This window comes from Escherichia sp. WS1265 (assembly GCF_046487585.1).
In the GTDB taxonomy this organism is placed as follows: Bacteria; Pseudomonadota; Gammaproteobacteria; order Enterobacterales; family Enterobacteriaceae; genus Escherichia; species Escherichia coli.
In genome coordinates, this window is record NZ_JBJQJE010000018.1 from 57,672 (window position 1) to 113,572 (window position 55,901).

Genomic DNA, 55,901 nt, shown 5'->3' on the forward strand with positions numbered 1-55,901 from the left:
TTGGCATCACGTTTTTCAAAACGCTCTTTTTTGCAACCGACTGGTTTATTTATCTCACGTTAGGTCTGGTTACCGCACTGGCGGTGATCCTCGCGCGTACACAGTCACGTTTAATCGACTCTATTCAAAAGTTGTTCACGTTAATCGCCACGGGGTTGCTGCCGTTAGTATCATTGCTAACCCTGATGTTTATTATCACCCTGCCGTTTACGGGCCTGAGCGCGATTTCTCGCCACATCTCCGCCGCCGGGTTGCTGTTGACGCTGGCATTTTTGCAATTGATCTTAATGGCTATTGTCCGCGATCCCCAAAAAGCGTCACTTCCCTGGACAGGGCCGTTGCGTTGCCAGATTAAAACCGCTTTGCTGGTTGCTCCGCTGTATGTGTTCGTCGCCGCCTGGGCGTTATGGCTGCGGGTCGCTCAGTACGGCTGGACTGTCGACCGCTTGCAGGGCGCGCTGGCGGTGCTGGTGTTACTGGTGTGGTCGCTGGGGTATTTTGTCAGCATCGTCTGGCGTAATGGGCAAAATCCCCTTGTTCTTCAGGGCAAAGTGAACCTTGCGGTTTCGTTATTGGTGTTGGTGATACTGGTGCTTCTTAATTCGCCGGTGCTGGACAGTATGCGTATTAGCGTGAACAGTCATATGGCGCGTTATCAGAGCGGCAAAAACACGCCAGACCAGGTAAGTCTCTATATGCTCGAACAGAGCGGTCGCTATGGACGTGCGGCGCTTGAGTCGCTGAAAAGCGATGCCGAGTATATGAAAGACCCGAAACGTGCGCGGGATCTGCTGATGGCGCTAGATGGAGAGCAACATCTTCATGAACAGGTATCGGAAAAAGTATTAGCCGAAAATGTGTTAATTGCCCCAGGCTCTGGCAAACCGGATACGGCATTCTGGTCGGCCTTAATCCAGGATCGCTATAACGTGATGACCTGTATTGAAAAAGACGCCTGCGTACTGGTCGAGCAAGATCTGAATAGTGATGGCAGGGCAGAGCGGATCCTCTTTGCCTTTGATGATGAAAGATACATTGTCTATGGCTTTGATCCTGACAAGAAAGAATGGCAAGAGCTTACGATGAGTTTACTTCCGCGTGATATAACGAAAGAAAAATTACTCACAGCTGTGAAGGATGGAAAACTGGGAACGAAGCCTAAAGCGTGGCGCGATCTTGTAGTGGATGGTGAAAGGCTGGATGTGAATCTGAATGAGTGACAAAGCGCATCAGGTGTATTAGTCGTAAAATCCGGCAGAGCCCTCTCTGCCGGATATACTCATTAATGAACTTGCGGATCTGCCGGAGAGGCGTTATTGCGGATTTCAGCAATATCCATCGCATTGAACAGATAGTGGTTACCGCAGTAATCGCAATGCATGTCAATTTCGCCATCTTCCGCCAGGATACTATCGACTTCTTCATCCGGCAGCGTTTTTAGCGCGTCGGCGCAACGTTCACGCGAACAGGTGCATTTGAACTCCACATCCTGCGGATCGTAAACCGTCACCTCTTCTTCGTGATACAAACGCCACAACACTTCGTTTGCCGGTAAGGTCAGCAGTTCTTCGGTTTTGATGGTTTCGGTTAGCGTCGCCAGGTGGTCAAAGTCGTCCTGCTGGGCATTTTGCGCAGGCATTACCTGCAACAACATACCGCCTGCAGCCGGTTTGCCGTCTACGTCGCCGGTGCGAATAAACAGGCGCGTCGGCAGCTGTTCAGAACGCATAAAGTAATCTTCCAGGCAGGCCGCCAGGGTATCACCTTCCAGACCCACCACGCCCTGATAGCGTTCACCTTCGCTCGGGGTGATGGTGATCACCACGTAACCATTGCCGACCAGCGTTTTCAGGTCGGCATTTTCTGGAATTTCGCCCTGCACGCGCGCCACACCGCGCATCTGCTGGTTGTTGTTACCGTTGATGACTGCCAGATTCATCGGGCCGTCGCCTTGCAGCTGTACGGTGATATCACCATCAAATTTCAGCGTAGCGGTTAACAGGCTGGTCGCAACCAGCAGTTCTGCCAGTACGTTTTTAACGGGCTGCGGATAATCGTGATTCTCAAGGATCTGTTGCAGGGTTTCCGAAACGGTTACCAGTTCGCCGCGCACGGCAAAGTTTTCAAACAGATAGCGATGTAATTGGTCATGTTGCGGCATAATCATCTCTCTTGCAGGTGACAGTTATTCACTGTCGCCGTGTTTAAATCGTAACAGGTCGCGGCGCTCTTTTTTGTCCGGGCGTCGGTCCGGGTGCGGCATGGTTAAGGCATTAAGTTTACGTGCCAGCGCCATTTTTTCGCGTTTCTCTACACTTTCCGCAGTCTCTTCATACAGCAAGGCTGCCTCGCTGGCGGGGCGACGCTGTTCAGTAATCGCCTTTACAATCACCGTGCGTTCGTCATTTCCCTGGCGCAGAGTGAGCGTGGCATTCAGCTCGACGATTTTGCTCGGCTTGCTGCGCTGCCCGTTGTAATGCACCTTACCGCCTTCAATCATTTCACGGGCCAGCGCGCGGGTTTTATAAAAACGGGCGGCCCATAGCCATTTATCCAGTCGAACCTCAACAGCAGGTTTTTCTTTCATGGCGTCTCCTTCACATTAGCGAGGGGATCAGGCGGCGGTAGTCATTCAGTGACGGATGGCGTTGATACTGTTTCTCGGCAATCCCGGAGTCAGGATTAGTCACGCCGAGGCAGTAACGAATACCAAATTGCGCGGCAGCATCGAGAATCGCTTCGCTGTCATCAATAAACAGCGTTCTTTCAGCTTTCAGTCCCGTAGCTTCGGCCACCGCATGCCATAACCGCTGATCCTCTTTCGGATAACCAAATGTGTGGGTGGAAAGTAATAAATCAAGGTGTGCGTCCAGACCGGTATGCTCAAGTTTTACCGCCAGGTTGTGCGGATGAGCATTGGTGAGCAAAATTCGCTGCTTACCGCTGGCTTTCAGTGCCTCAAGAAACGGAATGGTATCTTCACGCAGTACGGCACGCGGTCCCATCTCGGTGGTCATCGCACAGATATCCAGACCCAGTTGCTCACTCCAGTAATCAAGACAGTACCAGTTTAGCGTATGCTGTACGTCGTGATATTGCTGGCGCATATATTCCATCGCTTCCTGTGGCGTAACCCCGTTTTTCGCGCCCCATGTTTCAGGCACCAGCTTTTGCCAGAAATAATTATCGAAGGCGAGGTCGAGCAACGTGCCGTCCATATCCAGCAGAACGGTATCTACGTCCTGCCAGGCAATGTTGATATGCATGAGGGAAATCTCCAGAGTGAAGCAATTTGCGCGACAGGGTAGCATAACCTGCCGCGCAAACGTGTTATTCGATAAGGCTTTCTGAAGGGGTGATCAGTTGTGGGTTCAGGCAGCTTTCATAATAGGCCTGAATCTTCATCATGCGAGTACGATGACGCTGGTAACGACGCCAGGCCTGTACGCCATTATAAATGGCGCTACCCAGCATCGTCAGTAGGAGCAGAGTGGTGCTGAGATAGCGCCACAGGCCGGAACGATCCGGGATCGGATGAAGGCCTATATGTTGCGTACCATTGGCGTCAGTGAAGATTTTTGTGACGATACCTTCGGCGTTAAACGGCGTATGCATCAGCATTTGTGCCAGTTTCTGGAAAGCGTTCCACTGTTCTTGCGGCGGGTAGTCGTAAAGTGATGCCGAAGGCCAGGGCTGATCAACAAAATCGCTGCCTTCGTCGCTGACAATCAGGAATCCGCCGGGGGCCGGACTGTTTAGTGATTGTGCCGCTCGCGCCGTTTCATGCGTGATAAACGGCGCGGTGGAGGTTGCCACCAGGTTATCCAGTGATTCCGCACTCACCGGGCGTAATAACACATTCACGCCATCGAGTTTCCCAGCGTTGGCGCGTTTTACCAGCGCGTCCCAGTCTTTACTGTTGCCGAGATTGACCAGCGCATTTTTCAGTCGCACACAGTCATCTTTGGCAGAACACAGATCCGCTGTCTTCAGTACTATGTCGCCAAAATCATCAAGCAATACCATGCCGGATTTTTGAATTGCTGAACGTAATGAGGCGCTGACGCGAGATTCATCTTCCGGTTTAGGGTGCAGCTGGCGATTAACTGCTTCGGTCAATGCCGTCGCTTTGTTGACCAATTCAGATTCTGGTAATGGCAATGAGCGGGCGTCATTCCAGATGATCTGCGAGCAGTCAAACGGTAAAAAAGGTGAGTTGGTTTTCGCGCTCCAGGTACCGGAAGTGCGAATATTACACATTCCCGTACCGCTAATACGCAATGTATCGCCAACCCGCACGCCAGCGTCAGCCAGTTGTTTCACGCTGGTGGCTTCAATGGTCTGCGCGCCTTTCATCCACGAGAGGGTGAATTTCAGCGGCATATCCAGCGGGATCCAGAATAACAGCATAAACAGCACCAGTAGCGAGCCCGCAGCGATAATCGTACTGCGCAGCCAGTGCTGTAACGGAAAGTTTTTTACTTCATCATGGAGCGAAAGATATCGCCCCTGACGCACTACGTGGCGGTCGAGATAGATATCGATATCGGTTTGTTGACCGAGATCCTGAGCAATGTATGGCTGCCAGTGTGCGGGGTAGACCAGGTCGATAATACCGAGTGAAATATTGTTGATCTGTTCCTGATCGTTTTCGCCAAACAATCCCCAACGACGGGGTGTACCGCGCAGACAATGAATTTCCCGCAGGGAGGATTTTGCCGGGGGCGCGAATAGCCCCCACAGACCTGCGCCCAGCAGCAGTAACGCGCCGCCTGCCAGCCACGGAACAAATACATCCGGGGTAATCAGGCAGAAAAAGAACATCAGGAATGAGGCGACAATCAGCAACGCTTCACGCAGCCCGCGCGGACGACTTAGCGCATACTCTTCGTGCGTTTCTTTGCGAATATTGAGTAGCTCGATTTGCTCACTCTCTTCCCCGCGAATCGACGCCTGCGTGGACGGAACAGGTTGCAAGGCATAGCCGCGAGTTTCCTGCATGTACTCCTGCAGCGTATGACCGTTGAGTGAAATAACCAGCGGCAGCGAATCGGTATGAATCAGTTCAACGGTATTCTCATCGTTGATGTACTGTTCCCAGAAGGGGGGCAGGTGGACTTCTACCGAATCGAGGTAGTAACGCCATTTATTCGGATCGTCGGTAGAGATGCCGTAACGCGTGATAGCGTGTGTCAGCATCATGACGTTGTTGCTTTCGGCATTCAGCGCCAGAGAGATCGGTGCCGCGCTGGCTCCCGTTGGGCCAGGCACCTGTAATACCTGCGTCAGGATCTCAAGATAATTTTCAACGGCGCTATGTTCTTCAGGTGTGAGTTTACGCGTTTGCGCATCCGCGAAGGCGTTGGTCCAGGGCAGCTGACGCCGTCTGGATCGCACTTTTATCAGCCATCCCGCAAGTAGTGAGCAGGCCAGCAAAGCAGCTAAAAAAATCACAATGGTGCTCATGCTTTCCCCATCTTACTTAGTCTGTCAGGCGTGGTCAGTCGCACCGGACACAAAACATGATTCTGCGGTTGGCTATCGGCAAGCGTGGAGTTTAACTTGAGCATCATTAAGCACATCACAGTAACCGCTGATCATAGCAAACCCTCTGAAGGCGGAATATCAGCAAATTCCTGGAGTTATTTCAACCTATTGACTTTTAATTTGATTTGAGGACGATTATTTATTAAGTTACATAAATGTAAATAACATGCAATTCACATTGCCGAAAGCGTGTCCGATATCGCACAATAACCGCTGATTTCACAGCATAGATCCCACGATGAGCAAATCATTACAAAAACCCACCATTCTGAATGTTGAAACTGTAGCCCGTTCCCGACTGTTTACCGTCGAAAGCGTGGATCTGGAGTTCAGCAATGGCGTGCGGCGTGTTTATGAACGAATGCGTCCAACCAACCGGGAAGCAGTGATGATTGTGCCGATTGTGGACGATCACCTGATCCTGATCCGCGAATACGCAGTGGGAACTGAATCCTACGAATTAGGTTTTTCGAAAGGATTAATTGATCCGGGTGAAAGCGTCTTCGAAGCCGCGAACCGCGAGCTAAAAGAAGAGGTGGGATTTGGTGCGAACGATCTGACTTTTTTGAAGAAGCTCAGCATGGCACCGTCTTACTTTTCCAGCAAAATGAATATCGTGGTAGCGCAAGATCTCTACCCGGAATCGCTGGAAGGCGATGAGCCAGAGCCGCTACCACAGGTGCGCTGGCCGCTGGCGCATATGATGGATTTGCTGGAAGACCCTGACTTCAACGAAGCGCGTAATGTCAGCGCGCTGTTCCTCGTGCGCGAATGGTTGAAGGGGCAGGGGCGGTTGTAAATGCGTGAAGTTTGCCTGATGCATAATGCTTATCAGGCCTGTGCGGCTCCTGCAATATATTGATTTTTCTAGATGTTGCTAGACGGGTAAAGTGTTCACGCCGTATCCGGTATAAACAAAGTGCACTTTGTCAGCAAACTTAAAAAGGCGCTGAAGCGCCTTTTTAATCAGAACAATTCCTGTGCCTCGCCATTATCGATAATGGTCGTTCCCACCTCGTGCACCGCCTGTTGTGTCGGCTGCGTACCTTCGATGAAATACTCTTCGCGGCTGTTGCCACCATTAGCTAACTGCCCGGTGCTGCGATCGATATTCACCGTCACAATACCCGGCGGCGGCGTCAGCGGCTGCTCCGGCACACCTTCAAGAACGGCTTTCATATAAGCGTCCCATGCAGGCTGGGCACTCTTGGCACCGCCTTCGTAACCTGAGATCTGATCTTTAATCGCTCCGGAAGCCGTTGTATGACCGAGATTACGACGGTGATCATCAAAGCCAATCCAGACCGAGGTCACAACGCCCGGACCGTAACCCGAAAACCACGCATCTTTCGAACTGTTAGTGGTACCGGTTTTCCCGCCGATATCGCGACGCTGCAAATCACGACCTGCACGCCAGCCAGTACCCTGCCAGCCTGGCTCACCAAAGATATTGGTGTTCAAAGCACTCTTAATCAGGAATGCCAGCGGAGTGTTGATGACGTGCGGTGCGTACTCCTGTGCGCCAGTCTTCGCCACTAACGCCTGATTTGCCTGCTCCAGCTGCGGCATTGGTACAGAAACATTCTGCTGCTCGCGGGAGATAGCGACATCTTCAACATCGTTATTTTCCAGCACGTTCGATTTCTGCGTATCACCGTAAATCACTGGAATATCGCATTCCGGGCAGGCCACTTTCGGTTTCGCTTCGAAAATCACGCCGCCCTGATCGTTTTCAATTTTGCTGATAAACCACGGGTCCACCAGGAAGCCGCCGTTCGCCATGACCGCGTAGCCGCGCGCCACCTGCATTGGGGTGAATGACGCTGAACCCAGCGCCAGCGATTCGGTGTGGACAATGTTTTGTGCCGGGAAGCCGAAGCGTTGCAGATATTCTGCAGCGTAGTCGACGCCCATCGCCCGCATTGCGCGTACCATCACCACGTTTTTCGACTGACCCAGCCCCTGACGTAAGCGAATTGGACCGGCATACTGCGGTGGTGAGTTCTTCGGCTGCCAGTCAGAACCGGCACCTGCGTCCCAGCGAGAAATTGGCACATCGTTCAACATACTTGCCAGCGTCAGACCTTTATCCATCGCCGCGGTGTAGAGGAACGGTTTGATGTTGGAACCCACCTGACGCAGTGCCTGGGTGGCGCGGTTAAACTTGCTCTGATTGAAATCAAAGCCACCGACCAACGCCATAACGGCACCGTTTTGCGGATTGATCGACACCAGTGCCGAGTTCACTTCCGGCACTTGTGCCAGCCACCATGCATCGCCAACCTGATGAACCCAGATTTGCTGACCCGTTTGCAGAACATCAGTCACTTTACGCGGCGTCGGTCCCTGCTGAGTATCCGAACGGTAAGGACGCGCCCAGCGAACGCCTTCCATACTCAATGCGACGGTCGACCCGTCCGCCAGCATTGCCGTCGCTTCCTGAGGATTGGCGCTGGTGACTGCAGCAGGCAGCAGCGGACCATAGGTCGGCAGCGCCTTCAGCGTATCGGTAATCTTGTTGTTATCCCACGCCGACTCGCCCACTTTCCACAGCACATTTGCCGGGCCGCGATAGCCGTGGCGCATGTCGTAGTCCAGCACGTTATTACGTACCGCCTGCTGTGCGGCCTGCTGCACTTTGCGGGTGATAGTGGTGTAAATGCGATAACCGTCTTCATAGGCACTTTCGCCATAACGGTTATACATCTCCTGGCGCACCATTTCGCTCAGGTACGGCGCAGAAAAAGCAATCTCCGGCGCGTGATAGTTAGCGTTAATCGCCTCAGTGCGTGTCTGATCGAACTGTTGTTGGGTGATATACCCTTCATCCAGCATCCGCGATAGCACGACGTTACGCCGCGCGACGGCACGATCCATCGAGTAGAGCGGGTTGAAGGTGGAAGGCGCTTTCGGCAGCCCGGCTATCACAGCCATTTCGTTCAGCGTCAGTTGGTCGACCGTTTTCCCGAAATAGACTTGTGCCGCAGCACCGACACCATAGGCGCGGTAACCGAGGTAAATCTTGTTCAGATAAAGCTCGAGGATTTCGTCTTTCGTCAGCAACTGTTCAATGCGAATCGCGAGGAAGACTTCCTTAATCTTACGCATCAGCGTGCGTTCTGGACTGAGGAAGAAGTTTCTCGCCAGCTGCTGGGTAATGGTACTTGCCCCTTGTGACGCGTGGCCGGAGAACAGCGCCACACTTGCCGCACGGAAGATCCCCACCGGGTCAACGCCGTGATGCTCGTAGAAGCGGCTGTCTTCCGTCGCGATAAAGGCTTTCACCATCTCCGGCGGGATTTGATCCAGCGTAACCGGAATACGACGTTTCTCACCGTATTGAGCAATCAGCTCGCCATCGGCGCTGTAAATCTGCATCGGAATTTGCAGGCGAACATCTTTTAATGTCGCCACATCCGGCAGTTGTGGCTCGATGTAGCGGTATAGGCCATAAATCGAGCCTGCTCCCAGCAGAATGCAACAGACTGCAAGGATCAAAAAATACTTTACGAACTTCACTGGAAATTTCCCATTTAGTTTCATTTGGGCAGTTTATAAACAAACGCGCGGTAGTATAAAGGCAAGCCAGACGCATTGATATACCCGTCAGAGTGACGGGTGATAAGGAGATCATCACAATGGCATTTAAGATCTGGCAAATTGGTTTGCATTTACAACAGCAAGAAGCGGTAGCGGTTGCGATCGTGCGGGACGCAAAAGAATGCTTTTTGCAACGCTGGTGGCGGTTGCCGTTGGCGCACGACATTATCAAAGATGGGCGGATTGTTGATGCGCAGCGGCTGGCTAAAACGTTGTTACCGTGGAGTCGCGAACTGCCGCAGCGCCATCACATCATGTTGGCGTTTCCCGCCAGTCGCACATTACAGCGGTCATTTCCGCGCCCGTCGATGTCCCTCGGTGAGCGGGAGCAAACGGCCTGGCTTTCCGGGACGATGGCCCGCGAGCTGGATATGGATCCGGACTCCCTGCGCTTCGATTACAGCGAAGACTCACTCAGTCCCGCCTATAACGTGACTGCCGCGCAAAGCAAAGAGCTGGCAACGCTGCTTACTCTGGCAGAAAGGTTGCGTGTTCATGTGAGCGCGATCACCCCGGATGCCAGTGCATTACAGCGATTCCTGCCTTTTTTACCTTCTCATCAGCAATGTCTGGCCTGGCGTGATAACGAACAGTGGCTGTGGGCGACACGCTATCGCTGGGGGCGCAAACTGGCGGTGGGGATGACTAGCGCGAAGGAGCTGGCGGCAGCGTTATCCGTTGATCCCGAAAGCGTCGCGATATGTGGCGAAGGGGGATTTGATCCCTGGGAGGCCGTTTCTGTTCGTCAGCCGCCGTTACCGCCGCCAGGTGGAGACTTTGCCATCGCGCTGGGGCTGGCGCTTGGGAAGGCGTACTGATGAACCCGCCAATTAATTTTTTGCCCTGGCGACAGCAACGCCGGACCGCTTTTCTTCGTTTCTGGTTGTTGATGTTCGTTGCGCCTCTGCTGCTGGCCGTCGGGATAACGCTAATACTGCGTCTGACAAGCAGCGCCGAAGCGCGCGTAGACGCCGTTTTGCTTCAGGGGGAACAACAACTCGCCCGCAGCTTACAGATAACGAAACCACGTTTGCTGGAGCGCCAACAAATTCGTGAGCAGCGTTTGCAAAGGCAGCGCCAGCGACAATTTACCCGCGACTGGCAATCTGCGCTGGAAGCACTGGCGGCGCTTTTACCCGAGCACGCCTGGCTGACAACGATAAGCTGGCAGCAGGGAACGCTGGAGATCAAGGGGCTGACAACAAGCATTACCGCGTTAAACGCACTAGAAACGTCACTCCGCCAGGATGCATCTTTTCATCTCAATCAGCGGGGGGCCACGCAGCAGGATGCGCAGGGACGCTGGCAATTTGAGTATCAGTTAACAAGGAAGGTTAGCGATGAACATGTTCTTTGACTGGTGGTTCGCCACATCACCCCGCCTCCGCCAGTTTTGCTGGGCAGTCTGGTTGCTGATGTTAGTTACGCTCATTTTTCTGTCATCGACACACCATGAAGAGAGCGACGCATTAATTCGACTACGGGCAAGTCATCACCAGCAGTGGGCCGCACTGTATCGCCTGGTAGACACCACTCCCTTCAGCGAGGAAAAAACGCTGCCCTTTTCGCCTCTGGATTTTCAGTTATCCGGCGCGCAACTGGTTTCCTGGCATCCATCCGCGCAGGGAGGTGAGTTGGCGTTGAAAACGCTGTGGGAAGCAGTGCCGTCGGCATTTACACGGCTGGCAGAGCGCAACGTCAGCGTGAGCCGTTTTTCATTAAGCGTGGAAGGTGATGATCTTTTGTTCACGCTACAACTGGAGACGCCGCATGAGGGTTAAACGCTGGTTGTTGGCAGGTATTGCATTGTGCCTTTTAACCGGTATGCGTGACCCTTTTAAACCGCCGGAAGATCTATGCCGGATTAGCGAACTTAGCCAGTGGCGCTATCAGGGGATGGTAGGGCGAGGCGAGCGCATCATCGGTGTAATAAAAGACGGGCAAAAGAAATGGCGACGGGTGCAGCAAAACGATGTGCTGGAAAACGGCTGGACAATTTTACAGCTGACGCCAGACGTACTAACGCTGGGTACCGGGACAAACTGCGAACCGCCACAATGGTTGTGGCAACGGCAAGGAGATACAAATGAAGCAATGGATAGCCGCACTACTGTTGATGCTGATACCTGGCGTACAGGCGGCAAAGCCGCAAAAAGTGACGCTGATGGTGGATGACGTTCCGGTAGCTCAGGTGTTGCAGGCGCTGGCTGAACAGGAGAAGTTGAACCTGGTGGTGTCGCCAGACGTCAGCGGTACGGTGTCGTTACATCTAACAGATGTTCCCTGGAAGCAGGCACTACAAACTGTAGTGAAAAGCGCCGGACTGATAACGCGCCAGGAGGGCAACATTCTCTCAGTGCATTCCATTGCCTGGCAGAATGACAATATCGCCCGTCAGGAAGCGGAGCAGGCGCGGGCGCAGGCAAATCTGCCGCTGGAAAATCGCAATATTACTCTGCAATACGCCGACGCCGGAGAGCTGGCGAAAGCTGGGGAGAAGCTACTGAGTGCCAAAGGGAGTATGACCGTCGATAAACGCACCAATCGCCTTTTGCTACGAGATAACAACACGGCGTTAAGTGCCCTTGAACAGTGGGTAGCGCAAATGGATCTGCCGGTCGGGCAGGTTGAGCTGTCGGCGCATATTGTCACCATTAATGAAAAAAGTTTGCGTGAGTTAGGCGTGAAATGGACGCTGGCCGATGCGCAACAAGCTGGTGGCGTTGGGCAAGTCACCACGCTTGGTAGCGACCTCTCCGTAGCGACGGCGACAACGCATGTCGGTTTTAACATTGGGCGCATCAACGGACGTTTGCTGGATCTTGAGCTTTCCGCGCTCGAACAAAAACAGCAGCTGGATATTATCGCCAGTCCGCGTCTGCTGGCCTCACATCTTCAGCCTGCCAGCATTAAACAGGGGAGCGAAATTCCATATCAGGTTTCCAGCGGGGAAAGTGGCGCGACGTCGGTGGAATTTAAAGAGGCCGTCCTGGGGATGGAGGTCACGCCCACGGTGTTACAAAAAGGTCGCATCCGGCTGAAATTACACATCAGCCAGAACGTTCCGGGGCAGGTGCTACAGCAGGCCGATGGCGAAGTGCTGGCGATTGATAAGCAGGAGATCGAAACGCAGGTCGAGGTCAAAAGCGGAGAAACGTTGGTGCTGGGCGGCATTTTTACCCGTAAAAATAAATCGGGTCAGGATAGCGTACCGTTGCTTGGCGACATTCCCTGGTTCGGGCAATTATTTCGCCATGACGGAAAAGAAGATGAACGACGCGAGTTAGTAGTGTTTATCACGCCACGACTGGTTTCCAGTGAGTAAACAGCCGTAAAAGCGGTAATGTTTTTACGCTGAACGTGTTTCATCTATTTGACGCGCGCAGGTATTTAGCATACAAGGAGTACCGATTTGAGAGTTGGTGCTCTTCGCTGCCTGCGTTCCATGATGATGATTTATCATTCAGGCGGCATTTTGCTGTCTTTTTTACGCTAATCTTACCCGGTGATTTATCGCCAGAGCGGTGGTAGCAAGGCAGCGCGCTTGCAGCGACCAGATATGCAGAGGGATGGGTGATTTATTCAGTTGCCAAACCCGCTGGAGTATTGAGATAATTTTCAGTCTGACTCTCGCAATATCTTATGAGGTTTCAGTTCATGTCCTGCGGCGCTCTCTGAGCGAAGCGGGTTTATCATTAACGAATAGTCTTAGTAGTACCGAAAAAATGGCAGAGAAACGCAATATCTTTCTGGTTGGGCCTATGGGTGCCGGAAAAAGCACTATTGGGCGCCAGTTAGCTCAACAACTCAATATGGAATTTTACGATTCCGATCAAGAGATTGAGAAACGAACCGGAGCTGATGTGGGCTGGGTTTTCGATTTAGAAGGCGAAGAAGGCTTCCGCGATCGCGAAGAAAAGGTCATCAATGAGTTGACCGAGAAACAGGGTATTGTGCTGGCTACTGGCGGCGGCTCTGTGAAATCCCGTGAAACGCGTAACCGTCTTTCCGCTCGTGGCGTTGTCGTTTATCTTGAAACGACCATCGAAAAGCAACTTGCACGCACGCAGCGTGATAAAAAACGCCCGTTGCTGCACGTTGAAACACCGCCACGTGAAGTTCTGGAAGCGTTGGCCAATGAACGCAATCCGCTGTATGAAGAGATTGCCGACGTGACCATTCGTACTGATGATCAAAGCGCTAAAGTGGTCGCTAACCAGATTATTCACATGCTGGAAAGCAACTAATTCTGGCTTTATATACACTCGTCTGCGGGTACAGTAATTAAGGTGGATGTCGCGTTATGGAGAGGATTGTCGTTACTCTCGGGGAACGTAGTTACCCAATTACCATCGCATCTGGTTTGTTTAATGAACCAGCTTCATTCTTACCGCTGAAATCGGGCGAGCAGGTCATGTTGGTCACCAACGAAACCCTGGCTCCTCTGTATCTCGATAAGGTCCGCGGCGTACTTGAACAGGCGGGTGTTAATGTCGATAGCGTTATCCTCCCTGACGGCGAGCAGTATAAAAGCCTGGCTGTACTCGATACCGTCTTTACGGCATTGTTACAAAAACCGCATGGTCGCGATACTACGCTGGTGGCGCTTGGCGGCGGCGTAGTGGGCGATCTGACCGGCTTTGCGGCGGCGAGTTATCAGCGCGGTGTACGTTTCATTCAAGTCCCGACGACGTTACTGTCGCAGGTCGATTCCTCCGTTGGCGGCAAAACTGCGGTCAACCATCCCCTCGGTAAAAACATGATTGGCGCGTTCTACCAGCCTGCTTCAGTGGTGGTGGATCTCGACTGTCTGAAAACGCTTCCCCCGCGTGAGTTAGCGTCGGGGCTGGCAGAAGTCATCAAATACGGCATTATTCTTGACGGTGCGTTTTTTAACTGGCTGGAAGAGAATCTGGATGCGTTGTTGCGTCTGGACGGTCCGGCAATGGCGTACTGTATTCGCCGTTGTTGTGAACTGAAGGCAGAAGTTGTCGCCGCCGACGAGCGCGAAACCGGGTTACGTGCTTTACTGAATCTGGGACACACCTTTGGTCATGCCATTGAAGCTGAAATGGGGTATGGCAATTGGTTACATGGTGAAGCGGTCGCTGCGGGTATGGTGATGGCGGCGCGGACGTCGGAACGTCTCGGGCAGTTTAGTTCTGCCGAAACGCAGCGTATTATAACCCTGCTCAAGCGGGCTGGGTTACCGGTCAATGGGCCGCGCGAAATGTCCGCGCAGGCGTATTTACCGCATATGCTGCGTGACAAGAAAGTCCTTGCGGGAGAGATGCGCTTAATTCTTCCGTTGGCAATTGGTAAGAGTGAAGTTCGCAGCGGCGTTTCGCACGAGCTTGTTCTTAACGCCATTGCCGATTGTCAATCAGCGTAACAACAAGAAAGGTCAGGCCGCTTATCAAGCGGTCTATTAGCTTCAGGTTAATTGCAACGTGGTAAGCATTAACCTTTTAGTGGGGTGTTAAATGGATGAATTCAAACCAGAAGACGAGCTGAAACCCGATCCCAGCGATCGTCGTACTGGTCGTTCTCGTCAATCTTCTGAACGTTCTGAGCGTACTGAACGTGGCGAACCGCAGATCAATTTTGATGATATTGAACTTGATGACACTGACGATCGCCGTCCGACTCGTGCGCAAAAAGAGCGCAATGAGGAACCGGAAATCGAAGAAGAAATTGACGAATCCGAAGATGAAACCGTGGATGAAGAGCGCGTAGAGCGTCGTCCGCGTAAGCGCAAAAAAGCAGCCAGTAAACCCGCTTCTCGTCAGTATATGATGATGGGCGTCGGCATTCTGGTTCTACTGCTGTTGATCATCGGTATCGGTTCTGCGCTAAAAGCCCCCTCGACCACTTCCAGCGATCAAACCGCGTCTGGCGAGAAGAGTATTGATCTTGCTGGCAATGCGACCGATCAGGCCAATGGCGTGCAGCCAGCGCCGGGAACCACGTCTGCGGAAAATACTCAGCAGGATGTATCTCTGCCGCCGATCTCTTCTACGCCGACTCAAGGGCAAACCCCGGCGGCAACGGATGGTCAACAACGTGTTGAAGTGCAGGGTGACCTGAACAATGCGCTGACCCAGCCACAAAATCAGCAACAGTTGAACAATGTGGCGGTCAATTCCACGTTGCCGACTGAACCCGCGACGGTCGCGCCTGTTCGCAATGGCAATGCATCGCGTGACACGGCGAAAACGCAAACCGCTGAACGTCCGGCCACCACGCGTCCAGCTCGTCAGCAGGCGGTGATTGAACCGAAAAAACCGCAAGCAACCGTGAAAACGGAACCGAAGCCGGTAGCTCAGACGCCGAAGCGTACTGAACCAGCTGCTCCTGTGGCGAGCGCGAAGGCACCGGCTGCGACTTCTACGCCAGCACCAAAAGAGACGGCGACTACGGCTCCAGTACAGACGGCATCCCCGGCGCAAACCACGGCAACACCCGCTGCTGGAGGGAAGACCGCAGGTAATGTTGGTTCGTTGAAATCGGCACCGTCCAGCCATTACACTCTGCAGCTGAGCAGTTCCTCTAACTACGACAACCTGAACGGTTGGGCGAAGAAAGAGAATCTGAAAAACTACGTTGTCTATGAAACGACGCGTAATGGTCAGCCGTGGTATGTCCTGGTTTCTGGCGTGTACGCTTCGAAAGAAGAGGCGAAAAAAGCGGTATCTACATTGCCAGCAGATGTCCAGGCCAAAAACCCGTGGGCGAAACCGCTGCGTCAGGTACAGGCCGATCTGAAGTAATCAAGGTTATCTCCCGCAATGGTTTATCGTTGCGGGAGTTGCCTGAAGCGCTGGATGCTGTCGGAGCTTTCTCCACAGCCGGAGAAGGTGTAATTAGTTAGTCAGCATGAAGAAAAATCGCGCTTTTTTGAAGTGGGCAGGGGGCAAGTATCCCCTGCTTGATGATATTAAACGGCATTTGCCCAAGGGCGAATGTCTGGTTGAGCCTTTTGTAGGTGCCGGGTCGGTGTTTCTCAACACCGACTTTTCTCGTTATATCCTTGCCGATATCAATAGCGACCTGATCAGTCTCTATAACATTGTGAAAATGCGTACTGATGAGTACGTACAGGCCGCACGCGAGCTGTTTGTTCCCGAAACAAATTGCGCCGAGGTTTACTATCAGTTCCGCGAAGAGTTCAACAAAAGCCAGGATCCGTTCCGTCGGGCGGTACTGTTTTTATATTTGAACCGCTACGGTTACAACGGCCTGTGTCGTTACAATCTGCGCGGTGAGTTTAACGTGCCGTTTGGCCGCTACAAAAAACCCTATTTCCCGGAAGCAGAGTTGTATCACTTCGCTGAAAAAGCGCAGAATGCCTTTTTCTACTGTGAGTCTTACGCCGATAGCATGGCGCGCGCAGATGATGCATCCGTCGTCTATTGCGATCCGCCTTATGCGCCGCTGTCTGCGACCGCCAACTTTACGGCGTATCACACAAACAGTTTTACGCTTGAACAACAAGCGCATCTGGCGGAGATCGCCGAAGGTCTGGTCGATCGCCATATTCCAGTGCTGATCTCCAATCACGATACGATGTTAACGCGTGAGTGGTATCAGCGCGCAAAATTGCATGTCGTCAAAGTTCGACGCAGTATAAGCAGCAACGGCGGCACACGTAAAAAGGTGGACGAACTGCTGGCTTTGTACAAACCAGGAGTCGTTTCACCCGCGAAAAAATAATTCTCAAGGAGAAGCGGATGAAACAGTATTTGATTGCCCCCTCAATTCTGTCGGCTGATTTTGCCCGCCTGGGTGAAGATACCGCAAAAGCCCTGGCAGCTGGCGCTGATGTCGTGCATTTTGACGTCATGGATAACCACTATGTTCCCAATCTGACGATTGGGCCAATGGTGCTGAAATCCTTGCGTAACTACGGCATTACCGCCCCTATCGACGTACACCTGATGGTGAAACCCGTCGATCGCATTGTGCCTGATTTCGCTGCCGCTGGTGCCAGCATCATTACCTTTCATCCAGAAGCCTCCGAGCATGTTGACCGCACGCTGCAACTGATTAAAGAAAATGGCTGTAAAGCGGGTCTGGTATTTAACCCGGCGACACCTCTGAGCTATCTGGATTACGTGATGGATAAGCTGGATGTGATCCTGCTGATGTCCGTCAACCCTGGTTTCGGCGGTCAGTCTTTCATTCCGCAAACACTGGATAAACTGCGCGAAGTACGTCGTCGTATCGACGAGTCTGGCTTTGACATTCGACTGGAAGTGGACGGTGGCGTGAAGGTGAACAACATTGGCGAAATCGCTGCGGCGGGCGCGGATATGTTCGTCGCCGGTTCGGCAATCTTCGACCAGCCAGACTACCAAAAAGTCATTGATGAAATGCGCAGTGAACTGGCAAAGGTAAGTCATGAATAAGTTTGAAGATATTCGCGGCGTCGCTTTTGATCTCGATGGTACGCTGGTGGACAGTGCTCCTGGCTTGGCTACCGCAGTAGATATGGCGCTGTATGCGCTGGAGTTGCCCGTCGCAGGTGAAGAACGCGTTATAACCTGGATTGGTAACGGCGCAGATGTTCTGATGGAGCGCGCATTGACCTGGGCGCGTCAGGAACGTGCGACTCTGCGTAAAACAATGGGTAAACCGCCCGTTGATGACGACATTCCGGCAGAAGAACAGGTACGTATTCTGCGTAAACTGTTCGATCGCTACTATAGCGAGGTTGCCGAAGAGGGGACGTTTTTGTTCCCGCACGTTGCCGATACGTTGGGCGCGTTGCAGGCTAAAGGCTTGCCGCTAGGCCTGGTCACCAACAAACCGACGCCGTTCGTCGCGCCGCTTCTCGAAGCCTTAGATATCGCCAAATACTTCAGCGTGGTGATTGGTGGTGATGATGTGCAAAACAAAAAACCGCATCCGGACCCACTGTTACTGGTGGCTGAGCGGATGGGAATTGCCCCACAACAGATGCTGTTTGTCGGCGACTCACGCAATGATATTCAGGCAGCAAAAGCGGCAGGTTGCCCATCAGTTGGCTTAACCTACGGATATAACTACGGCGAGGCTATCGATCTCAGCCAGCCTGATGTAATTTATCAGTCTATAAATGACCTTCTGCCCGCATTAGGGCTTCCGCATAGCGAAAATCAGGAATCGAAAAATGACTAAGCCCATCGTTTTTAGTGGCGCACAGCCCTCAGGTGAATTGACCATTGGTAACTACATGGGTGCGCTGCGTCAGTGGGTAAACATGCAGGATGACTACCATTGCATTTACTGTATCGTTGACCAACACGCGATCACCGTGCGCCAGGATGCACAGAAGCTGCGTAAAGCGACGCTGGATACGCTGGCCTTGTATCTGGCTTGTGGTATCGATCCTGAGAAAAGCACCATTTTTGTTCAGTCCCACGTGCCGGAACATGCGCAGTTAGGCTGGGCACTGAACTGCTATACCTACTTCGGCGAACTGAGCCGCATGACGCAGTTTAAAGATAAATCTGCGCGTTATGCCGAGAACATCAATGCTGGTCTGTTTGACTATCCGGTGCTGATGGCTGCGGACATCCTGCTGTATCAAACTAATCTGGTGCCGGTGGGTGAAGACCAGAAACAGCACCTGGAACTGAGCCGCGATATCGCCCAGCGTTTCAACGCGCTGTATGGCGATATCTTTAAGGTGCCAGAGCCGTTTATTCCGAAATCTGGCGCGCGCGTAATGTCGCTGCTGGAGCCGACCAAGAAGATGTCCAAGTCTGACGATAACCGCAATAACGTTATCGGCCTGCTGGAAGATCCGAAATCGGTCGTGAAGAAAATCAAACGCGCGGTCACTGACTCCGACGAGCCGCCGGTAGTTCGCTACGATGTGCAGAACAAAGCGGGCGTTTCCAACCTGCTGGATATCCTTTCTGCTGTAACGGGCCAGAGCATTCCGGAACTGGAAAAACAGTTCGAAGGCAAGATGTATGGTCATCTGAAAGGTGAAGTGGCTGATGCCGTTTCCGGTATGCTGACTGAATTGCAGGAACGCTATCACCGTTTCCGCAACGATGAAGCCTTCCTGCAACAGGTGATGAAAGATGGCGCGGAAAAAGCCAGCGCGCACGCTTCCCGTACGCTAAAAGCGGTGTACGAAGCGATTGGTTTTGTGGCGAAGCCGTAATTTAACATTAATGCCAAAAACCGGGGAAACCCGGTTTTTTTATCCTCATTTGCAATAATCCGAAAAAATGTGAAGCGCCTCGCCGTTTCCACATCTCGCAGTTGCGACTTATCTTCATTTTTATGAAGATATAAATATTCACTTTATTGAAAATTTACTATGCGTCGAACGTTTATCAAAAAAGAAGGCGTCGTCATCACGACACTGGCCCGTTATTTGTTGGGTGAAAAGTGCGGTAATCGACTGAAAACCATAGATGAGCTAGCAACTGAATGCCGTTCATCCGTTGGCCTGACGCAGGCCGCGTTGAAAACGCTGGAATCAAGCGGAGCGATACGGATTGAACGCCGTGGGCGCAATGGCAGTTATCTGGTCGAGATGGATAACAAAGCATTGCTGACTCATGTGGATATCAACAATGTGGTGTGCGCGATGCCCTTGCCCTATACCCGTTTGTACGAAGGCCTGGCGAGCGGATTGAAAGCTCAGTTTGATGGTATTCCTTTTTACTATGCGCACATGCGCGGCGCGGATATTCGCGTGGAGTGTTTACTTAACGGCGTGTATGACATGGCGGTGGTTTCCCGACTGGCGGCGGAAAGTTATCTCACGCAAAAAGGGTTATGCCTCGCGCTGGAGTTGGGGCCGCACACCTACGTTGGCGAGCACCAGTTGATTTGCCGTAAAGGCGAGTCCGCAAACGTGAATCGCGTGGGGCTGGATAACCGTTCGGCGGATCAGAAAATCATGACCGATGTCTTTTTTGGCGATAGTGATGTGGAACGAGTCGATCTCTCTTATCACGAGAGTTTACAACGCATTGTTAAAGGCGATGTCGATGCGGTGATCTGGAACGTGGTGGCGGAAAACGAACTGACCATGCTGGGATTAGAAGCGACGCCGCTCACAGACGATCCGCGATTTTTACAGGCCACCGAAGCCGTGATCCTGACGCGAGTCGATGATTACCCAATGCAACAATTGCTGCGTGCAGTTGTTGATAAACACGCCCTGCTTGCCCATCAACAACGAGTGGTCAGTGGGGAACAGGAACCCAGTTATTAAACGAAAGGCATCTGAAATGGAAACCAGACTCAACCTGCTTTGCGATGCAGGCGTTATTGATAAGGACATCTGCAAAGGCATGATGCAGGTCGTCAACGTACTGGAAACAGAGTGTCATCTACCGGTGCGCAGCGAGCAAGGAATGATGGCGATGACACATATGGCGAGCGCACTGATGCGCAGTCGCCGTGGTGAAGAAATAGAGCCGCTGGACGCCGAATTGCTGGTAGAGCTGGCGCAATCCAGCCACTGGCAAGCCGTTGTGCAATTGCATCAGGTGTTGTTGAAGGAATTCGCACTGGAAGTTAACCCGTGTGAAGAAGGCTATTTGCTGGCTAATCTTTATGGATTATGGATGGCTGCTAACGAAGAGGTTTGAAGCTCCCGACAAATCCACGTCGCACAACCTAAATATTCAAAAAAATGAATATTTAATTCAAGGAACAGAAACGAGGCAACAAGATGTTTGTAGAAGCATTGAAACGCCAGAACCCGGCGCTAATTTCCGCCGCACTAAGCTTGTGGCAAAAGGGCAAGATCGCCCCGGACAGCTGGGTGATCGACGTGGATCAGATACTGGAAAACGGTAAGCGGCTGATTGAGACGGCGCGGCTTTACGGCATTGAACTGTATCTGATGACCAAGCAGTTTGGTCGTAATCCGTGGCTGGCGAAAAAACTGCTGGCATTGGGCTACAGCGGCATTGTGGCGGTGGATTACAAAGAGGCGCGGGTCATGCGCCGCGCTGGTTTGCCAGTGGCGCATCAGGGGCATCTGGTACAAATCCCTTGTCACCAGGTTGCTGATGCCGTTGAACAGGGCACCGACGTCATCACCGTGTTTACTCTCGACAAAGCGCGGGAAGTTTCTGCGGCAGCGGTGAAGGCCGGACGAGTCCAGTCTGTGCTGCTCAAAGTTTATAGCGACGATGATTTTCTTTATCCGGGGCAGGAGAGCGGTTTTGTACAGCATTCGCTGCACGAGGTGGTTGCTGAAATTAAGAAACTGCCGGGGCTGCATTTAGCTGGACTAACCCATTTCCCTTGCCTGCTTTGGGATGAGGCTGCCGGGAAAGTTTTGCCGACACCGAATCTTCACACGCTGGTACAAGCACGGGATCAACTGGCGAAATCTGGTATTGCGATTGAGCAACTGAACGCGCCTTCAGCGACCAGCTGCACTTCGCTGCCATTGCTGGCGGAATACGGTGTGACTCATGCCGAACCCGGTCATGCGCTGACGGGCACTATTCCGGCAAACCAGCAGGGCGATCAGCCTGAACGTATCGCGATGCTCTGGTTAAGTGAAATCTCCCATCATTTCCGTGGCGACAGCTACTGCTACGGCGGCGGTTACTACCGTCGTGGTCATGCGCAACATGCGCTGGTGTTTACGCCAGAAAATCAAAAGATTACTGAAACCAATCTCAAAACTGTGGATGACAGCAGTATCGACTACACCCTGCCGCTGGCAGGCGAGTTTCCGGTAAGCAGTGCAGTAGTGCTCTGTTTTCGCACGCAGATTTTTGTCACCCGTAGCGATGTGGTGCTGGTGTCTGGTATTCATCGTGGCGAACCGGAAATCGTCGATCGTTATGACAGTCTTGGAAACTCTCTGGGGGCGTAATGGCGCGATTTGTGGTGTTAGTGATTGATAGCTTTGGCGTAGGCGCAATGAAAGATGTCACGCTGGTGCGTCCGCAGGATGCGGGAGCGAATACCTGTGGTCACATCCTGAGCCAGCTGCCGCATTTGCAGCTACCAATGCTGGAGAAGCTGGGGCTAATCAACGCATTAGGTTATGCGCCAGGCGATATGCAACCGTCAGACTCCGCAACCTGGGGCGTGGCAGAGCTGCAACATGAAGGTGGCGATACCTTTATGGGGCATCAGGAAATTTTAGGCACGCGCCCGTTACCGCCGCTGCGGATGCCTTTTCGCGATGTGATTGACCGTGTTGAGCAGGCATTAGTTTCCGCTGGCTGGCAGGTTGAGCGTCGTGGCGATGATCTGCAATTTCTGTGGGTCAATCAGGCGGTTGCGATTGGCGATAATCTCGAGGCGGATTTAGGCCAGGTCTATAACATCACCGTCAATCTCTCTGTGATCTCTTTTGACGACGCAATCAAAATTGGTCGTATCGTGCGTGAGCAGGTACAGGTCGGTCGGGTCATTACATTTGGCGGCCTGTTAACTGACAGTCAACGCATTCTCGATGCCGCAGAAAGTAAAGAAGGGCGCTTTATTGGCATTAATGCGCCGCGTTCAGGCGCTTATGACAACGGCTTCCAGGTCGTGCATATGGGCTACGGTGTTGATGAAAAAGTGCAGGTGCCGCAAAAACTGTATGAAGCGGGCGTGCCAACCGTGCTGGTGGGTAAGGTGGCGGATATCGTCAGCAATCCTTATGGCGTGAGCTGGCAAAACCTGGTGGATAGCCAGCGGATTATGGATATCACCCTCGACGAATTTAACACGCATCCGACGGCGTTTATTTGCACCAATATCCAGGAAACCGACCTCGCTGGTCACGCGGAAGACGTCGCACGTTATGCCGAACGTTTGCAGGTCGTTGACCGTAACCTTGCCCGGCTTATTGAGGCGATGCAGCCAGATGATTGCCTGGTCGTGATGGCGGATCACGGTAACGATCCGACCATTGGTCACAGCCACCATACCCGCGAAGTGGTGCCAGTGCTGGTTTATCAGCAAGGGATGGTCGCTACGCAGCTCGGTGTGCGCACCACGCTTTCTGATGTGGGGGCTACCGTGTGTGAATTTTTCCGTGCGCCACCGCCACAAAATGGTCGCTCTTTTCTTTCCTCCCTCCGGTTTGCAGGAGACACCCTATGAGTTTTGATCCGACGGGCTACACCCTGGCCCATGAGCATCTGCATATTGATCTCTCCGGCTTTAAAAACAACGTGGACTGCCGCCTTGATCAGTATGCGTTCATTTGCCAGGAGATGAACGACCTGATGGCCCAGGGCGTGCGTAATGTGATTGAGATGACCAACCGTTATATGGGGCGCAATGCGCAATTTATGCTCGATGTAATGCGCGAAACCGGCATCAACGTGGTGGCCTGTACCGGTTATTACCAGGACGCGTTTTTCCCGCAACATGTGGCGACCCGCAGCGTGCAGGAACTGGCGCAAGAGATGGTCGATGAAATTGAGCAGGGTATCGATGGCACTGACCTGAAAGCCGGGATCATCGCGGAGATTGGCTCCAGCGAAGGGAAGATTACGCCGCTGGAAGAGAAGGTATTTATTGCCGCCGCGCTGGCACATAACCAGACCGGACGCCCGATCTCCACACATACCTCTTTTAGCACCATGGGACTGGAACAACTGGCTCTGTTGCAAGCCCACGGGGTTGATCTTTCGCGCGTCACCGTTGGTCACTGCGATCTGAAAGACAACCTCGACAACATTTTGAAGATGATCGATCTCGGCGCGTATGTGCAGTTCGACACCATCGGCAAGAACAGTTACTACCCGGACGAAAAGCGCATTGCGATGCTCCACGCGCTACGTGACCGTGGTTTGCTGAACCGCGTCATGCTGTCGATGGATATTACGCGCCGCTCCCATTTAAAAGCCAACGGTGGTTATGGCTATGACTATTTATTGACCACCTTTATTCCGCAATTGCGCCAGTCAGGATTCAGTCAGGCCGATGTGGATGTGATGTTACGTGAAACTCCCTCTCAATTTTTCCAATAAGGACAGACTCATGAAAAAGATTGGTGTTGCAGGCTTACAGCGTGAGCAGATTAAAAAAACCATTGAAGCGACGGCTCCTGGCTGTTTTGAAGTTTTCATTCACAACGACATGGAAGCGGCAATGAAAGTGAAATCCGGGCAACTGGATTACTACATCGGCGCGTGTAATACCGGTGCGGGCGCGGCATTGTCGATTGCCATCGCGGTGATTGGCTATAACAAAAGTTGCACCATTGCCAAACCAGGCATTAAAGCGAAAGACGAACATATCGCCAAAATGATCGCCGAAGGGAAAGTGGCGTTTGGGCTTTCCGTTGAGCATGTCGAACACGCGATTCCGATGCTGATTAACCATCTGAAATAAAAGGCACGACTATGGATCTGTATATTCAGATTATCGTGGTGGCGTGCCTGACGGGTATGACATCGCTTCTGGCGCATCGCTCGGCGGCCGTTTTTCATGACGGTATCCGCCCGATCCTGCCGCAACTGATTGAAGGCTATATGAACCGTCGCGAGGCGGGGAGTATCGCTTTTGGTCTGAGCATTGGTTTTGTGGCCTCGGTGGGGATCTCGTTTACCCTGAAAACCGGGCTGCTCAACGCATGGTTACTCTTTCTTCCTACCGATATCCTCGGCGTACTGGCGATAAACAGCCTGATGGCGTTTGGTCTTGGCGCTATCTGGGGCGTGTTGATCCTTACTTGCCTGTTGCCGGTAAACCAGCTGCTGACCGCGCTACCGGTGGATGTATTAGGTAGCCTGGGGGAATTAAGCTCGCCGGTGGTTTCAGCTTTTGCACTGTTCCCGCTGGTGGCGATTTTCTACCAGTTCGGCTGGAAGCAAAGTCTGATCGCCGCCGTGGTGGTACTGATGACCCGTGTGGTCGTCGTGCGCTATTTCCCACATCTTAACCCTGAATCCATCGAAATCTTTATTGGCATGGTGATGCTGCTGGGGATCGCGATAACTCACGACTTGCGTCATCGTGATGAAAATGACATTGATGCCAGCGGGCTTTCGGTGTTTGAAGAACGCACGTCACGGATTATCAAAAACTTACCGTATATCGCCATCGTGGGAGCATTGATTGCCGCCGTTGCCAGCATGAAGATTTTCGCCGGTAGTGAAGTGTCGATCTTCACTCTGGAGAAAGCGTACTCCGCAGGCGTAACGCCGGAACAATCGCAAACACTAATCAACCAGGCAGCTCTGGCGGAATTTATGCGCGGGCTGGGTTTTGTACCGTTGATTGCCACCACCGCGTTAGCCACTGGTGTGTATGCAGTTGCGGGCTTTACCTTTGTTTATGCGGTGGGCTATCTCTCGCCGAATCCGATGGTTGCAGCGGTATTAGGCGCAGTGGTTATTTCGGCGGAAGTCTTGCTGCTTCGCTCGATCGGCAAATGGCTGGGGCGCTACCCGTCGGTGCGTAATGCGTCGGATAACATCCGTAACGCCATGAATATGCTGATGGAAGTGGCTCTTCTGGTCGGTTCGATTTTCGCAGCAATTAAGATGGCGGGTTATACCGGATTCTCTATCGCGGTTGCCATTTACTTCCTCAACGAATCTCTGGGTCGTCCGGTACAGAAAATGGCGGCACCGGTCGTGGCAGTAATGATCACCGGTATTCTGCTGAATGTTCTTTACTGGTTTGGCTTGTTCGTTCCGGCTTAAGGAAGGCACCTATGAAGACGTTTCCTCTGCAAAGCCTGACGCTTATTGAGGCGCAGCAAAAGCAGTTTGCGCTGGTGGACACGATTTGCCGCCATTTTCCCGGCAGCGAGTTTCTTACCCGCGGGGATTTGGGCTTAACGCCGGGGCTGAATCAACCGCGCATTACCCAGCGAGTGGAACAGGTGCTGGCTGATGCATTTCACGCACAGGCTGCGGCGCTGGTACAGGGCGCGGGTACTGGCGCGATCCGTGCGGCGTTGGCGGCTTTGCTCAAACCGGGGCAGCGTCTTCTGGTGCATGACGCGCCTGTTTACCCGACGACACGGGTTATTATTGAGCAGATGGGGCTGACGCTTATTACTGCTGATTTCAATGACCTGTCGGCACTGAAGCAGGTCGTCGAGGAGCAACTACCGGATGCGGCGCTGGTGCAGCATACGCGCCAGCAGCCGCAGGACGGGTACATTCTGGCAGATGTGCTGGCAACGTTGCGCGCGGCAAGTGTTCCAGCCTTAACCGATGACAACTATGCGGTGATGAAGGTGGCGCGCATTGGCTGTGAATGCGGGGCGAATGTCTCGACATTTTCCTGCTTCAAGCTATTTGGGCCAGAGGGTGTTGGCGCGGTGGTAGGCGATGCTGATGTTATTAACCGTATTCGCGCCACGCTCTACTCCGGCGGCAGCCAGATTCAGGGCGCTCAGGCGTTGGAAGTCTTGCGTGGGCTGGTGTTTGCGCCAGTGATGCACGCGGTGCAGGCGGGGGTATCTGAACGGTTGCTGGCTTTACTTAACGGTGGCGCAGTGGCGGAAGTGAAAAGCGCGGTGATTGCCAATGCGCAGTCGAAAGTGTTGATTGTGGAATTTCATCAGCCGATTGCCGCCAGGGTGCTGGAAGAGGCGCAAAAGCGCGGTGCCTTGCCTTACCCGGTTGGTGCAGAGTCGAAATATGAGATCCCGCCGCTTTTTTATCGACTTTCCGGAACGTTTCGCCAGGCGAATCCGCAACTCGAACATTACGCGATTCGTATTAACCCAAATCGCAGCGGTGAAGAGACGGTGCTGCGGATTTTGCGTGAGAGTATTGCCAGTATTTAATCTTGTGCATGATGTTTTCGAAAAGAATGCAGAAATAAATACGCCCTCGGGTAACCCCGAGGGCGTCAGGCAATTAAACCGGTGTTAGCCGCTTTCAGTCAGAGACTTACTGTGCAGTAGGACCGCAACCGCCAATGATTTTAGAAATAGAAATTGCCGGGTGCAGCAGGTAGTCGTAAGAGCAGTTTTTATCACGGTTTTCAATATGACCAGTACATGCAGTTAACGTAGCCAGTACCGCACCTACCAGTGCAACTTTAATAAATTTGTTCATTTACATTCCCTATGTATTATATATTGATTAATATTCATTGTTTATATGAATATAAGCAGACTGCTCATTAAGAACGATACAGGAATATTTAATTAGCGTCAGTGAGTGAATGGCTTAATTTTGTAAGTCGCTGTAACGGTGAATATAACCCATTAGCAGATAATATTTATTAAGGGGTTATGTTTTATTTGCTGAATATATAAAAAGAGTCATTAAGAAGGCCAGAATTCTCTGGCCCGGGTTACATTAATGGTTGGAGAACCAGTTCAGTTTATCGCGCAGGCCAACAACCCGACCAATAATAATTAGCGATGGACTGTTCATTTGCTGCGCCAGTTCGCCCAGCAGCGAGAGTGTACCGTCAATCACGCGCTGCGTGACTGCCGTTCCGTTTTCGACAATTGCCACCGGCATTTCGCCAGGCATACCGTGTTCAATCAGCTTTTGCTGAATAGTCGCGGCCTGATTCAACCCCATATAGAACACCAGCGTCTGTTTTTCTGCCGCCAGGTTTTCCCAGTCCAGTTCGCCACCGGTTTTTAAGTGTCCGGTAATTAAGCGTACGCTCTGGGCATAATCGCGATGCGTGAGCGGAATACCCGAATAGGCAGAGCAACCAGAAGCTGCGGTAATACCAGGAACCACCGAGAACGGAATACCCGCGTTGCACAGTGTTTCCAGCTCTTCGCCACCACGGCCAAAAATAAACGGATCGCCACCTTTCAGCCGCACCACGCGTTTGCCTTTTTGCGCTTCCCGCAGCAGGATCTGGTTAATCTCTTCCTGCGGTACGCAGTGGTATCCCGCGCGTTTGCCGACGAAAACGCGATCAGCATCGCGGCGTACCAGATTCATAATATCGTCAGAAACCAGACGGTCGTAAACCACCACATCTGCCTGCTGAATTTGTTGCAGACCCTTCAGTGTCAGCAGCCCGGCATCGCCCGGACCTGCGCCAACCAGCACCACTTCACCGCGATGATCGAGCGGTTCATTGATTAACTGTTCGGTCGTTTCAGTAATGGCTTTCTGATCGTTGTTTGCCAGCGACTGCGCCAGGCGGTCGTTAACGAACAATTTCTCCCAGAAACGGCGACGCTCACCCATCGTGGCGAACTGTTGTTTCACTCGCCCGCGTAATTGCCCGGCGTATTTCGCTACCTGGCCCAGATGCAACGGCAGCAGTGATTCGAGTTTTTCGCGCAACAGGCGTGCCAGAACCGGAGAGGTGCCGCCAGAGGAGACCGCGACCATGAGCGGTGAGCGGTCAATAATCGACGGCATAATAAAGCTGGCGGCTTTCGGCGCATCGACCACGTTACAGAAGATGCGACGAGCTTCAGCGGCTTCACTGACGCGCTGGTTAAGCGCGTCATCATCCGTCGCTGCAATCGCCAGCCAGCAGGTGTCGAGAAGGCTTTCATCAAATGGCCCTTCGACGAGGGTTAACATGCCTGCATCTGCCCATGCGGTGAACTGTGGAATAAACGCTAATGCATTCACCGTTAAGCGAGCGCCTGCGTCTAACAGCAACCTTGCTTTGCGTTCCGCGACATCACCACCGCCGACAATCAGACAGTCGCGATCGCGTAATTGGCAAAATATAGGCAAATGATCCACGTAAAAACCCCTTAGTAATTAACCGGCAGCTGTTTCAGTTTGATTAAATTTGTCCGCAACCGGACGATTCGCTTTCGGCGTAGCATACCAATAACCCAATCCCATGAATACGGCACCTGATAAAGTATTACCCAGCGTCACCCACAGCAGGTTATGACCAATACCCGCCAGCGTGTAGGCTTCGCTGTGGTTGCCAAACCAGGAGAGGGCGAACAGCGTCATGTTAGCGATGGAGTGCTCGTAGCCGGACGCGATAAATGCCAGCAGACACCACCAGATAGCGATAAATTTCGCCGCCCCTTCAGTGCGCAGCGCCATCCAGATAGCCAGGCAAACCAGCCAGTTACACAATGCACCTTTGAAGAACAGTACCATTGCCGGTGCAGTGGTTTTAGCCAGCGCGACGGAGTGAACGATGCTGGTATCTACCGGCAGCAGGCTACCGCCACCCCAGCTATAGAGCATGGCAACGAAGACGGAACCGACCAGGTTACCCAGCCAGGTTTGCGGCAGGATTGCCCACATTTGCCCGTGGCTGATAGTGCCCGCTTTCACTCCAAAGGTGAGGAACATGGTGTGTCCGGTGAACAGCTCAGAACCAGCAATAATGACCAGCGTTAAGGCGATACCAAAGGTCGCGCCCATCACCAGAGGACGTACGGACGGGTCGAGCAAATTACCGAGCGTGAAAATCAGGATGATCCCAAGACCCACATACGCGCCCGCCATGGCGGAGCTGACCCAGAAGCCGAGCGGGTTATTTGCCGACAGGCGTGCAATGCGCGCAGCGTTAGCCGCACACTTATTAATAGTGTCTGTAAACATTTGATTATCCTTTAAAAAATAAAAACAAAAAATAAAACAAAAAGTTTAAAAAATGTCCTGCAATATACCGAAGGTCATTACAGGACAATGCAAAAAGGGGAGGCATTGCGCCTCCCGTTAAAACATTAACCGCGCAGCTGTACCACGCCGTCTTTCACTCGCGCTTCGTAATGCTTGACGGAAAACTGTTCGTCTTCCATGCACAAGCCGTCGCTTAAGCGAAAACGCTGTTTTTTCAGCGGGCTGGCGACCCACAGCTCGCCCTGGTGTTCCGCAATCAGCCCGCGTGACAACACGCTGGACTCGAAGAACGGGTCGATGTTGCTGATCGCAAACACCTGGTCGCTGTGATACGGGCGGAAAATTGCTACCTGCTCGTCACCTAACAGCGCGCAGACGCCGGTTTCAGGCAGGATGTCATCGATTTTGCAGATGTCTTTCCACTGGCTCATGCGTTGTCCTCCACCAGAGTTACCGGGATACGTTCATACGGCGTTGCCGGACGGTGCTGTTCGCGCTCTGGCACCATCTGCACGTTCGGGTCACGCTTGTCGCTGTTGATGAAGTGTTTGAAGCGAGTCTGCGCGGACGGTGTATTGACCGTCTCAGTCCACTCACATACTACCGCTTCACGCAGGCGCGCCATCTCTTCTTCCAGATGTGCGTTCAGCCCCAGTTTGTCGTCAATGATCACCGCTTTCAGGTAATCGATGCCGCCTTCAAGGTTTTCTAACCACGGCGCGGTACGCGTCAGTTTGTCGGCAGTACGGATGTAGAACATCATGAAGCGGTCGAGATATTTGATCAGCGTTTCGCGATCGATATCCGCCGCCAGCAGATCCGCATGACGCGGTTTCATGCCGCCGTTACCGCAAACATACAGGTTCCAGCCTTTTTCGGTGGCGATGATACCCACGTCTTTACCCTGGGCTTCTGAACATTCACGGGTACAGCCGGAGACACCGAACTTCATTTTGTGCGGCGTACGGATGCCTTTGTAGCGGTTTTCCAGTTCCACGCCGAGGCCGACGCTGTCGCCAACGCCGTAGCGGCACCAGGTGCTACCCACGCAGGTTTTCGCCATACGCAGTGCTTTCGCATAGGCATGACCGGTTTCGAAGCCGGCTTCAATCAGCTGACGCCAGATCTCCGGCAGATCGTCTTTCTGTGCGCCAAACATCGCCAGGCGCTGGGAGCCGGTGATTTTGGTGTAGAGATTAAATTCACGCGCGATACGACCTACTGCCATCAGCCCTTCCGGGGTGATTTCACCGCCCGGAGAACGCGGGATCACCGAGTAGGTGCCGTCTTTCTGGATGTTAGCGAGGAAGTTATCGTTAGAATCCTGCAGCGGAGTATGTTCCGGCTTCAGAATGTATTCGTTCCAGCAGGAGGCCAGCAGCGAACCGACGGTCGGTTTACAAACTTCACAACCGTAGCCTTTGCCGTGTTTCGCCAGCAGTTCTTCGAAGGTTTTAATGCCTTCAACGCGGATTAAATGGAACAGTTCCTGACGCGAATAAGCAAAGTGTTCGCACAGGTTGTTGTTAACTTCGATGCCCTGTTTCGCCAGTTCCGCGTTCAGTACCTGAGTGACCAGCGGGATACAGCCACCGCAGCCAGTACCCGCTTTGGTTTCAGCTTTCAGCGCCGCAACGGTGTGGCAGCCTTTGTTGATGGCAGCAATCAGATAACCTTTGGTGACGTCGAAGCAGGAGCAGATTTGCGCGCTGTCCGGCAGTTTATCAACACCGATAGACGGCTTACCGCTACCCGAGTGCGCCGGCAGGATCAGAGAATCCGGGTTTTCCGGCAGCTCGATAGCGTTCAGCACCAGTTGCAGTAGGTTGCCGTAGTCGCTGGTATCGCCCACCAGTACCGCACCGAGCAGGGTTTTGTTGTCTTCGCTGACAATCAGGCGTTTGTAGATCTCTTTGCTTTCGTCGAGGTAAACGTAGCTACGTGCGCCAGGCGTGCGACCGTGAGCATCACCAATACCGCCTACGTCTACGCCCAGCAGTTTCAGCTTGGCGCTAAGGTCAGCACCTTCAAAGGCGTTTTCGTTACCGAGAATATGGTCAACGGCGACCTGCGCCATTTTGTAGCCTGGTGCTACCAGACCAAATACACGGTTGTTCCAGCTTGCGCATTCACCGATGGCGTAGATATCCGGATCGGAAGTCTGGCAGGAATCATTAATGACAATACCCCCACGCGGAGCAACGTCCAGACCACACTGGGTTGCCAGCTTATCGCGCGGACGGATACCGGTAGAGAAGACGATAAAGTCGACTTCCAGTTCGCTGCCGTCGGCAAAACGCATGGTTTTACGCGCTTCAACACCTTCCTGCACAATCTCAAGGGTGTTTTTGCTGGTGTGAACGCGCACGCCCATACTTTCGATTTTGCGACGCAGCTGCTCGCCGCCCATCTGATCAAGCTGTTCCGCCATCAGCATAGGGGCAAATTCGATAACGTGGGTTTCAATACCTAAGTTTTTCAGCGCGCCAGCGGCTTCCAGACCTAACAGGCCGCCACCAACAACGGCACCGCGTTTGCTGCGACGGGCGCAGGATTCAATGGCGTTGAGGTCTTCAATGGTGCGGTAGACAAAGCAGTCCTGGGTATCAGAACCTTTAATTGGCGGGATCCACGGGTAGGAACCGGTCGCCATGATCAGCTTGTCATAAAAAACGGTGCGCCCGGCGCTGGAGTGAATCACCTTCTCCTGACGGTTGATGGTGATAGCGCGTTCGCCGACCAGAACTTTGATGCCGTGTTTCTCGTAGAAGCCTTCGCGCACCAGCGACAGCTCTTCGGCGGTGTGGTGAGAGAAGTAAGACGAGAGGTGTACGCGGTCATAAGCGATGCGCGGTTCTTCACAGAAAACGGTAATATCAAAGTTGGCCGCATCAGATTTATCAAGAAGATCTTCGATAAAGCGATGGCCGACCATACCGTTACCGATAATTGCGAGTCTGACTTTGCTCATTTTTGCCTCGATTTCTTTTCTATTACCGCCTACCTTAACGATTCAGCAACCCCGCTTATTGATGTAAATCAAATTCACCTTTATATACTCCTTAAGGGGTATATTGCTGATTTGTATAAATTTTCTTAAGTCACGGAATTGTCTGACATTTCATGTTTGTGCAAAAAACAGACAAATTGAACGGGTTTATAGAAATAGATGCACGTAGCAGGGTAAGAGAGGAAAAGGCCGGACGACGATAGCGCCGCCCGGCATGAGCAATTAATGAGAGGTCAGGGTGTTATGCTGACGGTGACGGCTGACGAAACCTAACAGGAAGCACATCACAAAGACGATAGCGTACAGACCGTTTGCTGTAAGCAGTGCCGCCTGCGGACCGCTATGTTCAACAATCGGGCCGGTAACCACAAAGGTCAACATAGTACCGATGGTCCCGCAGGTCAGGACAAAGTTAACCAGTTTTGGTGACGGTACTTTGGTCTGCTGTGAACCCAGGGTGATGATGGTGGTATAGATCGCGCTGGAGAAGAAGCCCAGGGCGAGAATTGACCACGCCATATGTGCCGGTGTTCCGGTGTTAAAGACGTACATCAGAATCGCAGCCAGACCAGCCAGTACGGTCAGGATACGTTGCAAATCGAAGAAGCGAAGAATAAAGCTGAACGCCCACATGCCGACCATATATGACATCCAGAAGTTACTCACCAGCGTGCCAGCGTCGTTCAGGCTCATGCCCAGGCCTTTGGCATACTCCGGCACCCAGGAGATAAAACCTAACTGACCGAGGATGTAGCACAGTGCCGCAATGGAGAGAAACAGCACGCCGATCCCCCACTTTTCTTTCTCTACCGGAGCATCCGTTTTTGGTGCATGTTTGCCCAGTGCCGGGAACTCACAGCCGAAGGTCAGAATAAAAATAGCGACATACACCAGCCCGATGCAGGCATAAACCCAGTACCACTCAATGCTGCGCGCCAGTAGAAACGCGGCGATCATTGGGAAAATCATCCCAGCCATACTGAAGAAGGAGTCGGTAAATAACAGGCGGGAACCGCGCTGACGCCCTTCATACATTTGTGTTACCAGGAATGTACCAATCGACATGGTGATGCCACTGACCACCCCGAGAATGAACATCGCCGCCGAGAACAGCGCCAGGCTGTGGCTGAACATCAAACCGGCAACCGCCAGCACCATCAGGAGAAAGCCAAAACGTAACTGCGTTTTCAACGGGACGATTTCCATCAGCCAGGCGTTGAGGAAGATAGAGATTAAAATGCCGGCGTTGAGGAAGGTGAAGGTGTTACTCATACTGGAAACAGGCAGATTGAAATAATCGGCGATATTTCCCATCACCATCCCGGTGACAATAACCAACGCACCGGTCAGTGCGTAGGAGAGAAAGCTAATCCATGTGAGCTTGATGCGATTGCTGTTAGTCATGATTGGCCTGCGTTCAAAAATAAAATGGCATAGCGGGATATGCCGCGAGCGGGCGATTTTAGGTGATTTTGTGATCTGTTTAAATGTTTTATTGCAATCGGTTGCTAAATTGCATTTTAAGAGGTGATTTTGATCACAGAATAAAAAGTGATCGTCAGGTTACATATATTTCAGATACGTAAAATTAGGTAAAGGGATGGCCTTGTTCTTGAAGGCTATTTAGAATCTCTTCACTTGCTTTTTTTCTGCTCTGTTTGTTAAGGAAATCTCATGTTCAAATCGACCCTGGCGGCGATGGCTGCTGTTTTCGCTCTTTCTGCTCTTTCTCCCGCAGCAATGGCAGCGAAAGGGGACCCGCACGTATTGTTGACAACCTCAGCTGGTAATATCGAACTGGAGCTGGATAAACAAAAAGCGCCAGTGTCTGTGCAAAACTTTGTCGATTATGTGAACAGCGGTTTTTATAACAACACTACCTTTCACCGCGTCATTCCTGGCTTTATGATTCAGGGCGGCGGTTTCACCGAGCAGATGCAGCAGAAAAAACCAAACCCGCCAATCAAAAATGAAGCCGATAACGGCCTGCGCAACACGCGTGGCACCATCGCGATGGCGCGTACCGCTGACAAAGACAGCGCCACCAGCCAGTTCTTTATCAACGTTGCCGATAACGCCTTCCTTGACCATGGTCAGCGTGATTTCGGTTACGCGGTATTTGGTAAAGTGGTGAAAGGCATGGACGTTGCCGATAAGATTTCCCAGGTGCCGACTCATGACGTTGGTCCGTACCAGAATGTGCCGTCAAAACCGGTAGTTATCCTCTCCGCTAAAGTCCTGCCGTAATGATTTCTCGCGCGGGCAATCTTGCCCGCGCTTCTGCTCTCCCGGCGTAACCCGGATTTGCCGCTTATACTTGTGGCAAATGGACACGTTCAGGGAGGCATCAAGTGAAGAAACTCACCGATAAGCAAAAGTCCCGTCTCTGGGAGCTTCAGCGTAATCGTAATTTCCAGGCCAGTCGCCGTCTTGAAGGCGTCGAGATGCCTTTAGTCACTCTTACTGCCGCAGAGGCTTTAGCGCGCCTTGAAGAGCTGAGGAGGCACTATGAGCGATAAATTCGGCGAAGGGCGCGATCCGTATCTTTATCCTGGTCTTGATATCATGCGTAACCGGCTGAACATCCGCCAGCAACAGCGGCTGGAACAGGCTGCTTACGAAATGACGGCGCTGCGTGCTGCGACCATTGAGCTTGGTCCGCTGGTGCGCGGTTTACCGCATTTGCGCACTATCCATCGCCAGCTGTATCAGGATATTTTCGACTGGGCGGGGCAATTGCGTGAAGTTGATATTTATCAGGGCGATACGCCGTTCTGCCACTTTGCCTATATCGAAAAAGAGGGCAATGCCCTGATGCAGGATCTGGAGGAAGAAGGTTATCTGGTTGGCCTGGAGAAAGAGAAGTTCGTCGAGCGGCTGGCACATTACTATTGTGAAATCAACGTGCTGCATCCCTTCCGGGTGGGAAGTGGTTTGGCACAGCGGATCTTCTTCGAGCAACTGGCAATTCATGCCGGATATCAACTGAGCTGGCAGGGTATCGAAAAAGAGGCCTGGAATCAGGCAAATCAGAATGGGGCAATGGGGGATCTCACCGCGCTGCAGATGATATTTAGCAAAGTGGTAAGCGAAGCCGGGGAATCTGAGTAAAATAGCGCGGTTCTTTCGTACCGGAGCCGCCATGATCCTGCTTATAGATAACTACGATTCTTTTACCTGGAACCTCTACCAGTACTTTTGTGAACTGGGGGCGGATGTGCTGGTTAAGCGCAACGATGCGTTGACGCTGGCGGATATCGACGCCCTTAAACCACAAAAAATTGTCATCTCACCCGGACCCTGTACGCCAGATGAAGCCGGGATCTCCCTTGACGTTATTCGCCACTATGCCGGGCGCTTGCCGATTCTTGGCGTTTGCCTCGGTCATCAGGCAATGGCACAGGCATTTGGCGGCAAAGTTGTGCGCGCAGCAAAGGTCATGCACGGCAAAACCTCGCCGATTACACATAGCGGTGAGGGCGTATTTCGGGGGCTGGCAAATCCACTTACCGTGACACGCTACCATTCGCTGGTGGTGGAACCTGACTCATTACCAGCGTGCTTTGAAGTGACGGCCTGGAGCGAAACCCGCGAGATTATGGGGATTCGCCATCGCCAGTGGGATCTGGAAGGTGTGCAGTTCCACCCGGAAAGTATTCTCAGCGAACAAGGACATCAACTGCTGGCTAATTTCCTGCATCGCTGATTTCTGATTGCTATTAAGTGATTTTTTATGCATATTTTGTGATTATAATCTCACATTGGTTTATGCGTAACAGGGTGATCATGAGATGGCAATTGAACAAACAGCAATTACACGCGCGACTTTCGATGAAGTGATCCTGCCGATTTATGCTCCGGCAGAGTTTATTCCGGTAAAAGGTCAGGGGAGCCGAATCTGGGATCAGCAAGGCAAGGAGTATGTCGATTTCGCGGGTGGCATTGCAGTTACGGCGTTGGGCCATTGCCATCCTGCGCTGGTGAATGCGTTAAAAACCCAGGGCGAAACTCTGTGGCATATCAGTAACGTTTTCACCAATGAACCGGCGCTGCGTCTTGGGCGTAAACTGATTGAGGCAACGTTTGCCGAACGCGTGGTGTTTATGAACTCCGGCACGGAAGCTAACGAAACCGCCTTCAAACTGGCGCGTCATTACGCCTGTGTGCGTCATAGCCCATTCAAAACCAAAATTATTGCCTTCCATAACGCTTTTCATGGTCGTTCGCTGTTTACCGTCTCGGTGGGCGGGCAGCCAAAATATTCCGACGGCTTTGGGCCAAAACCGGCAGACATCATCCACGTTCCCTTTAACGATCTCCACGCAGTGAAAGCGGTGATGGATGATCACACCTGTGCGGTGGTGGTTGAACCGATCCAGGGCGAGGGCGGTGTGACGGCAGCGACGCCAGAGTTTTTGCAGGGCTTGCGCGAGCTGTGCGATCAACATCAGGCATTATTGGTGTTTGATGAAGTGCAGTGCGGGATGGGGCGGACTGGCGATTTGTTTGCTTACATGCACTACGGCGTGACGCCGGATATTCTGACCTCTGCGAAAGCGTTAGGTGGCGGATTCCCGATTAGCGCCATGCTGACCACGGCGGAAATTGCTTCTGCGTTTCATCCTGGTTCTCACGGTTCCACCTACGGCGGTAATCCTCTGGCCTGTGCAGTAGCGGGCGCGGCGTTTGATATCATCAATACCCCTGAAGTGCTGGAAGGTATTCAGGCGAAACGCCAGCGTTTTGTTGACCATTTGCAGAAGATCGATCAGCAGTACGATGTGTTTAGCGATATTCGCGGTATGGGTCTGTTAATTGGCGCGGAGCTGAAACCACAGTACAAAGGTCGGGCGCGTGATTTCCTGTATGCGGGCGCAGAGGCTGGCGTAATGGTGCTGAACGCCGGACCGGATGTGATGCGTTTTGCGCCGTCGCTGGTGGTGGAAGATGCGGATATCGATGAAGGGATGCAACGTTTCGCCTACGCGGTGGCGAAGGTGATTGGGGCGTAAATACGACGCATCAGGCAAAAGATGTCGGATGCGGCGCGAACGCTGTATCTGATGGTTTAGCCTGCATTACGCCTTCGAATCCCGCAACTTGCGACTCAGCCAAATCCCGTGATGCGGTCGCTGACGCCATGCCATCGACGAAATGGTGTGCATGGTGTTCAGATGACCAATAACCCGCTGTAGATGCTGCTCCAGCGTACCTGCCGCGCCTTCGTGCGGCTGCATCTCCGGCGCATCCATGATATTGGCATCGCCGGAACTACCCGGTTCGTCATACTCCAGCCGCTGCTGACAACGCTGAATGGCGATTTCACAAGACTGCAAATATTCTTGCGCCAGTTCAGGTGGCAATGCCCGGTGTTCCCGTGCCAGCGTGGTCATGGCATTGATATGCTCAACAATAAACTGACTGTGCGTTACCCACAGTTTCATATCTGCCAGATAATGGCTGTTGAATGCCGGTTCCTGCATCGCCTGATTCAATGAGTTATACAGAGTGTTATGCGCCTGATTCACCCGCATTCGCTGCCAGGCCAGTGGCGTTGGTTGCGGGTCCTCACTCAGAATCAAGCGAATCGCTTCCTGATAGGCTTCTAAAGCGTCATGGGCGTTCTTACGCAATAACCCGCTCTGCCACTGCGGCCACAGCCAGACGGTACCACCGAAAGCAATTAAACAACCAATAATGGTATCAATAAGACGTGGAAGGATGTACTGCTCACCGTTCAACCACAACAGTTGCAGGGTATACACTGCGGTAATGGTAAAACCGACCGTCGCCCAGCCGTAGTTTTTGCGCAATATCAGGTAGCTGGCGAGGGTGGTAATCAGCATCAAGGTCAGGGTGTAACCTTCGGGAATTTTAAAGTGCAGCGCTACGCCCGCAATGATTAACCCGACCACGGTTCCCACGGAGCGATTCACAATCCTCAGACGGGTCGCGCCATAGCCATTTTGCGTCACCAGCAATACCGTCATCAGGATCCAGTACGACTTCGGCAGATGCAGTGCGGTGCCCATCAGGCTGGCAACGCTTAACATCACACTGAGTCGTCCGGCATTGCGTAGCGCCGGAGACTTTAGTGACAGATAACTTTTCAGCGCCGGAAGTAACGGCATTCGCCGCTGTTTATCGGCCAGTAAGTCACGCGCATAGAGCGGTTTTTGGGTGCGCAGCACGCGGGCAATGCGGCTGAAATGCCAGTAGCAGAATTGCCCAACCGGATTATCCGGATGCTGGCGGGCGATTTTTTCCAGTGCGCCAATTTGCTTTTCCATCGTAAAACGCGTCGGCAGGCGATGGTAAAGAATGTCATCAGCCAGCACGCGCAGGCGAGCGGCGACGGTTTGCGCATTCCAGCGAATAACTTCTTCCGCATGGCTACGCTCGACCAGCTTTTGCACCTCTTCCGGCTGATGCAAACTGACCGAAATATGTTCCTGCAAATCCAGCGCCTCCTGGAAAATACGCAGCATCCGCTTGTAATCGGTATTATTTTGCGCGGAAAGCATATGCATTTGCTGATAGCACTGGGTAATTAAATCGACCGCTTTTTGCTGGCGCACAAGCAGCGGCGGCAGCGCTTTTTCAGGGTCGGTGTGCTGGGTAAGCAGGCTGTATTTGGCTTCACAATAATCTGCCAGTTCGCGGTACAGCAGACTTAGTGACTCGCGCAGCGGTTGTTCGCGCCAGATCCAGAACCAAAACCAGTTAAACAATCCGTACCAGAGAGTGCCCAACGCATAGATGAGCAACGGTTCCCAGACCGGCATGTATCCCGCCAGACTGAGGGTAAAAATGGCGGCGAGCAGCGATGCGGGAAGCAATTTTGCGTGCAATGGCCCCAGCTCAGCAGTGACGCCAAGTACCAGCGTTAATCCGGTCAGCAAAAAGGGCAGGGGAACATCTTTTGCCAGTAGTAGCTGTGTCAGCAAGCTACAGGCTGCAAACAGCGACGCACCAATGATTAAGCGTTTGAAAAAACGTTTATGAGGCGTATCAAGGCCCGCAATATTGCAACAGGCAGGAACGAGGGAGAAGAGCAGACCGAATCGTAATTCGCCAAGCATTAACCCAACGGCCACGGGCAAACATAGCACCAGCGTTTGTCGCAGTGCATAGTTGATATCGGGGTGATAAATCAGTCTGCGCCACATCGGGGGAAACAAAATGGCGCGCTACCAGGTAACGCGCCACTCCGACGGGATTAACGAGTGCCGTAAACGACGATGGTTTTACCGTGTGCGGAGATCAGGTTCTGATCTTCCAGCATCTTCAGAATGCGTCCCACGGTTTCACGAGAACAGCCGACAATCTGACCAATTTCCTGACGGGTAATTTTGATTTGCATACCGTCCGGGTGAGTCATAGCATCCGGTTGTTTTGCCAGGTTCAGCAGAGTCTGTGCAATGCGGCCCGTCACATCGAGGAACGCCAGGTTGCCCACTTTCTCTGAAGTGACTTGCAGGCGACGCGCCATCTGTGCAGACAGACGCATCAGAATGTCCGGGTTTACCTGAATCAATTGGCGAAATTTTTTGTACGAAATTTCAGCCACTTCACAGGCGGTTTTCGCACGTACCCATGCGCTACGTTCCTGGCCCTCTTCAAACAGGCCCAGTTCGCCAATAAAATCACCCTGATTCAGATAGGAGAGGATCATTTCTTTACCCTCTTCGTCTTTGATCAGCACTGCCACAGAGCCTTTAACGATGTAGTACAGCGTTTCCGCTTTTTCACCCTGGTGAATAAGCGTGCTCTTGGATGGGTACTTATGAATGTGGCAATGAGACAAGAACCATTCGAGAGTCGGGTCTGTTTGCGGTTTGCCAAGCACCATGCGCGGTTATCCTCTGTTATAAGCTTTCTCCAGAGCCAGATAACGCCGCTGTCTCTGGATTGCCGAAATATGCTTCCCGCTACCTGGGAAGGGGCTATCAACTGTACTGCACGGTAATGTGACGTCCTTTGCATACATGCAGTACATCAATGTATTACTGTAGCATCCTGACTGTTTTAGCATAGCTTTCGCTTTGTGTCTCCTGGTGTCTCGCTTCAGCATGACCCAGGTCGCCTTCCGTTGCGCGATTTGGTTAGTACGCGTACTCTGTCAGGAAAATTGACGCAGTGGAGTAGCAAAAATGCAAGCGCGAGTGAAGTGGGTCGAAGGGTTAACTTTTCTGGGCGAATCCGCCTCTGGTCACCAGATTTTAATGGACGGCAACTCAGGCGATAAAGCACCAAGTCCGATGGAAATGGTGTTGATGGCGGCGGGTGGTTGCAGTGCCATCGATGTGGTTTCTATTCTGCAAAAAGGGCGTCAGGATGTGGTCGATTGTGAAGTAAAATTGACCTCTGAACGCCGCGAAGAGGCACCACGCCTGTTTACGCACATTAATCTGCATTTTATCGTCACCGGTCGCGACCTGAAAGACGCAGCGGTTGCGCGTGCGGTAGATCTCTCTGCCGAGAAATATTGTTCAGTGGCGTTGATGCTGGAAAAAGCGGTGAATATTACTCACTCGTATGAAGTGGTTGCCGCGTGATTTAACTATCCCGTTGTGAAGCCGGATAGTATTTTATCCGGCGTAATAGCAGAGTTACTCGATTTTCTTCCCTTCCATCAATCGTTGCACCAGCGGCAGCATAATTAATTCCATTGCCAGACCCATTTTGCCGCCGGGCACCACTAACGTATTGATGTGGGAAATGAATGAGCCTTGCAACATCGCCAGCAGCCAGGGGAAATCGATCCCTTCCAGATTACGAAAATGGATCACCACAAAGCTTTCATCCAGCGACGGGATACCTTTTGCCGCGAACGGGTTTGAAGTGTCGACGGTGGGAACGCGCTGGAAGTTAAGATGGGTGCGGGAAAACTGCGGTGTGATGTAGTTGATATAGTCTTCCATTGAACGCACTACTGAGTCCATCACTGCTTCTCGTGAGTGCCCGCGCTCGCTGGTGTCGCGGATCAGTTTTTGAATCCACTCAAGGTTAACGATAGGCACCACGCCGACCAGTAAATCCACATGCTGCGCAACGTTATGCTGTGGCGTGACTACGCCGCCGTGTAAACCTTCATAAAACAGTACATCCGTGGGTTCCGGTAAAGATTGCCAGGGGGTGAATGTCCCCGGTACCTGATTCCACGGTACGGCTTCATCGTAGGTATGCAGATATTTGCGAGATTTCCCTTTGCCGCTCTGACCATATTCAATGAAGGTTTGTTCCAGCAGGCCAAAGTCGTTCGCTTCGGGGCCGAAGTAGCTGATATGCCGCCCGGCGTCGCGCGCTTTGCGGATCGCCATGTCCATTTCCGGGCGGGTGTAACGGTGAAAACTGTCGCCTTCCACCTCAGCTGCATGCAGATTTAACTGCGCGAATATTTTACGAAACGCGAGGCTGGTGGTGGTGGTCCCCGCGCCGCTGGATCCTGTTACCGCAATGACCGGATGTTTGGCAGACATAGTAACTCCATGACTTAGCTATCATTATTATCTCGTCCGCCGACGGTTGCAGGTTATTCGCGAAACTGACTGCGCGGCATGATATTGACCGTTTCGTGCAGCTCCGACCATACCAGCACCGCTTCTCCGCACTGTAGCTGGCGTTTGACGTCGGCGACTTTCTGTTCAAGTGTACGCTCATGTTCACCATAATCGGTGCCTTCACGTAACACAAAGCTTTCAATTAAATTTTCCAGCGTTTCGGGGGAGAGGTCTTGCCACGGAATCAACATGATTTCGCCTCCAGATACGTTGTTAACCAGTCAGGAATGCGTGACTCCAGCCACATTTTCGGATGAAGTAATGTACCGCCAATAAAGCCAACATGACCGCCATGTTCAGTCAGCTGATACTCCACCTGCGGGGGGAGACTTTCCGGTTTCGGGATCACCTGATGATCCATAAACGGATCGTCTTTGGCGTGAATAATCAGCGTCGGTTTGGCGATCTGGTTCAGCATCGGCATGGCGCTACACTGACGATAATAGTCGATAGCGTCAGCGTAGCCGTGAATTCTGGCGGTGATGAGATCGTCAAATTCACGGATGCGACGTACCGATTTTAACTGCGCGAGATTAATCGGCAGTGTTCCGGGGTAGGCTGCCAGCTTGCGCGCGGCATTGGCTTTTAACAGGTTCAGCAAGTAACGCTGATAAACGCGGGAAAAGCCCTTTTCCATATGGTAACTACAGGCCTCCAGCATAAATGGCGCTGAGACAATCACCGCCGCATCAATCGGGAGATCATTGCCTTCTTTTGCCAGCAAACAGGCCAGCATATTACCGCCGAGCGAATAGCCGACGGCAGCCGTTGGCGCATGACCAGACTCGCGTTGCAGCCAGCGTAAAAACCAACTGGCGTCTTCGGTTTCGCCCGAATGGTAAATGCGGTGCATACGGTTTGGTTCATCGCTGCATCCGCGAAAATGCATCACCACGCCCAGCCAGCCGCGCTTTTGCGCCGCCTCAACCAGACCGTGGGCGTAAGGGCTATTGAGACTGCCTTCCAGCCCGTGAAATACCACTAAACGCGGTTTATGACGCGCCTGTGCAGGGTCTTCACTCCACGCGAGATCGACAAAATCGCCGTCGGGCAACTCCAGTCGCTGCCAGTGCGGGGTGAATTTCACCTTGCGACGAAACAGACGCGGCAGCATGGTTTGTAGATGACAATTGCTAAAGCCGCGCATAGGGGCGAATTCAGCACTGCTGCTGAATTCATTGGCATCGGTCGTCGTTATCTGCGCCATCAGTTGCTTTGGCCTTCCAGCAGCATCTGCTCAAGCTGCTCCTGGGCTTCCAGCCACGCCATTTCGCACTCTTCCAGGCCGGATTTGGCGCTGGCTTGCTGTTGCAGGCAGGCGGTCAACTCCGCTTTACGGCTTTGATCGTACAGTTCGCTGTCGCCGAGTTTCTCTTCCGCCTGCGCCAGCTGTGCGTTCAGCTTTTCCATCTCTTTTTCCAGACGGGCGATCTCTTTACGCAGCGGTTGGGTTTGCGCACGCAACTCCGCTTCCCGACGCTTCTGATCTTTACGTGCCTGGGCGCTGTTCGCGTTCTCTTTTGGCGCTTCGTCGGTCTGGTTTTCCTGCTTTTGTACGTCGCTCAACCACTGTTGATAATCTTCCAGATCGCCGTCGAACGGTTCGACTTTACGATCGTGAACCAGGTAGAGATCGTCAGTGGTGGAACGCAGCAAATGACGGTCGTGCGAGACGACAACCAGCGCACCTTCAAACTCGATCAATGCTTCGGTGAGTGCCTGACGCATGTCGAGGTCAAGGTGGTTAGTCGGTTCGTCGAGCAGCAGCAGATTCGGACGCTGCCAGACGATTAATGCCAGCACCAGGCGGGCTTTTTCCCCACCGGAAAAGCGGCGCGTTTCTTCCGTCACTTTATCGCCCTGGAAACCAAAGCCGCCGAGGTAGTCACGCAGTTTTTGTTCCAGTTCCTGCGGCGCTAAACGTGCCAGATGTTGAATAGGCGATTCGTCGGCGCGCAGGTATTCCAGTTGATGCTGGGCGAAGTAGCCGAGCTTGATCCCTTTCGCCAGACCAATTTCACCGCTGACTGGCGCAAGTTCACCGGCTAACAGTTTGATTAATGTCGATTTACCCGCGCCGTTGCGGCCTAGCAGACCAATGCGCGAGCCGGGGACCAGATTCAGTTTAATCGAGTCGAGAATAATGCGATCGCCATAGCCTGCGCTGACCTTTTCCATCTTCAGTAACGGATTTGGCAGGCTTTCCGGCGCGCGGAAGCTAAAGCGGAACGGGTTGTCGACGTGCGCGGGGGCAATCAGCTCCATACGCTCAAGCATCTTAATGCGGCTCTGGGCCTGCTTCGCTTTGGTGGCTTTGGCACGGAAACGGTCGATATAACTTTGCAGATGCGCCACGCGTTCCTGCTGGCTTTCGTACATCGCTTGTTGCTGCGCCAGACGGGTGGCGCGCTGCACTTCAAACGAACTGTAGTTGCCGGTGTACTCGAACATGCTTTGTTGTTCGATATGAATAATTTTATCAACGATCGGATCGAGGAAGTCGCGGTCGTGAGAGATCAGGATCAGCGTGCCCTGATAGCTCTTCAGCCATTTTTCCAGCCAGATAACGGCATCGAGATCGAGGTGGTTAGTCGGTTCGTCGAGCAGCAGCAAGTCTGAACGGCAAATCAGCGCCTGGGCAAGGTTAAGACGCATACGCCAGCCACCAGAGAAATCACTTACCGGGCGCTCCAGTTGTTCATTGCTGAAACCGAGGCCGTGCAGCAGGCTGGCGGCACGGGAGCGAATACTCCATGCGTCAATAGCATCCAGCTTGCCATGAATGGTCGCAATGGCGTGCCCGTCGTTACGTTCGTTGGCGTCGTGTAGCTGCGCTTCCAGTTGACGATATTCACGGTCGCCGTCAATGACATATTCCAGCGCCGCTTGCGGTAACGCCGGCGTTTCCTGATTCACCCACGCCAGTTGCCAGCTTCCCGGAAAGGTGTAGCTGCCGCCGTCGGCGCTGATTTCATTTTTCAGCAATGCCAGCAGGGTAGATTTACCACAGCCGTTTTTACCCACCAGGCCGACTTTCTGCCCGGGGTTGATGGTGGCGGTGGCATTATCCAGCAGGACGCGCACGCCGCGACGAATTTGTAACGAGGAGAAAACAATCATAAGGTGCCGTATGTTCAGACTATGTTAACTTATCATTATGATAATGTAATGTATGGGCGAGCTGCCGCACCGGGCGCAATGGTAGCCCAAAACAGCGACTATACACAAAAACCATACCGGGAGGGGGATGATGTCTCAGCCAGCGAAAGTTTTGCTGCTGTATGCCCATCCGGAATCTCAGGACTCGGTGGCAAACCGGGTACTGCTTAAACCGGCCACGCAGCTCAGCAATGTTACCGTGCACGACCTTTATGCGCACTATCCCGATTTTTTTATTGATATCACCCGTGAGCAGGCATTACTGCGCGAGCACGAGGTGATTGTCTTTCAGCATCCTCTTTATACCTATAGCTGCCCGGCGCTACTGAAAGAGTGGCTGGACCGGGTATTAAGCCGTGGTTTTGCAAGCGGGCCGGGAGGAAACCAACTGGCGGGAAAGTACTGGCGTAGCGTGATTACCACCGGCGAGCCGGAAAGTGCTTACCGTTATGACGCCTTGAATCGCTACCCGATGAGCGATGTTCTGCGCCCCTTTGAACTGGCGGCGGGCATGTGCCGGATGCATTGGTTGAGTCCCATCATTATTTACTGGGCGAGACGGCAAAGCGCACAGGAGCTGGCGAGTCACGCCAGAGCCTACGGTGACTGGCTGGCAAATCCGCTGTCTCCAGGAGGCCGCTGATGGAAGGTTCCGATTTTTTACTCGCAGGAGTGTTGTTTCTCTTCGCGGCGGTGGCTGCGGTGCCGCTGGCATCGCGGCTGGGTATTGGCGCTGTGTTGGGATATTTGCTGGCAGGGATTGCAATTGGCCCGTGGGGGCTGGGTTTTATTAGCGACGTCGATGAGATCCTCCACTTTTCGGAACTCGGCGTGGTGTTCCTGATGTTTATCATCGGCCTGGAGTTGAATCCCTCCAAGCTTTGGCAATTGCGGCGTTCGATTTTTGGCGTAGGTGCGGCACAGGTGCTGTTAAGCGCGGCGTTGCTGGCGGGATTATTGATGCTGACGGATTTCGCCTGGCAGGCGGCAGTGGTCGGTGGTATTGGCCTTGCGATGTCTTCAACTGCAATGGCGTTGCAATTGATGCGTGAGAAAGGGATGAATCGCAGTGAATCCGGCCAGCTCGGGTTTTCGGTTCTGCTGTTTCAGGATCTGGCAGTGATCCCGGCACTGGCGTTAGTGCCGTTGTTGGCGGGTTCGGCAGACGAACATTTCGACTGGATGAAGATCGGCATGAAGGTGCTGGCGTTTGTCGGCATGCTGATTGGCGGGCGCTATTTACTGCGTCCGGTATTCCGCTTTATTGCAGCTTCTGGCGTGCGGGAAGTGTTCACCGCCGCGACGTTGCTGCTGGTGTTGGGTTCCGCATTGTTTATGGATGCGCTGGGGCTGTCGATGGCGCTCGGTACGTTTATTGCGGGCGTGTTGCTGGCAGAAAGCGAATATCGCCACGAACTGGAAACAGCTATCGACCCGTTTAAGGGGTTGCTGCTCGGGCTATTTTTTATCTCGGTCGGAATGTCGCTCAACCTCGGTGTGCTTTATACCCATCTGTTGTGGGTGGTGTTAAGCGTTATTGTGTTGGTGGCGGTGAAAATTCTCGTGCTGTATCTGCTGGCGCGACTGTATGGCGTGCGTAGCTCAGAGCGGATGCAGTTTGCTGGCGTGTTGAGTCAGGGCGGTGAGTTTGCCTTTGTGCTCTTTTCTACCGCTTCTTCACAACGCTTATTCCAGGGTGACCAGATGGCGCTGTTGCTGGTGACGGTGACGCTTTCCATGATGACCACGCCGCTGCTGATGAAGCTGGTGGATAAATGGCTATCCCGCCAGTTTAACGGACCGGAAGAAGAAGACGAAAAACCGTGGGTCAACGATGATAAACCCCAGGTCATTGTCGTGGGCTTTGGGCGTTTTGGTCAGGTGATTGGTCGTTTGCTGATGGCAAATAAAATGCGCATTACTGTGCTGGAGCGGGATATCAGTGCCGTTAACCTGATGCGTAAATATGGCTACAAAGTTTATTACGGCGACGCCACGCAGGTCGATCTTTTACGTTCTGCGGGAGCAGAGGCCGCTGAGTCTATCGTCATTACCTGTAACGAGCCGGAAGACACCATGAAGCTGGTGGAAATATGCCAGCAGCACTTTCCGCATTTGCATATTCTTGCGCGAGCGCGCGGACGTGTGGAAGCGCATGAGTTATTACAGGCAGGGGTGACGCAGTTTTCCCGTGAAACATTCTCCAGTGCGTTAGAGCTGGGGCGCAAGACGCTGGTCACGCTTGGCATGCATCCGCATCAGGCACAGCGGGCGCAACTGCATTTTCGTCGCCTGGATATGCGGATGCTGCGAGAGCTCATCCCAATGCATACCGATACCGTACAAATTTCTCGCGCCAGGGAAGCCCGACGCGAACTGGAAGAGATTTTCCAGCGTGAAATGCAACAAGAACGACGCCAGCTGGACGGCTGGGATGAATTTGAGTAGAGGGTAAAGATGGCAATCCGAAAACGTTTTATTGCGGGCGCAAAATGCCCGGCCTGTCAGGCGCAGGATTCAATGGCGATGTGGCGCGAAAATAATATTGATATTGTTGAATGTGTTAAGTGCGGACATCAGATGCGAGAAGCAGACAAAGAAGCCCGCGATCACGTTCGCAAAGATGAGCAAGTGATCGGGATTTTTCATCCGGACTAGCGATATGCGCCGAGTTTTTTTAAGCTAGTGAGTACACGGCTGCAGAATTCCGCTACAATCTGCGCCACTATTCTTCCCATGCTCAGGAGATATCATGAAAGTAGCAAAAGACCTGGTGGTCAGCCTGGCCTATCAGGTACGTACAGAAGACGGTGTGTTGGTTGATGAGTCTCCGGTGAGTGCGCCGCTGGACTACCTGCATGGTCACGGTTCCCTGATCTCTGGCCTGGAAACGGCGCTGGAAGGTCACGAAGTTGGCGACAAATTTGATGTCGCTGTTGGCGCGAACGACGCTTACGGTCAGTACGACGAAAACCTGGTGCAACGCGTTCCTAAAGACGTATTTATGGGCGTTGATGAACTGCAGGTTGGTATGCGTTTCCTGGCTGAAACCGACCAGGGTCCGGTACCGGTTGAAATCACTGCGGTTGAAGACGATCACGTCGTGGTTGATGGTAACCACATGCTGGCCGGTCAGAACCTGAAATTCAACGTTGAAGTTGTGGCGATTCGCGAAGCGACTGAAGAAGAACTGGCTCATGGCCACGTTCACGGTGCGCACGATCATCACCACGATCACGACCACGACGGTTGCTGCGGTGGTCATGGCCACGATCACGGTCATGAACACGGTGGCGAAGGCTGCTGTGGCGGTAAAGGTAACGGCGGTTGCGGTTGCCACTAATACCGAAAAAGTGACAAAAAAGCGGGGATTCCCCGCTTTTTTTTCGCCTCAATAATGTGGCGGTGGCGTTTCTTCAGCCTGCGACGCGATGTTCGACGGCTGGCTGGCTTTTAACTTCTCGGTCAGCAGACGCAGATGATCGCGCAGTTTCGCCATCTCCATTTCATGAGCGGTCACCGTGACGTTCAGTTCTTCAATGGTGATTTCCTGAAAAGCCAGTCGGCTCTCCAGCTCTGCCAGGCGTGCTTCCAATGATAAATCCTGCATGATTCACCTCTTTTGTCGAATGGTCGCCGCGGATTCTACTTAACTTTGCTGCCCGAGACAGCACTCATTTCGCGGTCATCGAAACTAATTTAAACAAAAAGAGTCTGAAAATAGATGATAATAGGGCGTGTCTGTATGTAGATTTGTTCGACAACGCTTTATAGTACCCTTCTGATAATAGTTAACCCTGGGGTGAGATGCCCCGATCCTGGAGATATGGATGAAATCACTGTTTAAAGTAACGCTGCTGGCGACCACAATGGCCGTTGCCCTGCATGCACCGATCACTTTTGCTGCTGAAGCTGCAAAACCTGCTACAACTGCTGACAGCAAAGCAGCGTTCAAAAATGACGATCAGAAATCAGCTTATGCACTGGGTGCTTCGCTGGGTCGTTACATGGAAAATTCTCTTAAAGAACAAGAAAAACTGGGCATCAAACTGGATAAAGATCAGCTGATCGCTGGTGTTCAGGATGCATTTGCTGATAAGAGCAAACTCTCCGACCAAGAGATCGAACAGACACTGCAAGCATTCGAAGCTCGCGTGAAGTCTTCTGCTCAGGCGAAGATGGAAAAAGACGCGGCAGATAACGAAGCGAAAGGTAAAGAGTACCGCGAGAAATTTGCCAAAGAGAAAGGTGTGAAAACCTCTTCAACTGGTCTGGTTTATCAGGTAGTCGAAGCCGGTAAAGGCGAAGCACCGAAAGACAGCGATACTGTTGTCGTGAACTACAAAGGTACGCTGATCGACGGTAAAGAGTTCGACAACTCTTACACCCGTGGTGAACCGCTCTCTTTCCGTCTGGACGGTGTTATTCCGGGTTGGACAGAAGGTCTGAAGAACATCAAGAAAGGCGGTAAGATCAAACTGGTTATTCCACCAGAACTGGCTTACGGCAAAGCGGGTGTTCCGGGGATCCCACCGAATTCTACCCTGGTGTTTGACGTAGAGCTGCTGGATGTGAAACCAGCGCCGAAGGCTGATGCAAAGCCGGAAGCTGATGCGAAAGCCGCAGATTCTGCTAAAAAATAAGCATTAAGAACCGCCGCCTGACCAGGCGGCGGTTTTTTTATTACAGGCCGGATATAATTAGTGCTGGAAAGCGGAACCTCCGCTGTATTAATTTAGTTACCCGCATCATTAATGAGCCTGCCCTGAAAAGTTAACGACAGGCTCCTGAAAAGGAGTGTTTTTTTTCATGTCCAGGTCGCTTTTAACCAACGAAACCAGTGAGTTGGATTTACTGGATCAACGTCCTTTCGACCAGACCGATTTTGATATTCTGAAATCCTACGAAGCGGTGGTGGACGGGTTAGCGATGCTTATTGGCTCCCACTGTGAAATCGTTTTGCACTCTTTGCAGGATCTAAAATGTTCAGCCATTCGCATTGCTAACGGTGAACATACAGGCCGGAAGATTGGTTCGCCAATTACCGACCTGGCGCTACGTATGCTGCACGATATGACGGGAGCGGATAGCAGCGTTTCTAAATGCTACTTTACTCGCGCCAAAAGCGGCGTATTAATGAAGTCCCTGACTATCGCGATTCGTAACCGCGAACAGCGTGTAATTGGTCTGCTGTGCATCAATATGAATCTTGATGTTCCCTTCTCGCAGATTATGAGCACCTTTGTGCCGCCAGAAACCCCGGATGTCGGTTCAAGCGTTAACTTTGCCTCTTCTGTTGAAGATCTGGTTACCCAAACGCTGGAGTTCACCATCGAAGAAGTGAATGCCGATCGCAATGTTTCTAATAACGCCAAAAATCGTCAGATCGTGCTAAATCTCTACGAGAAAGGGATCTTCGATATTAAAGATGCGATCAACCAGGTTGCTGACCGCCTGAACATCTCCAAACACACTGTCTATCTCTACATCCGCCAGTTCAAAAGCGGTGATTTCCAGGGACAAGATAAGTAATGCGTTTTGCCATCGTGGTGACCGGGCCAGCATACGGTACGCAACAGGCGAGTAGTGCTTTTCAGTTTGCGCAGGCGCTGATGGTAGAAGGCCATGAGTTAAGCAGCGTCTTTTTCTATCGGGAAGGGGTCTATAACGCTAACCAATTGACCTCACCGGCAAGCGATGAATTTGACCTTGTGCGCGGCTGGCAACAGTTGAATGCGCAACATGGTGTGGCGCTGAATATCTGCGTAGCGGCAGCGTTACGCCGCGGTATCGTCGATGAAACTGAAGCAGGAAGGCTGGGGCTGGCTTCGTCAAATCTTCAGCCGGGATTTACCTTAAGCGGACTTGGCGCGCTGGCGGAAGCCTCGCTGACCTGTGACAGGGTGGTACAGTTCTGATGAAACGAATTGCGTTTGTTTTTTCTACTGCACCTCATGGTACAGCTGCTGGTCGGGAAGGTTTAGATGCTTTACTGGCAACTTCCGCATTAACTGACGATCTGGCCGTCTTCTTTATTGCTGATGGTGTTTTTCAGCTGCTGCCAGGACAAAAGCCCGATGCAGTGCTGGCGCGTGATTACATTGCCACTTTTAAATTGTTGGGTCTGTACGACATTGAACAGTGCTGGGTTTGTGCGGCTTCACTGCGCGAACGCGGGTTAGATCCGCTGACACCCTTTGTTGTCGAAGCCACGCCGCTCGAAGCAGATGCCTTACGCCGCGAACTCGCCAACTACGATGTTATTTTGAGGTTTTGAGGCGTTTATGCTGCACACATTACATCGTTCACCCTGGCTGACGGATTTTGCTGCGCTGCTGCGTCTGCTCAGTGAGGGCGACGAACTGCTATTATTGCAAGATGGCGTAACTGCCGCAGTTGACGGTAACCGCTACCTTGAAAGTCTGCGTAATGCCCCCATTAAGGTCTATGCCCTGAACGAAGACCTTATTGCCCGCGGTTTGACTGGTCAAATTTCGAACGACATCATTCCCATTGACTATACTGATTTCGTCAGACTTACGGTTAAGCACTCCAGCCAGATGGCCTGGTGATGGCGGGATCGTTGTATATTTCTTGACACCTTTTCGGCATCGCCCTAAAATTCGGCGTCCTCATATTGTGTGAGGACGTTTTATTACGTGTTTACGAAGCAAAAGCTAAAACCAGGAGCTATTTAATGGCAACAGTTAACCAGCTGGTACGCAAACCACGTGCTCGCAAAGTTGCGAAAAGCAACGTGCCTGCGCTGGAAGCATGCCCGCAAAAACGTGGCGTATGTACTCGTGTATATACTACCACTCCTAAAAAACCGAACTCCGCGCTGCGTAAAGTATGCCGTGTTCGTCTGACTAACGGTTTCGAAGTGACTTCCTACATCGGTGGTGAAGGTCACAACCTGCAGGAGCACTCCGTGATCCTGATCCGTGGCGGTCGTGTTAAAGACCTCCCGGGTGTTCGTTACCACACCGTACGTGGTGCGCTTGACTGCTCCGGCGTTAAAGACCGTAAGCAGGCTCGTTCCAAGTATGGCGTGAAGCGTCCTAAGGCTTAATGGTTCTCCGTTAAGTAAGGCCAAACGTTTTAACTTAAATGTCAAACTAAACTCGTAGAGTTTTGGACAATCCTGAATTAACAACGGAGTATTTCCATGCCACGTCGTCGCGTCATTGGTCAGCGTAAAATTCTGCCGGATCCGAAGTTCGGATCAGAACTGCTGGCTAAATTTGTAAATATCCTGATGGTAGATGGTAAAAAATCTACTGCTGAATCTATCGTATACAGCGCGCTGGAGACCCTGGCTCAGCGCTCTGGTAAATCTGAACTGGAAGCATTCGAAGTAGCTCTCGAAAACGTGCGCCCGACTGTAGAAGTTAAGTCTCGCCGCGTTGGTGGTTCTACTTATCAGGTACCAGTTGAAGTCCGTCCGGTTCGTCGTAATGCTCTGGCAATGCGTTGGATCGTTGAAGCTGCTCGTAAACGCGGTGATAAATCCATGGCTCTGCGCCTGGCGAACGAACTTTCTGATGCTGCAGAAAACAAAGGTACTGCAGTTAAGAAACGTGAAGACGTTCACCGTATGGCCGAAGCCAACAAGGCGTTCGCACACTACCGTTGGTAATCCCTTCGGAGTTTTAGTCACCAGGCGGGCGCTTCCAGTAAGCAGCCCGCTTTGGGCTACTTAAATTGAACGCCTAAAAGATAAACGAGGAAACAAATGGCTCGTACAACACCCATCGCACGCTACCGTAACATCGGTATCAGTGCGCACATCGACGCCGGTAAAACCACTACTACCGAACGTATTCTGTTCTACACCGGTGTAAACCATAAAATCGGTGAAGTTCATGACGGCGCTGCAACCATGGACTGGATGGAGCAGGAGCAGGAACGTGGTATTACCATCACTTCCGCTGCGACTACTGCATTCTGGTCTGGTATGGCTAAGCAGTATGAGCCGCATCGCATCAACATCATCGACACCCCGGGGCACGTTGACTTCACAATCGAAGTAGAACGTTCCATGCGTGTTCTCGATGGTGCGGTAATGGTTTACTGCGCAGTTGGTGGTGTTCAGCCGCAGTCTGAAACCGTATGGCGTCAGGCAAACAAATATAAAGTTCCGCGCATTGCGTTCGTTAACAAAATGGACCGCATGGGTGCGAACTTCCTGAAAGTTGTTAACCAGATCAAAACCCGTCTGGGCGCGAACCCGGTTCCGCTGCAGCTGGCGATTGGTGCTGAAGAACATTTCACCGGTGTTGTTGACCTGGTGAAAATGAAAGCTATCAACTGGAATGACGCTGACCAGGGCGTAACCTTCGAATACGAAGATATCCCGGCAGACATGGTTGAACTGGCTAACGAATGGCACCAGAACCTGATCGAATCCGCAGCTGAAGCTTCTGAAGAGCTGATGGAAAAATACCTGGGTGGTGAAGAACTGACTGAAGCAGAAATCAAAGGTGCTCTGCGTCAGCGCGTTCTGAACAACGAAATCATCCTGGTAACCTGTGGTTCTGCGTTCAAGAACAAAGGTGTTCAGGCGATGCTGGATGCGGTAATCGATTACCTGCCATCCCCGGTTGACGTACCTGCGATCAACGGTATCCTGGACGACGGTAAAGACACTCCGGCTGAACGTCACGCAAGTGATGACGAGCCGTTCTCTGCACTGGCGTTCAAAATCGCTACCGACCCGTTTGTTGGTAACCTGACCTTCTTCCGTGTTTACTCCGGTGTGGTTAACTCTGGTGATACCGTACTGAACTCCGTGAAAGCTGCACGTGAGCGTTTCGGTCGTATCGTTCAGATGCACGCTAACAAACGTGAAGAGATCAAAGAAGTTCGCGCGGGCGACATCGCTGCTGCTATCGGTCTGAAAGACGTAACCACTGGTGACACCCTGTGTGACCCGGATGCGCCGATCATTCTGGAACGTATGGAATTCCCTGAGCCGGTAATCTCCATCGCAGTTGAACCGAAAACCAAAGCTGACCAGGAAAAAATGGGTCTGGCTCTGGGTCGTCTGGCTAAAGAAGACCCGTCTTTCCGTGTATGGACTGACGAAGAATCTAACCAGACCATCATCGCGGGTATGGGCGAACTGCACCTCGACATCATCGTTGACCGTATGAAGCGTGAATTCAACGTTGAAGCGAACGTAGGTAAACCGCAGGTTGCTTACCGTGAAACTATCCGCCAGAAAGTTACCGATGTTGAAGGTAAACACGCGAAACAGTCTGGTGGTCGTGGTCAGTATGGTCATGTTGTTATCGACATGTACCCGCTGGAGCCGGGTTCAAACCCGAAAGGCTACGAGTTCATCAACGACATTAAAGGTGGTGTAATCCCTGGCGAATACATCCCGGCCGTTGATAAAGGTATCCAGGAACAGCTGAAAGCAGGTCCGCTGGCAGGCTACCCGGTAGTAGACATGGGTATTCGTCTGCACTTCGGTTCTTACCATGACGTTGACTCCTCTGAACTGGCGTTTAAACTGGCTGCTTCTATCGCCTTTAAAGAAGGCTTTAAGAAAGCGAAACCAGTTCTGCTTGAGCCGATCATGAAGGTTGAAGTAGAAACTCCGGAAGAGAACACCGGTGACGTTATCGGTGACTTGAGCCGTCGTCGTGGTATGCTCAAAGGTCAGGAATCTGAAGTTACTGGCGTTAAGATCCACGCTGAAGTACCGCTGTCTGAAATGTTCGGATATGCAACTCAGCTGCGTTCTCTGACCAAAGGTCGTGCATCATACACCATGGAATTCCTGAAGTATGATGAAGCGCCGAGTAACGTTGCTCAGGCCGTAATTGAAGCCCGTGGTAAATAAGCCTAAGGGTTAATACCAAAGTCCCGTGCTCTCTCCTGAAGGGGAGAGCACTATAGTAAGGAATATAGCCGTGTCTAAAGAAAAATTTGAACGTACAAAACCGCACGTTAACGTTGGTACTATCGGCCACGTTGACCACGGTAAAACTACTCTGACCGCTGCAATCACCACCGTACTGGCTAAAACCTACGGCGGTGCTGCTCGTGCATTCGACCAGATCGATAACGCGCCGGAAGAAAAAGCTCGTGGTATCACCATCAACACTTCTCACGTTGAATATGACACCCCGACCCGTCACTACGCACACGTAGACTGCCCGGGGCACGCCGACTATGTTAAAAACATGATCACCGGTGCTGCTCAGATGGACGGCGCGATCCTGGTAGTTGCTGCGACTGACGGCCCGATGCCGCAGACTCGTGAGCACATCCTGCTGGGTCGTCAGGTAGGCGTTCCGTACATCATCGTGTTCCTGAACAAATGCGACATGGTTGATGACGAAGAGCTGCTGGAACTGGTTGAAATGGAAGTTCGTGAACTTCTGTCTCAGTACGACTTCCCGGGCGACGACACTCCGATCGTTCGTGGTTCTGCTCTGAAAGCGCTGGAAGGCGACGCAGAGTGGGAAGCGAAAATCCTGGAACTGGCTGGCTTCCTGGATTCTTACATTCCGGAACCAGAGCGTGCGATTGACAAGCCGTTCCTGC

Annotated in this window: 59 protein-coding genes (1 of these 59 only partly in view); 41 read left to right on the plus strand and 18 right to left on the minus strand. The window is 52.4% G+C overall.

Features of this window, described 5'->3' with window-relative positions; translation table 11 throughout:
- Positions 1 to 1,220 carry the 3' portion of a DUF4153 domain-containing protein gene (locus ACJHX3_RS17555; RefSeq protein ID WP_094321743.1) on the plus strand. Its footprint begins 505 nt before the window's first position, so only the last 1,220 of its 1,725 coding nucleotides appear in the window; its start codon lies off the left edge, out of view; the stop codon is at positions 1,218 to 1,220.
- 62 nt (positions 1,221 to 1,282) lie between these two features.
- Here ACJHX3_RS17555 and hslO read toward each other — a convergent pair whose 3' ends face one another.
- From hslO to igaA, 4 genes are all read right to left on the minus strand, one after another.
- Positions 1,283 to 2,161 carry an Hsp33 family molecular chaperone HslO gene (gene hslO, locus ACJHX3_RS17560; RefSeq protein WP_001135574.1) on the minus strand — a complete coding sequence of 293 codons (879 nt, stop codon included), beginning with the start codon at positions 2,159 to 2,161 and terminating at the stop codon, positions 1,283 to 1,285.
- Between the two features lie 24 nt (positions 2,162 to 2,185).
- On the minus strand, positions 2,186 to 2,587 hold the full coding sequence (hslR, locus tag ACJHX3_RS17565; protein WP_000660483.1) for a ribosome-associated heat shock protein Hsp15: 402 nt from the start codon (positions 2,585 to 2,587) through the stop codon (positions 2,186 to 2,188).
- Positions 2,588 to 2,597: 10 nt separating this feature from the next.
- A complete protein-coding gene (gene yrfG / locus ACJHX3_RS17570; protein ID WP_001295168.1) occupies positions 2,598 to 3,266 on the minus strand; it encodes a GMP/IMP nucleotidase in 669 nt (222 codons plus the stop codon).
- A 64-nt stretch (positions 3,267 to 3,330) separates the two neighbouring features.
- Entirely contained in the window at positions 3,331 to 5,466 is a 2,136-nt protein-coding gene (gene igaA / locus ACJHX3_RS17575) for an intracellular growth attenuator protein IgaA (RefSeq protein WP_094308390.1), read from the minus strand.
- A gap of 319 nt (positions 5,467 to 5,785) precedes the next feature.
- Here igaA and nudE point away from each other — a divergent pair, with 319 nt between their 5' ends.
- The gene (nudE, locus tag ACJHX3_RS17580; RefSeq protein ID WP_000045738.1) at positions 5,786 to 6,346 is read left to right on the plus strand and encodes an ADP compounds hydrolase NudE; all 561 of its coding nucleotides are present in this window, start codon (positions 5,786 to 5,788) and stop codon (positions 6,344 to 6,346) included.
- A 167-nt stretch (positions 6,347 to 6,513) separates the two neighbouring features.
- Here nudE and mrcA read toward each other — a convergent pair whose 3' ends face one another.
- On the minus strand, positions 6,514 to 9,066 hold the full coding sequence (mrcA, locus tag ACJHX3_RS17585) for a peptidoglycan glycosyltransferase/peptidoglycan DD-transpeptidase MrcA (protein ID WP_094308389.1): 2,553 nt from the start codon (positions 9,064 to 9,066) through the stop codon (positions 6,514 to 6,516).
- Positions 9,067 to 9,185: 119 nt separating this feature from the next.
- On the opposite strand from mrcA, the gene hofM reads away from it, so the two are divergent.
- The 20 genes from hofM (at position 9,186) to ACJHX3_RS17685 (ending at position 26,872) form a co-directional block, all read left to right on the plus strand.
- The gene (gene hofM, locus ACJHX3_RS17590; protein ID WP_001626094.1) at positions 9,186 to 9,965 is read left to right on the plus strand and encodes a DNA utilization protein HofM; all 780 of its coding nucleotides are present in this window, start codon (positions 9,186 to 9,188) and stop codon (positions 9,963 to 9,965) included.
- A complete protein-coding gene (gene hofN / locus ACJHX3_RS17595; RefSeq protein ID WP_001069342.1) occupies positions 9,965 to 10,504 on the plus strand; it encodes a DNA utilization protein HofN in 540 nt (179 codons plus the stop codon). Before hofM ends, hofN begins: the two co-directional genes overlap by 1 nt.
- Entirely contained in the window at positions 10,488 to 10,928 is a 441-nt protein-coding gene (gene hofO / locus ACJHX3_RS17600) for a DNA utilization protein HofO (protein WP_094308388.1), read from the plus strand. The genes hofN and hofO overlap by 17 nt, the downstream gene beginning before the upstream one ends.
- Positions 10,918 to 11,322, plus strand: coding sequence for a DNA utilization protein HofP (gene hofP, locus ACJHX3_RS17605; RefSeq protein ID WP_094308387.1), 405 nt, complete (start codon positions 10,918 to 10,920; stop codon positions 11,320 to 11,322). The genes hofO and hofP overlap by 11 nt, the downstream gene beginning before the upstream one ends.
- The gene (hofQ, locus tag ACJHX3_RS17610) at positions 11,234 to 12,472 is read left to right on the plus strand and encodes a DNA uptake porin HofQ (RefSeq protein WP_094321744.1); all 1,239 of its coding nucleotides are present in this window, start codon (positions 11,234 to 11,236) and stop codon (positions 12,470 to 12,472) included. The genes hofP and hofQ overlap by 89 nt, the downstream gene beginning before the upstream one ends.
- A 400-nt stretch (positions 12,473 to 12,872) precedes the next feature.
- On the plus strand, positions 12,873 to 13,394 hold the full coding sequence (gene aroK, locus ACJHX3_RS17615; RefSeq protein ID WP_000818618.1) for a shikimate kinase AroK: 522 nt from the start codon (positions 12,873 to 12,875) through the stop codon (positions 13,392 to 13,394).
- Between the two features lie 56 nt (positions 13,395 to 13,450).
- On the plus strand, positions 13,451 to 14,539 hold the full coding sequence (gene aroB, locus ACJHX3_RS17620) for a 3-dehydroquinate synthase (protein WP_000439848.1): 1,089 nt from the start codon (positions 13,451 to 13,453) through the stop codon (positions 14,537 to 14,539).
- A gap of 91 nt (positions 14,540 to 14,630) precedes the next feature.
- Complete coding sequence (damX, locus tag ACJHX3_RS17625; RefSeq protein ID WP_024216381.1) at positions 14,631 to 15,917, plus strand: cell division protein DamX; 1,287 nt, start codon at positions 14,631 to 14,633, stop codon at positions 15,915 to 15,917.
- Between the two features lie 106 nt (positions 15,918 to 16,023).
- The gene (gene dam, locus ACJHX3_RS17630) at positions 16,024 to 16,860 is read left to right on the plus strand and encodes an adenine-specific DNA-methyltransferase (protein WP_000742141.1); all 837 of its coding nucleotides are present in this window, start codon (positions 16,024 to 16,026) and stop codon (positions 16,858 to 16,860) included.
- 17 nt (positions 16,861 to 16,877) lie between these two features.
- A complete protein-coding gene (gene rpe / locus ACJHX3_RS17635; protein ID WP_094308385.1) occupies positions 16,878 to 17,555 on the plus strand; it encodes a ribulose-phosphate 3-epimerase in 678 nt (225 codons plus the stop codon).
- The gene (gene gph / locus ACJHX3_RS17640; RefSeq protein ID WP_024216380.1) at positions 17,548 to 18,306 is read left to right on the plus strand and encodes a phosphoglycolate phosphatase; all 759 of its coding nucleotides are present in this window, start codon (positions 17,548 to 17,550) and stop codon (positions 18,304 to 18,306) included. Before rpe ends, gph begins: the two co-directional genes overlap by 8 nt.
- A complete protein-coding gene (trpS, locus tag ACJHX3_RS17645; protein WP_000165543.1) occupies positions 18,299 to 19,303 on the plus strand; it encodes a tryptophan--tRNA ligase in 1,005 nt (334 codons plus the stop codon). The genes gph and trpS overlap by 8 nt, the downstream gene beginning before the upstream one ends.
- A gap of 159 nt (positions 19,304 to 19,462) precedes the next feature.
- Positions 19,463 to 20,368, plus strand: a complete 906-nt coding sequence (yhfZ, locus tag ACJHX3_RS17650) for a GntR family transcriptional regulator YhfZ (RefSeq protein ID WP_024216379.1) — start codon at positions 19,463 to 19,465, stop codon at positions 20,366 to 20,368.
- 16 nt (positions 20,369 to 20,384) lie between these two features.
- Positions 20,385 to 20,747 carry a hypothetical protein gene (locus tag ACJHX3_RS17655; protein WP_024216378.1) on the plus strand — a complete coding sequence of 121 codons (363 nt, stop codon included), beginning with the start codon at positions 20,385 to 20,387 and terminating at the stop codon, positions 20,745 to 20,747.
- Positions 20,748 to 20,830: 83 nt separating this feature from the next.
- Entirely contained in the window at positions 20,831 to 21,994 is a 1,164-nt protein-coding gene (locus ACJHX3_RS17660; protein WP_024216377.1) for a YhfX family PLP-dependent enzyme, read from the plus strand.
- Complete coding sequence (locus ACJHX3_RS17665) at positions 21,994 to 23,220, plus strand: phosphopentomutase (RefSeq protein ID WP_024216376.1); 1,227 nt, start codon at positions 21,994 to 21,996, stop codon at positions 23,218 to 23,220. The genes ACJHX3_RS17660 and ACJHX3_RS17665 overlap by 1 nt, the downstream gene beginning before the upstream one ends.
- The gene (locus tag ACJHX3_RS17670) at positions 23,217 to 24,095 is read left to right on the plus strand and encodes a phosphotriesterase-related protein (RefSeq protein ID WP_001600576.1); all 879 of its coding nucleotides are present in this window, start codon (positions 23,217 to 23,219) and stop codon (positions 24,093 to 24,095) included. The genes ACJHX3_RS17665 and ACJHX3_RS17670 overlap by 4 nt, the downstream gene beginning before the upstream one ends.
- Before the next feature lie 10 nt (positions 24,096 to 24,105).
- Positions 24,106 to 24,459, plus strand: a complete 354-nt coding sequence (locus tag ACJHX3_RS17675; RefSeq protein WP_000719728.1) for a DUF2620 domain-containing protein — start codon at positions 24,106 to 24,108, stop codon at positions 24,457 to 24,459.
- A gap of 11 nt (positions 24,460 to 24,470) precedes the next feature.
- The gene (locus ACJHX3_RS17680) at positions 24,471 to 25,775 is read left to right on the plus strand and encodes a YhfT family protein (RefSeq protein WP_000366861.1); all 1,305 of its coding nucleotides are present in this window, start codon (positions 24,471 to 24,473) and stop codon (positions 25,773 to 25,775) included.
- An 11-nt stretch (positions 25,776 to 25,786) separates the two neighbouring features.
- Complete coding sequence (locus tag ACJHX3_RS17685) at positions 25,787 to 26,872, plus strand: aminotransferase class I/II-fold pyridoxal phosphate-dependent enzyme (RefSeq protein ID WP_024216375.1); 1,086 nt, start codon at positions 25,787 to 25,789, stop codon at positions 26,870 to 26,872.
- Positions 26,873 to 26,978: 106 nt separating this feature from the next.
- Here ACJHX3_RS17685 and ACJHX3_RS17690 read toward each other — a convergent pair whose 3' ends face one another.
- The 6 genes from ACJHX3_RS17690 to tsgA all read right to left on the minus strand — a co-directional run bounded on the left by ACJHX3_RS17690 (position 26,979) and on the right by tsgA (position 34,026).
- Entirely contained in the window at positions 26,979 to 27,146 is a 168-nt protein-coding gene (locus ACJHX3_RS17690; protein ID WP_001031834.1) for a YhfL family protein, read from the minus strand.
- Positions 27,147 to 27,392: 246 nt separating this feature from the next.
- Positions 27,393 to 28,766, minus strand: a complete 1,374-nt coding sequence (gene cysG / locus ACJHX3_RS17695; RefSeq protein ID WP_024216374.1) for a siroheme synthase CysG — start codon at positions 28,764 to 28,766, stop codon at positions 27,393 to 27,395.
- Between the two features lie 18 nt (positions 28,767 to 28,784).
- Complete coding sequence (nirC, locus tag ACJHX3_RS17700; protein WP_000493563.1) at positions 28,785 to 29,591, minus strand: nitrite transporter NirC; 807 nt, start codon at positions 29,589 to 29,591, stop codon at positions 28,785 to 28,787.
- A 125-nt stretch (positions 29,592 to 29,716) separates the two neighbouring features.
- On the minus strand, positions 29,717 to 30,043 hold the full coding sequence (gene nirD / locus ACJHX3_RS17705) for a nitrite reductase small subunit NirD (protein WP_000084764.1): 327 nt from the start codon (positions 30,041 to 30,043) through the stop codon (positions 29,717 to 29,719).
- Positions 30,040 to 32,583: an NADPH-nitrite reductase large subunit gene (gene nirB, locus ACJHX3_RS17710; protein WP_094308384.1), complete on the minus strand. Its 2,544-nt coding sequence runs from the start codon at positions 32,581 to 32,583 to the stop codon at positions 30,040 to 30,042. Before nirB ends, nirD begins: the two co-directional genes overlap by 4 nt.
- 261 nt (positions 32,584 to 32,844) lie before the next feature.
- Positions 32,845 to 34,026 (minus strand): MFS transporter TsgA, encoded by a 1,182-nt coding sequence (tsgA, locus tag ACJHX3_RS17715; RefSeq protein ID WP_024216373.1) that lies wholly within the window; start codon positions 34,024 to 34,026, stop codon positions 32,845 to 32,847.
- 270 nt (positions 34,027 to 34,296) lie between these two features.
- Between tsgA and ppiA the strand changes: the two genes are divergently transcribed.
- From ppiA to argD, 5 genes are all read left to right on the plus strand, one after another.
- The gene (ppiA, locus tag ACJHX3_RS17720) at positions 34,297 to 34,869 is read left to right on the plus strand and encodes a peptidylprolyl isomerase A (RefSeq protein ID WP_000477225.1); all 573 of its coding nucleotides are present in this window, start codon (positions 34,297 to 34,299) and stop codon (positions 34,867 to 34,869) included.
- Between the two features lie 104 nt (positions 34,870 to 34,973).
- Positions 34,974 to 35,141: a YhfG family protein gene (locus tag ACJHX3_RS17725; protein ID WP_000736860.1), complete on the plus strand. Its 168-nt coding sequence runs from the start codon at positions 34,974 to 34,976 to the stop codon at positions 35,139 to 35,141.
- Positions 35,131 to 35,733, plus strand: coding sequence for a putative adenosine monophosphate-protein transferase Fic (locus ACJHX3_RS17730; protein ID WP_024216372.1), 603 nt, complete (start codon positions 35,131 to 35,133; stop codon positions 35,731 to 35,733). Before ACJHX3_RS17725 ends, ACJHX3_RS17730 begins: the two co-directional genes overlap by 11 nt.
- Before the next feature lie 31 nt (positions 35,734 to 35,764).
- Entirely contained in the window at positions 35,765 to 36,328 is a 564-nt protein-coding gene (gene pabA, locus ACJHX3_RS17735) for an aminodeoxychorismate synthase component 2 (protein ID WP_000601857.1), read from the plus strand.
- 85 nt (positions 36,329 to 36,413) lie between these two features.
- Entirely contained in the window at positions 36,414 to 37,634 is a 1,221-nt protein-coding gene (gene argD / locus ACJHX3_RS17740; RefSeq protein WP_033870494.1) for a bifunctional acetylornithine/succinyldiaminopimelate transaminase, read from the plus strand.
- A gap of 66 nt (positions 37,635 to 37,700) precedes the next feature.
- Here the strand turns inward: argD and ACJHX3_RS17745 are convergent, their stop codons facing one another.
- Positions 37,701 to 39,791 (minus strand): YccS/YhfK family putative transporter, encoded by a 2,091-nt coding sequence (locus ACJHX3_RS17745; protein ID WP_001309001.1) that lies wholly within the window; start codon positions 39,789 to 39,791, stop codon positions 37,701 to 37,703.
- Between the two features lie 50 nt (positions 39,792 to 39,841).
- Complete coding sequence (crp, locus tag ACJHX3_RS17750; protein WP_000242755.1) at positions 39,842 to 40,474, minus strand: cAMP-activated global transcriptional regulator CRP; 633 nt, start codon at positions 40,472 to 40,474, stop codon at positions 39,842 to 39,844.
- A 301-nt stretch (positions 40,475 to 40,775) separates the two neighbouring features.
- Between crp and ACJHX3_RS17755 the strand changes: the two genes are divergently transcribed.
- The gene (locus ACJHX3_RS17755) at positions 40,776 to 41,180 is read left to right on the plus strand and encodes an OsmC family protein (RefSeq protein WP_001148908.1); all 405 of its coding nucleotides are present in this window, start codon (positions 40,776 to 40,778) and stop codon (positions 41,178 to 41,180) included.
- A 54-nt stretch (positions 41,181 to 41,234) separates the two neighbouring features.
- Here the strand turns inward: ACJHX3_RS17755 and ACJHX3_RS17760 are convergent, their stop codons facing one another.
- From ACJHX3_RS17760 to ACJHX3_RS17775, 4 genes are read right to left on the minus strand one after another with little or no spacing between them, the layout of a single operon-like run.
- Positions 41,235 to 42,104: a phosphoribulokinase gene (locus ACJHX3_RS17760; RefSeq protein ID WP_001274684.1), complete on the minus strand. Its 870-nt coding sequence runs from the start codon at positions 42,102 to 42,104 to the stop codon at positions 41,235 to 41,237.
- A 53-nt stretch (positions 42,105 to 42,157) separates the two neighbouring features.
- Complete coding sequence (locus ACJHX3_RS17765) at positions 42,158 to 42,376, minus strand: YheU family protein (RefSeq protein ID WP_000907085.1); 219 nt, start codon at positions 42,374 to 42,376, stop codon at positions 42,158 to 42,160.
- The gene (locus ACJHX3_RS17770; RefSeq protein ID WP_410236194.1) at positions 42,370 to 43,392 is read right to left on the minus strand and encodes a hydrolase; all 1,023 of its coding nucleotides are present in this window, start codon (positions 43,390 to 43,392) and stop codon (positions 42,370 to 42,372) included. Before ACJHX3_RS17770 ends, ACJHX3_RS17765 begins: the two co-directional genes overlap by 7 nt.
- The gene (locus tag ACJHX3_RS17775) at positions 43,392 to 45,305 is read right to left on the minus strand and encodes an ABC transporter ATP-binding protein (protein WP_000634798.1); all 1,914 of its coding nucleotides are present in this window, start codon (positions 45,303 to 45,305) and stop codon (positions 43,392 to 43,394) included. The genes ACJHX3_RS17770 and ACJHX3_RS17775 overlap by 1 nt, the downstream gene beginning before the upstream one ends.
- A 130-nt stretch (positions 45,306 to 45,435) precedes the next feature.
- Here ACJHX3_RS17775 and kefG point away from each other — a divergent pair, with 130 nt between their 5' ends.
- From kefG to slyD, 4 genes are all read left to right on the plus strand, one after another.
- Entirely contained in the window at positions 45,436 to 45,987 is a 552-nt protein-coding gene (gene kefG, locus ACJHX3_RS17780; RefSeq protein WP_123004497.1) for a glutathione-regulated potassium-efflux system ancillary protein KefG, read from the plus strand.
- Complete coding sequence (gene kefB, locus ACJHX3_RS17785; protein ID WP_094308382.1) at positions 45,987 to 47,792, plus strand: glutathione-regulated potassium-efflux system protein KefB; 1,806 nt, start codon at positions 45,987 to 45,989, stop codon at positions 47,790 to 47,792. Before kefG ends, kefB begins: the two co-directional genes overlap by 1 nt.
- Before the next feature lie 9 nt (positions 47,793 to 47,801).
- Positions 47,802 to 48,002, plus strand: coding sequence for a YheV family putative zinc ribbon protein (locus tag ACJHX3_RS17790; protein WP_001007730.1), 201 nt, complete (start codon positions 47,802 to 47,804; stop codon positions 48,000 to 48,002).
- 94 nt (positions 48,003 to 48,096) lie between these two features.
- Entirely contained in the window at positions 48,097 to 48,687 is a 591-nt protein-coding gene (gene slyD, locus ACJHX3_RS17795; protein WP_000861334.1) for a peptidylprolyl isomerase, read from the plus strand.
- A gap of 48 nt (positions 48,688 to 48,735) precedes the next feature.
- On the opposite strand, the gene ACJHX3_RS17800 is transcribed toward slyD, so the two are convergent.
- The gene (locus tag ACJHX3_RS17800; RefSeq protein WP_001153615.1) at positions 48,736 to 48,954 is read right to left on the minus strand and encodes a protein SlyX; all 219 of its coding nucleotides are present in this window, start codon (positions 48,952 to 48,954) and stop codon (positions 48,736 to 48,738) included.
- 220 nt (positions 48,955 to 49,174) lie between these two features.
- Here ACJHX3_RS17800 and fkpA point away from each other — a divergent pair, with 220 nt between their 5' ends.
- The 9 genes from fkpA to ACJHX3_RS17845 form a co-directional block, all read left to right on the plus strand.
- A complete protein-coding gene (fkpA, locus tag ACJHX3_RS17805; RefSeq protein WP_000838261.1) occupies positions 49,175 to 49,987 on the plus strand; it encodes an FKBP-type peptidyl-prolyl cis-trans isomerase in 813 nt (270 codons plus the stop codon).
- Between the two features lie 166 nt (positions 49,988 to 50,153).
- On the plus strand, positions 50,154 to 50,876 hold the full coding sequence (locus ACJHX3_RS17810) for a transcriptional regulator (RefSeq protein WP_000091466.1): 723 nt from the start codon (positions 50,154 to 50,156) through the stop codon (positions 50,874 to 50,876).
- Positions 50,876 to 51,262 carry a sulfurtransferase complex subunit TusD gene (gene tusD, locus ACJHX3_RS17815; RefSeq protein WP_410236195.1) on the plus strand — a complete coding sequence of 129 codons (387 nt, stop codon included), beginning with the start codon at positions 50,876 to 50,878 and terminating at the stop codon, positions 51,260 to 51,262. Before ACJHX3_RS17810 ends, tusD begins: the two co-directional genes overlap by 1 nt.
- Complete coding sequence (gene tusC, locus ACJHX3_RS17820; protein WP_000820713.1) at positions 51,262 to 51,621, plus strand: sulfurtransferase complex subunit TusC; 360 nt, start codon at positions 51,262 to 51,264, stop codon at positions 51,619 to 51,621. Before tusD ends, tusC begins: the two co-directional genes overlap by 1 nt.
- Positions 51,622 to 51,628: 7 nt before the next feature.
- Positions 51,629 to 51,916, plus strand: coding sequence for a sulfurtransferase complex subunit TusB (gene tusB / locus ACJHX3_RS17825; protein WP_000903377.1), 288 nt, complete (start codon positions 51,629 to 51,631; stop codon positions 51,914 to 51,916).
- 125 nt (positions 51,917 to 52,041) lie between these two features.
- Positions 52,042 to 52,416, plus strand: coding sequence for a 30S ribosomal protein S12 (rpsL, locus tag ACJHX3_RS17830; RefSeq protein WP_000246815.1), 375 nt, complete (start codon positions 52,042 to 52,044; stop codon positions 52,414 to 52,416).
- A 96-nt stretch (positions 52,417 to 52,512) separates the two neighbouring features.
- A complete protein-coding gene (gene rpsG, locus ACJHX3_RS17835; protein WP_001138043.1) occupies positions 52,513 to 52,983 on the plus strand; it encodes a 30S ribosomal protein S7 in 471 nt (156 codons plus the stop codon).
- Positions 52,984 to 53,079: 96 nt separating this feature from the next.
- Positions 53,080 to 55,194 carry an elongation factor G gene (fusA, locus tag ACJHX3_RS17840; RefSeq protein WP_000124700.1) on the plus strand — a complete coding sequence of 705 codons (2,115 nt, stop codon included), beginning with the start codon at positions 53,080 to 53,082 and terminating at the stop codon, positions 55,192 to 55,194.
- Between the two features lie 70 nt (positions 55,195 to 55,264).
- On the plus strand, positions 55,265 to 55,901 hold a 637-nt coding region (locus ACJHX3_RS17845; RefSeq protein WP_073972214.1), incomplete at its 3' end, for a GTP-binding protein.

Excerpts from the sequence above, each read along its gene's own strand:
- hslR (WP_000660483.1), bottom strand. The coding sequence starts at position 2,587 with ATGAAAGAAAAACCTGCTGTTGAGGTTCGACTGGATAAATGGCTATGG.
- pabA (WP_000601857.1), top strand. The coding sequence starts at position 35,765 with ATGATCCTGCTTATAGATAACTACGATTCTTTTACCTGGAACCTCTAC.
- fusA (WP_000124700.1), top strand. The coding sequence starts at position 53,080 with ATGGCTCGTACAACACCCATCGCACGCTACCGTAACATCGGTATCAGT.
- yhfZ (WP_024216379.1), top strand. The coding sequence starts at position 19,463 with ATGCGTCGAACGTTTATCAAAAAAGAAGGCGTCGTCATCACGACACTG.
- ACJHX3_RS17680 (WP_000366861.1), top strand. The coding sequence starts at position 24,471 with ATGGATCTGTATATTCAGATTATCGTGGTGGCGTGCCTGACGGGTATG.
- ACJHX3_RS17685 (WP_024216375.1), top strand. The coding sequence starts at position 25,787 with ATGAAGACGTTTCCTCTGCAAAGCCTGACGCTTATTGAGGCGCAGCAA.
- tsgA (WP_024216373.1), bottom strand. The coding sequence starts at position 34,026 with ATGACTAACAGCAATCGCATCAAGCTCACATGGATTAGCTTTCTCTCC.
- hslO (WP_001135574.1), bottom strand. The coding sequence starts at position 2,161 with ATGCCGCAACATGACCAATTACATCGCTATCTGTTTGAAAACTTTGCC.
- tusC (WP_000820713.1), top strand. The coding sequence starts at position 51,262 with ATGAAACGAATTGCGTTTGTTTTTTCTACTGCACCTCATGGTACAGCT.
- gph (WP_024216380.1), top strand. The coding sequence starts at position 17,548 with ATGAATAAGTTTGAAGATATTCGCGGCGTCGCTTTTGATCTCGATGGT.
- ACJHX3_RS17775 (WP_000634798.1), bottom strand. The coding sequence starts at position 45,305 with ATGATTGTTTTCTCCTCGTTACAAATTCGTCGCGGCGTGCGCGTCCTG.
- nirB (WP_094308384.1), bottom strand. The coding sequence starts at position 32,583 with ATGAGCAAAGTCAGACTCGCAATTATCGGTAACGGTATGGTCGGCCAT.
- ACJHX3_RS17790 (WP_001007730.1), top strand. The coding sequence starts at position 47,802 with ATGGCAATCCGAAAACGTTTTATTGCGGGCGCAAAATGCCCGGCCTGT.
- ACJHX3_RS17690 (WP_001031834.1), bottom strand. The coding sequence starts at position 27,146 with ATGAACAAATTTATTAAAGTTGCACTGGTAGGTGCGGTACTGGCTACG.
- slyD (WP_000861334.1), top strand. The coding sequence starts at position 48,097 with ATGAAAGTAGCAAAAGACCTGGTGGTCAGCCTGGCCTATCAGGTACGT.
- kefB (WP_094308382.1), top strand. The coding sequence starts at position 45,987 with ATGGAAGGTTCCGATTTTTTACTCGCAGGAGTGTTGTTTCTCTTCGCG.
- hofO (WP_094308388.1), top strand. The coding sequence starts at position 10,488 with ATGAACATGTTCTTTGACTGGTGGTTCGCCACATCACCCCGCCTCCGC.
- ppiA (WP_000477225.1), top strand. The coding sequence starts at position 34,297 with ATGTTCAAATCGACCCTGGCGGCGATGGCTGCTGTTTTCGCTCTTTCT.
- ACJHX3_RS17660 (WP_024216377.1), top strand. The coding sequence starts at position 20,831 with ATGTTTGTAGAAGCATTGAAACGCCAGAACCCGGCGCTAATTTCCGCC.
- ACJHX3_RS17730 (WP_024216372.1), top strand. The coding sequence starts at position 35,131 with ATGAGCGATAAATTCGGCGAAGGGCGCGATCCGTATCTTTATCCTGGT.
- aroB (WP_000439848.1), top strand. The coding sequence starts at position 13,451 with ATGGAGAGGATTGTCGTTACTCTCGGGGAACGTAGTTACCCAATTACC.
- hofP (WP_094308387.1), top strand. The coding sequence starts at position 10,918 with ATGAGGGTTAAACGCTGGTTGTTGGCAGGTATTGCATTGTGCCTTTTA.
- ACJHX3_RS17800 (WP_001153615.1), bottom strand. The coding sequence starts at position 48,954 with ATGCAGGATTTATCATTGGAAGCACGCCTGGCAGAGCTGGAGAGCCGA.
- ACJHX3_RS17675 (WP_000719728.1), top strand. The coding sequence starts at position 24,106 with ATGAAAAAGATTGGTGTTGCAGGCTTACAGCGTGAGCAGATTAAAAAA.
- argD (WP_033870494.1), top strand. The coding sequence starts at position 36,414 with ATGGCAATTGAACAAACAGCAATTACACGCGCGACTTTCGATGAAGTG.
- ACJHX3_RS17755 (WP_001148908.1), top strand. The coding sequence starts at position 40,776 with ATGCAAGCGCGAGTGAAGTGGGTCGAAGGGTTAACTTTTCTGGGCGAA.
- hofM (WP_001626094.1), top strand. The coding sequence starts at position 9,186 with ATGGCATTTAAGATCTGGCAAATTGGTTTGCATTTACAACAGCAAGAA.
- tusB (WP_000903377.1), top strand. The coding sequence starts at position 51,629 with ATGCTGCACACATTACATCGTTCACCCTGGCTGACGGATTTTGCTGCG.
- nirD (WP_000084764.1), bottom strand. The coding sequence starts at position 30,043 with ATGAGCCAGTGGAAAGACATCTGCAAAATCGATGACATCCTGCCTGAA.
- aroK (WP_000818618.1), top strand. The coding sequence starts at position 12,873 with ATGGCAGAGAAACGCAATATCTTTCTGGTTGGGCCTATGGGTGCCGGA.
- rpe (WP_094308385.1), top strand. The coding sequence starts at position 16,878 with ATGAAACAGTATTTGATTGCCCCCTCAATTCTGTCGGCTGATTTTGCC.
- kefG (WP_123004497.1), top strand. The coding sequence starts at position 45,436 with ATGTCTCAGCCAGCGAAAGTTTTGCTGCTGTATGCCCATCCGGAATCT.
- ACJHX3_RS17745 (WP_001309001.1), bottom strand. The coding sequence starts at position 39,791 with ATGTGGCGCAGACTGATTTATCACCCCGATATCAACTATGCACTGCGA.
- dam (WP_000742141.1), top strand. The coding sequence starts at position 16,024 with ATGAAGAAAAATCGCGCTTTTTTGAAGTGGGCAGGGGGCAAGTATCCC.
- crp (WP_000242755.1), bottom strand. The coding sequence starts at position 40,474 with ATGGTGCTTGGCAAACCGCAAACAGACCCGACTCTCGAATGGTTCTTG.
- damX (WP_024216381.1), top strand. The coding sequence starts at position 14,631 with ATGGATGAATTCAAACCAGAAGACGAGCTGAAACCCGATCCCAGCGAT.
- ACJHX3_RS17670 (WP_001600576.1), top strand. The coding sequence starts at position 23,217 with ATGAGTTTTGATCCGACGGGCTACACCCTGGCCCATGAGCATCTGCAT.
- yrfG (WP_001295168.1), bottom strand. The coding sequence starts at position 3,266 with ATGCATATCAACATTGCCTGGCAGGACGTAGATACCGTTCTGCTGGAT.
- hofN (WP_001069342.1), top strand. The coding sequence starts at position 9,965 with ATGAACCCGCCAATTAATTTTTTGCCCTGGCGACAGCAACGCCGGACC.
- rpsL (WP_000246815.1), top strand. The coding sequence starts at position 52,042 with ATGGCAACAGTTAACCAGCTGGTACGCAAACCACGTGCTCGCAAAGTT.
- ACJHX3_RS17760 (WP_001274684.1), bottom strand. The coding sequence starts at position 42,104 with ATGTCTGCCAAACATCCGGTCATTGCGGTAACAGGATCCAGCGGCGCG.
- ACJHX3_RS17765 (WP_000907085.1), bottom strand. The coding sequence starts at position 42,376 with ATGTTGATTCCGTGGCAAGACCTCTCCCCCGAAACGCTGGAAAATTTA.
- ACJHX3_RS17810 (WP_000091466.1), top strand. The coding sequence starts at position 50,154 with ATGTCCAGGTCGCTTTTAACCAACGAAACCAGTGAGTTGGATTTACTG.
- trpS (WP_000165543.1), top strand. The coding sequence starts at position 18,299 with ATGACTAAGCCCATCGTTTTTAGTGGCGCACAGCCCTCAGGTGAATTG.
- fkpA (WP_000838261.1), top strand. The coding sequence starts at position 49,175 with ATGAAATCACTGTTTAAAGTAACGCTGCTGGCGACCACAATGGCCGTT.
- nirC (WP_000493563.1), bottom strand. The coding sequence starts at position 29,591 with ATGTTTACAGACACTATTAATAAGTGTGCGGCTAACGCTGCGCGCATT.
- rpsG (WP_001138043.1), top strand. The coding sequence starts at position 52,513 with ATGCCACGTCGTCGCGTCATTGGTCAGCGTAAAATTCTGCCGGATCCG.
- tusD (WP_410236195.1), top strand. The coding sequence starts at position 50,876 with ATGCGTTTTGCCATCGTGGTGACCGGGCCAGCATACGGTACGCAACAG.
- hofQ (WP_094321744.1), top strand. The coding sequence starts at position 11,234 with ATGAAGCAATGGATAGCCGCACTACTGTTGATGCTGATACCTGGCGTA.
- nudE (WP_000045738.1), top strand. The coding sequence starts at position 5,786 with ATGAGCAAATCATTACAAAAACCCACCATTCTGAATGTTGAAACTGTA.
- ACJHX3_RS17770 (WP_410236194.1), bottom strand. The coding sequence starts at position 43,392 with ATGGCGCAGATAACGACGACCGATGCCAATGAATTCAGCAGCAGTGCT.
- ACJHX3_RS17665 (WP_024216376.1), top strand. The coding sequence starts at position 21,994 with ATGGCGCGATTTGTGGTGTTAGTGATTGATAGCTTTGGCGTAGGCGCA.
- ACJHX3_RS17655 (WP_024216378.1), top strand. The coding sequence starts at position 20,385 with ATGGAAACCAGACTCAACCTGCTTTGCGATGCAGGCGTTATTGATAAG.
- igaA (WP_094308390.1), bottom strand. The coding sequence starts at position 5,466 with ATGAGCACCATTGTGATTTTTTTAGCTGCTTTGCTGGCCTGCTCACTA.